Annotated in this window: 51 protein-coding genes and 1 riboswitch; of the genes, 2 read left to right on the top strand and 49 right to left on the bottom strand. The window is 53.6% G+C overall.

Annotated features, from left to right (window positions below):
* Window positions 1–467: 467 nt before the first annotated feature.
* The 36 genes from lysS to pth form a co-directional block, all read right to left on the bottom strand.
* A complete protein-coding gene (lysS, locus tag CHH67_RS23060) occupies window positions 468–1,982 on the bottom strand; it encodes a lysine--tRNA ligase (RefSeq protein ID WP_095267714.1) in 1,515 nt (504 codons plus the stop codon).
* A gap of 201 nt (window positions 1,983–2,183) precedes the next feature.
* On the bottom strand, window positions 2,184–2,660 hold the full coding sequence (gene greA, locus CHH67_RS23055; RefSeq protein WP_095267713.1) for a transcription elongation factor GreA: 477 nt from the start codon (window positions 2,658–2,660) through the stop codon (window positions 2,184–2,186).
* A gap of 207 nt (window positions 2,661–2,867) precedes the next feature.
* Window positions 2,868–3,893 carry a tRNA dihydrouridine synthase DusB gene (gene dusB, locus CHH67_RS23050; protein WP_095267712.1) on the bottom strand — a complete coding sequence of 342 codons (1,026 nt, stop codon included), beginning with the start codon at window positions 3,891–3,893 and terminating at the stop codon, window positions 2,868–2,870.
* 109 nt (window positions 3,894–4,002) lie between these two features.
* The gene (locus CHH67_RS23045; protein ID WP_095267711.1) at window positions 4,003–4,206 is read right to left on the bottom strand and encodes a helix-turn-helix domain-containing protein; all 204 of its coding nucleotides are present in this window, start codon (window positions 4,204–4,206) and stop codon (window positions 4,003–4,005) included.
* Window positions 4,158–4,706: a 2-amino-4-hydroxy-6-hydroxymethyldihydropteridine diphosphokinase gene (folK, locus tag CHH67_RS23040; protein WP_095267710.1), complete on the bottom strand. Its 549-nt coding sequence runs from the start codon at window positions 4,704–4,706 to the stop codon at window positions 4,158–4,160. Before folK ends, CHH67_RS23045 begins: the two co-directional genes overlap by 49 nt.
* A 7-nt stretch (window positions 4,707–4,713) precedes the next feature.
* Complete coding sequence (gene folB / locus CHH67_RS23035) at window positions 4,714–5,076, bottom strand: dihydroneopterin aldolase (RefSeq protein WP_095267709.1); 363 nt, start codon at window positions 5,074–5,076, stop codon at window positions 4,714–4,716.
* 35 nt (window positions 5,077–5,111) lie between these two features.
* Complete coding sequence (folP, locus tag CHH67_RS23030) at window positions 5,112–5,972, bottom strand: dihydropteroate synthase (RefSeq protein ID WP_095267708.1); 861 nt, start codon at window positions 5,970–5,972, stop codon at window positions 5,112–5,114.
* The gene (locus CHH67_RS23025; RefSeq protein WP_095267707.1) at window positions 5,969–6,859 is read right to left on the bottom strand and encodes an aminotransferase class IV; all 891 of its coding nucleotides are present in this window, start codon (window positions 6,857–6,859) and stop codon (window positions 5,969–5,971) included. Before CHH67_RS23025 ends, folP begins: the two co-directional genes overlap by 4 nt.
* A complete protein-coding gene (gene pabA, locus CHH67_RS23020; protein ID WP_095267706.1) occupies window positions 6,856–7,437 on the bottom strand; it encodes an aminodeoxychorismate/anthranilate synthase component II in 582 nt (193 codons plus the stop codon). The genes CHH67_RS23025 and pabA overlap by 4 nt, the downstream gene beginning before the upstream one ends.
* A gap of 1 nt (window position 7,438) precedes the next feature.
* Window positions 7,439–9,070, bottom strand: coding sequence for an anthranilate synthase component I family protein (locus CHH67_RS23015; protein WP_095267705.1), 1,632 nt, complete (start codon window positions 9,068–9,070; stop codon window positions 7,439–7,441).
* Window positions 9,071–9,416: 346 nt separating this feature from the next.
* Window positions 9,417–10,355 (bottom strand): cysteine synthase A, encoded by a 939-nt coding sequence (gene cysK, locus CHH67_RS23010; RefSeq protein WP_095267704.1) that lies wholly within the window; start codon window positions 10,353–10,355, stop codon window positions 9,417–9,419.
* Between the two features lie 363 nt (window positions 10,356–10,718).
* Window positions 10,719–11,651 carry a peptidyl-prolyl cis-trans isomerase gene (locus tag CHH67_RS23005; RefSeq protein WP_095267703.1) on the bottom strand — a complete coding sequence of 311 codons (933 nt, stop codon included), beginning with the start codon at window positions 11,649–11,651 and terminating at the stop codon, window positions 10,719–10,721.
* 21 nt (window positions 11,652–11,672) lie between these two features.
* On the bottom strand, window positions 11,673–12,557 hold the full coding sequence (hslO, locus tag CHH67_RS23000) for an Hsp33 family molecular chaperone HslO (protein WP_095267702.1): 885 nt from the start codon (window positions 12,555–12,557) through the stop codon (window positions 11,673–11,675).
* A 67-nt stretch (window positions 12,558–12,624) separates the two neighbouring features.
* Window positions 12,625–13,392 carry a type III pantothenate kinase gene (locus CHH67_RS22995; protein ID WP_095267701.1) on the bottom strand — a complete coding sequence of 256 codons (768 nt, stop codon included), beginning with the start codon at window positions 13,390–13,392 and terminating at the stop codon, window positions 12,625–12,627.
* Complete coding sequence (gene nadC / locus CHH67_RS22990) at window positions 13,389–14,264, bottom strand: carboxylating nicotinate-nucleotide diphosphorylase (protein ID WP_095267700.1); 876 nt, start codon at window positions 14,262–14,264, stop codon at window positions 13,389–13,391. Before nadC ends, CHH67_RS22995 begins: the two co-directional genes overlap by 4 nt.
* Window positions 14,254–15,870, bottom strand: a complete 1,617-nt coding sequence (gene nadB / locus CHH67_RS22985) for an L-aspartate oxidase (protein WP_095267699.1) — start codon at window positions 15,868–15,870, stop codon at window positions 14,254–14,256. Before nadB ends, nadC begins: the two co-directional genes overlap by 11 nt.
* A gap of 38 nt (window positions 15,871–15,908) precedes the next feature.
* Entirely contained in the window at window positions 15,909–16,847 is a 939-nt protein-coding gene (nadA, locus tag CHH67_RS22980) for a quinolinate synthase NadA (RefSeq protein WP_095267698.1), read from the bottom strand.
* Window positions 16,848–17,077: 230 nt separating this feature from the next.
* On the bottom strand, window positions 17,078–19,144 hold the full coding sequence (gene ftsH / locus CHH67_RS22975; protein WP_095267697.1) for an ATP-dependent zinc metalloprotease FtsH: 2,067 nt from the start codon (window positions 19,142–19,144) through the stop codon (window positions 17,078–17,080).
* A 97-nt stretch (window positions 19,145–19,241) separates the two neighbouring features.
* Window positions 19,242–19,781 (bottom strand): hypoxanthine phosphoribosyltransferase, encoded by a 540-nt coding sequence (hpt, locus tag CHH67_RS22970; RefSeq protein ID WP_095267696.1) that lies wholly within the window; start codon window positions 19,779–19,781, stop codon window positions 19,242–19,244.
* 57 nt (window positions 19,782–19,838) lie between these two features.
* Window positions 19,839–21,263 (bottom strand): tRNA lysidine(34) synthetase TilS, encoded by a 1,425-nt coding sequence (gene tilS / locus CHH67_RS22965; RefSeq protein WP_095267695.1) that lies wholly within the window; start codon window positions 21,261–21,263, stop codon window positions 19,839–19,841.
* Between the two features lie 88 nt (window positions 21,264–21,351).
* Window positions 21,352–22,269, bottom strand: coding sequence for a protein kinase domain-containing protein (locus tag CHH67_RS22960; RefSeq protein ID WP_095267720.1), 918 nt, complete (start codon window positions 22,267–22,269; stop codon window positions 21,352–21,354).
* On the bottom strand, window positions 22,253–22,993 hold the full coding sequence (locus CHH67_RS22955) for a vWA domain-containing protein (protein WP_095267694.1): 741 nt from the start codon (window positions 22,991–22,993) through the stop codon (window positions 22,253–22,255). Before CHH67_RS22955 ends, CHH67_RS22960 begins: the two co-directional genes overlap by 17 nt.
* 168 nt (window positions 22,994–23,161) lie before the next feature.
* Complete coding sequence (spoIIE, locus tag CHH67_RS22950; RefSeq protein ID WP_176475635.1) at window positions 23,162–25,675, bottom strand: stage II sporulation protein E; 2,514 nt, start codon at window positions 25,673–25,675, stop codon at window positions 23,162–23,164.
* 344 nt (window positions 25,676–26,019) lie between these two features.
* Window positions 26,020–26,499, bottom strand: a complete 480-nt coding sequence (locus CHH67_RS22945; protein ID WP_095267693.1) for a S1 domain-containing RNA-binding protein — start codon at window positions 26,497–26,499, stop codon at window positions 26,020–26,022.
* A gap of 115 nt (window positions 26,500–26,614) precedes the next feature.
* On the bottom strand, window positions 26,615–26,962 hold the full coding sequence (locus CHH67_RS22940) for an FtsB family cell division protein (RefSeq protein WP_095267692.1): 348 nt from the start codon (window positions 26,960–26,962) through the stop codon (window positions 26,615–26,617).
* Between the two features lie 14 nt (window positions 26,963–26,976).
* Window positions 26,977–27,546 carry a spore cortex biosynthesis protein YabQ gene (yabQ, locus tag CHH67_RS22935; protein WP_095267691.1) on the bottom strand — a complete coding sequence of 190 codons (570 nt, stop codon included), beginning with the start codon at window positions 27,544–27,546 and terminating at the stop codon, window positions 26,977–26,979.
* Window positions 27,543–27,824: a sporulation protein YabP gene (yabP, locus tag CHH67_RS22930; RefSeq protein WP_095267690.1), complete on the bottom strand. Its 282-nt coding sequence runs from the start codon at window positions 27,822–27,824 to the stop codon at window positions 27,543–27,545. Before yabP ends, yabQ begins: the two co-directional genes overlap by 4 nt.
* A 247-nt stretch (window positions 27,825–28,071) precedes the next feature.
* The gene (locus CHH67_RS22925; RefSeq protein ID WP_095267689.1) at window positions 28,072–28,350 is read right to left on the bottom strand and encodes an RNA-binding S4 domain-containing protein; all 279 of its coding nucleotides are present in this window, start codon (window positions 28,348–28,350) and stop codon (window positions 28,072–28,074) included.
* Window positions 28,350–28,622, bottom strand: a complete 273-nt coding sequence (locus tag CHH67_RS22920; RefSeq protein ID WP_095267688.1) for an HU family DNA-binding protein — start codon at window positions 28,620–28,622, stop codon at window positions 28,350–28,352. Before CHH67_RS22920 ends, CHH67_RS22925 begins: the two co-directional genes overlap by 1 nt.
* A 157-nt stretch (window positions 28,623–28,779) precedes the next feature.
* On the bottom strand, window positions 28,780–30,303 hold the full coding sequence (gene yabN, locus CHH67_RS22915; protein WP_095267687.1) for a bifunctional methyltransferase/pyrophosphohydrolase YabN: 1,524 nt from the start codon (window positions 30,301–30,303) through the stop codon (window positions 28,780–28,782).
* 383 nt (window positions 30,304–30,686) lie between these two features.
* On the bottom strand, window positions 30,687–32,369 hold the full coding sequence (locus CHH67_RS22910; RefSeq protein ID WP_095267718.1) for a putative polysaccharide biosynthesis protein: 1,683 nt from the start codon (window positions 32,367–32,369) through the stop codon (window positions 30,687–30,689).
* Between the two features lie 221 nt (window positions 32,370–32,590).
* The gene (gene spoVT / locus CHH67_RS22905) at window positions 32,591–33,133 is read right to left on the bottom strand and encodes a stage V sporulation protein T (protein ID WP_095267686.1); all 543 of its coding nucleotides are present in this window, start codon (window positions 33,131–33,133) and stop codon (window positions 32,591–32,593) included.
* A 246-nt stretch (window positions 33,134–33,379) separates the two neighbouring features.
* Entirely contained in the window at window positions 33,380–34,471 is a 1,092-nt protein-coding gene (locus CHH67_RS22900) for a peptidylprolyl isomerase (RefSeq protein WP_095267685.1), read from the bottom strand.
* Window positions 34,455–37,982, bottom strand: a complete 3,528-nt coding sequence (mfd, locus tag CHH67_RS22895; RefSeq protein ID WP_095267684.1) for a transcription-repair coupling factor — start codon at window positions 37,980–37,982, stop codon at window positions 34,455–34,457. Before mfd ends, CHH67_RS22900 begins: the two co-directional genes overlap by 17 nt.
* A gap of 182 nt (window positions 37,983–38,164) precedes the next feature.
* Window positions 38,165–38,395 carry an anti-sigma-F factor Fin gene (fin, locus tag CHH67_RS22890; protein WP_095267683.1) on the bottom strand — a complete coding sequence of 77 codons (231 nt, stop codon included), beginning with the start codon at window positions 38,393–38,395 and terminating at the stop codon, window positions 38,165–38,167.
* A 108-nt stretch (window positions 38,396–38,503) separates the two neighbouring features.
* Window positions 38,504–39,067, bottom strand: a complete 564-nt coding sequence (gene pth, locus CHH67_RS22885; RefSeq protein ID WP_095267717.1) for an aminoacyl-tRNA hydrolase — start codon at window positions 39,065–39,067, stop codon at window positions 38,504–38,506.
* A 140-nt stretch (window positions 39,068–39,207) separates the two neighbouring features.
* On the opposite strand from pth, the gene CHH67_RS22880 reads away from it, so the two are divergent.
* Window positions 39,208–39,408 (top strand): hypothetical protein, encoded by a 201-nt coding sequence (locus CHH67_RS22880; protein ID WP_095267682.1) that lies wholly within the window; start codon window positions 39,208–39,210, stop codon window positions 39,406–39,408.
* Between the two features lie 151 nt (window positions 39,409–39,559).
* Here CHH67_RS22880 and CHH67_RS22875 read toward each other — a convergent pair whose 3' ends face one another.
* The 13 genes from CHH67_RS22875 to CHH67_RS22810 form a co-directional block, all read right to left on the bottom strand.
* Window positions 39,560–40,513, bottom strand: a complete 954-nt coding sequence (locus CHH67_RS22875; protein WP_095267681.1) for a ribose-phosphate diphosphokinase — start codon at window positions 40,511–40,513, stop codon at window positions 39,560–39,562.
* A gap of 77 nt (window positions 40,514–40,590) precedes the next feature.
* Complete coding sequence (gene glmU, locus CHH67_RS22870) at window positions 40,591–41,988, bottom strand: bifunctional UDP-N-acetylglucosamine diphosphorylase/glucosamine-1-phosphate N-acetyltransferase GlmU (protein ID WP_095267680.1); 1,398 nt, start codon at window positions 41,986–41,988, stop codon at window positions 40,591–40,593.
* Between the two features lie 110 nt (window positions 41,989–42,098).
* Complete coding sequence (gene spoVG, locus CHH67_RS22865; protein ID WP_006207419.1) at window positions 42,099–42,383, bottom strand: septation regulator SpoVG; 285 nt, start codon at window positions 42,381–42,383, stop codon at window positions 42,099–42,101.
* Window positions 42,384–42,568: 185 nt separating this feature from the next.
* Window positions 42,569–43,396 (bottom strand): pur operon repressor, encoded by an 828-nt coding sequence (purR, locus tag CHH67_RS22860; protein WP_095267679.1) that lies wholly within the window; start codon window positions 43,394–43,396, stop codon window positions 42,569–42,571.
* Between the two features lie 124 nt (window positions 43,397–43,520).
* A complete protein-coding gene (ispE, locus tag CHH67_RS22855; RefSeq protein ID WP_095267716.1) occupies window positions 43,521–44,375 on the bottom strand; it encodes a 4-(cytidine 5'-diphospho)-2-C-methyl-D-erythritol kinase in 855 nt (284 codons plus the stop codon).
* Between the two features lie 233 nt (window positions 44,376–44,608).
* Window positions 44,609–44,785: a small, acid-soluble spore protein, alpha/beta type gene (locus CHH67_RS22845; RefSeq protein WP_095267677.1), complete on the bottom strand. Its 177-nt coding sequence runs from the start codon at window positions 44,783–44,785 to the stop codon at window positions 44,609–44,611.
* Window positions 44,786–45,006: 221 nt separating this feature from the next.
* On the bottom strand, window positions 45,007–45,282 hold the full coding sequence (gene veg, locus CHH67_RS22840; RefSeq protein WP_095267676.1) for a biofilm formation stimulator Veg: 276 nt from the start codon (window positions 45,280–45,282) through the stop codon (window positions 45,007–45,009).
* A gap of 297 nt (window positions 45,283–45,579) precedes the next feature.
* The gene (yabG, locus tag CHH67_RS22835) at window positions 45,580–46,476 is read right to left on the bottom strand and encodes a sporulation peptidase YabG (RefSeq protein WP_095267675.1); all 897 of its coding nucleotides are present in this window, start codon (window positions 46,474–46,476) and stop codon (window positions 45,580–45,582) included.
* A gap of 70 nt (window positions 46,477–46,546) precedes the next feature.
* Window positions 46,547–47,431 (bottom strand): 16S rRNA (adenine(1518)-N(6)/adenine(1519)-N(6))-dimethyltransferase RsmA, encoded by an 885-nt coding sequence (gene rsmA / locus CHH67_RS22830; protein WP_095267674.1) that lies wholly within the window; start codon window positions 47,429–47,431, stop codon window positions 46,547–46,549.
* On the bottom strand, window positions 47,428–47,982 hold the full coding sequence (gene rnmV / locus CHH67_RS22825) for a ribonuclease M5 (RefSeq protein ID WP_095267715.1): 555 nt from the start codon (window positions 47,980–47,982) through the stop codon (window positions 47,428–47,430). Before rnmV ends, rsmA begins: the two co-directional genes overlap by 4 nt.
* A gap of 198 nt (window positions 47,983–48,180) precedes the next feature.
* The gene (locus CHH67_RS22820) at window positions 48,181–49,389 is read right to left on the bottom strand and encodes a resuscitation-promoting factor (RefSeq protein WP_095267673.1); all 1,209 of its coding nucleotides are present in this window, start codon (window positions 49,387–49,389) and stop codon (window positions 48,181–48,183) included.
* Window positions 49,390–49,655: 266 nt separating this feature from the next.
* Window positions 49,656–49,868: riboswitch (cyclic di-AMP (ydaO/yuaA leader) on the bottom strand.
* Between the two features lie 184 nt (window positions 49,869–50,052).
* The gene (locus CHH67_RS22815; RefSeq protein WP_095267672.1) at window positions 50,053–50,841 is read right to left on the bottom strand and encodes a TatD family hydrolase; all 789 of its coding nucleotides are present in this window, start codon (window positions 50,839–50,841) and stop codon (window positions 50,053–50,055) included.
* A 116-nt stretch (window positions 50,842–50,957) separates the two neighbouring features.
* Entirely contained in the window at window positions 50,958–52,247 is a 1,290-nt protein-coding gene (locus CHH67_RS22810) for an HD domain-containing protein (RefSeq protein ID WP_095267671.1), read from the bottom strand.
* A gap of 323 nt (window positions 52,248–52,570) precedes the next feature.
* On the opposite strand from CHH67_RS22810, the gene CHH67_RS26930 reads away from it, so the two are divergent.
* Window positions 52,571–52,814 (top strand): AbrB/MazE/SpoVT family DNA-binding domain-containing protein (locus CHH67_RS26930; protein WP_095267670.1); only part of this gene is annotated, 244 nt, incomplete at its 3' end.

The following is a 52,814-nucleotide window of genomic DNA, read 5'->3' as shown; positions in this document are numbered from 1 at the left end:
CAACTGCTTCGTTACTGGCGAATCTTGTTCGCATCAGCAACTTTTATATTGTAGCACATCCGAGATAAGTTTGCAAGCCTTTTTTTGAATGTTTATTTGATTCAAAATTCTGCTGCTCACTTGCTCTGTGCTGCCGGCCATTTCGTGACCGGATTTATAATATATCATGATCCCAGCAACAAAGCAACCCTATGTCCGAACTTTTTATACTGGTAAAATATTGTAAATCATTTGCGCTCTTGTTGGTCAGTCCCCATCAGTAGCCGCGCCCATTGTTCAATTGAATTTTACGATAAGCCCCACGGCATCGCATACAACAACACGCATCACGAACCCAACCTCTATATAACAACAAACCAGCCTGCTCGATCGAGCAGGCTGGTTTGTTCTACATCTATACGCGCCGTAACCCTTCCATCATGCGCAAGCAGCGAATGCGCTCGGCAAGAAGTCATGGCTGCACGTCTCTATTCTTGGCGATTCCGCATGTGCGGGAACAGCAGCACATCGCGGATCGACGGGGAGTCCGTCAGCAGCATAATCAACCGGTCAATCCCGATGCCGAGACCGCCAGTCGGCGGCATGCCGTACTCCAGCGCACGAAGGAAATCCTCATCCATTTCATGCGCTTCATCATTGCCCTGCTCGCGCTCCTTAAGCTGCGCTTCAAAGCGCTGACGCTGATCGATCGGATCGTTCAGCTCGGAGAACGCGTTGGCATGCTCACGCGCAACGATGAACAGCTCGAAGCGATCGGTGAAGCGAGGGTCCTCGTCATTCTTCTTAGCCAGCGGTGAAATCTCCACCGGATGGCCGGTAACGAAGGTTGGCTGAATCAGCGTCTCCTCAACAAATTGCTCGAAGAATGCATTCAGAATGTGGCCGAACGTCATGTGCGGCTCTACAGGCACCTTGTGCTCTTTTGCCAGACGGTGTGCTTCTTCATCGGTCATCTGAACACCAAAATCAACGCCCACCACTTCCTTCACCGCATCCACCATCGATACGCGGCGCCACTGTGGCGTCAAATCCACCTCGTGGCCTTGGTAGTTAATGATCTGTGTGCCCAGAACTTCCTGGGCGATATGAGAAATCAGATTCTCGGTTAATGCCATAATATCTTTGTAGTCAGCATAGGCTTCATATAGCTCGATCATGGTGAACTCCGGATTGTGACGCGTCGAAATCCCCTCGTTCCGGTACACCCGGCCGATTTCGTATACTTTCTCCAGACCGCCCACGATCAAACGTTTCAAATGAAGCTCGATGGCGATCCGCATGTACAGCTCCATATCAAGCGCATTATGATGCGTAATGAATGGACGGGCCGCCGCACCACCCGGAATCGAATGAAGGGTTGGCGTCTCAACCTCAAGATACCCGTGGGAATCCAGATAGCGTCTCATCGACTGGATGATCCGGGAGCGTGTAATGAATGTCTTTTGTACATCCGGATTGATGATCAGATCGACGTAACGCTGACGGTAGCGAAGCTCAACATCCTTCAGACCATGGAATTTCTCAGGGAGCGGATACAGCGATTTGGACAGCACTTCAAGCTCCTGCACCTTTACCGTAGTCTCGCCGGTTTTGGTCTTGAACAGGACGCCCTTGACACCGACAATGTCACCCAGATCCAGAATGCTGAACGCCTCGTATTGCGTTTCGGACAGCGTGTCCTGGCGAACATAGATCTGAATGCGGCCTGTCAAATCCTGAATATGAGCAAAAGAAGCCTTACCCATGCCCCGCTTGGCCATAATGCGTCCGGCAAGGTTGACTTCAACCTTCTTCTCGTCCAGCTCTTCCTTAGGCAACGCATCATACTGCTTCAGCAAATCGCCGGCATGGTCGGTTCTTACGTATTTTCCGCCAAAAGGATCGATCCCGAGCTTGCGCAGCTCGTCCAATTTGTTGCGGCGGATCTGCAGCAGCTCACTTAGCTCCTGCTCTTGTTCCTGATGATTGTTTTCTTCCGTCATCGTCGTTCATCTCCTTCATATACGTCGATCGTTTACTCCCGATCCAGCAGGACGGCATGGTCCATATCCCACTCTCCGGCAGTCAACCAGAAATGACGGACCCGTCCTCCATTCAAAGCGCACTCGATCATATTCCCTGCGCTCCATCCATGACAACATTTAAAAAAGCCCCCCGAAGGAAGCTTTCCTCAACGTTCCGACTTACTTCTTAATGTCTACAATTTTATATTGAATAACGCCAGCAGGAACGTTCACATCAACAACGGAACCTTTTTGTTTGCCGATGATCGCTTTGCCGACAGGACTTTCATTGGAAATCTTGTTATTGAGCGGATCGGATTCAGCTGTACCCACGATGGTATACTCCATCTTGTCACCGAATTCGAGATCCTCTACGATCACGGTGTTGCCAACGCTTACCACATCGGTGTTAATATCATCGTTATTGATGATGCGGGCATTGCGGAGCATTTTCTCAAGTGTAATAATGCGCCCTTCAATAAAAGCTTGTTCGTTCTTGGCGTCTTCATATTCGGAGTTCTCACTGATATCGCCATATCCAATGGCCACTTTAATCCGCTCTGCCACTTCGCGGCGCTTCACAGACTTCAGGTTTTCCAGTTCGTCCTCCAGCTTCTTCAGACCATCCTGCGTCAGAATGACTTCTTTATCACTCATTAACCGATTCTCCTGTCATGTAAATAATTTAAAACACGATATGCTTACTATATGCGATTTCTCGGGAAACAGAACTTCCCGCTGATGCTTGTTCATTACTTGAATTTATACTGAAAGATTATATGGGAACCATTAGAAAAAGTCAATGCGCTCCGAAGGGCCTCCCGCCCCGGCCAGAAAGCCTGAAATGAAGCGCACCAGCTCCCATTAACCTATCGCGGTTGCAACCGGCGGATATACACTGTTGGAGGACTCATCTCCCCATTCGAGCTGATCCACGAATTGATTCAGAAGCTTGACCAGTTCATCCCGCTTGGTTTCCTCCATAATGATGTCCTTGATCCGGGCCGATCCTTTCAGACCTTTCAGGTACCAGGCCAGATGCTTGCGCATTTCGCGAACCGCGACCGCTTCACCGCGCAGGGCAATGAGGCGATCCATATGAAGAATCGCAATCCGGATTTTCTCTCTCGGATTCGGGTCCGGCAGCAACTCGCCCGTCTTCAAATACTCAACCGTACGGTACAGCATCCACGGATTGCCAAGCGCCCCTCTTCCAATCATGACGCCATCGCAGCCAGTCGTATCCAGCATGCGGCGCGCATCCTCAGGCGTCACCACATCCCCGTTGCCGATGACAGGAATATTGACCGCTTCCTTCACCTGTCGGATGATGTCCCAATCGGCGCGTCCGGTGTAGAGCTGCTCGCGCGTACGTCCGTGCACGCTGACCGCTTGACCTCCGGCGCGCTCCACCGCCTGCGCATTCTCGATGGCATAGATGTGGTCGCTATCCCAGCCTGTGCGCATTTTTACCGTGACCGGTTTATCCACCGCATCCACGACTGCCGCCACCATCTCGTAGATTTTGTTCGGGTCCAGCAGCCAGCGCGCCCCCGCATCCATCTTCGTCACCTTCGGTGCAGGGCAGCCCATGTTGATATCAATAATATCCGCGTTCGTATGCTTGTCGACCACCTTGGCCGCCTCCACAAGCGCTTGACGGTCCCCGCCAAAAATCTGCAGGCTCAGCGGCTTCTCGCGCTCATCCACAAACAGCATTTCCTGCGTGCGCTTGTTGCCGTGCACAATCGCCTTGCCGCTGACCATCTCCGCACAGACCAGACCTGTGCCGAACTCCTTGGCAATCAATCGGAACGCCGGATTGCAGACACCCGCCATCGGCGCCAGTACGACCTGGTTCTTCATTTCAATATTGCCGATCTTTAGCATCTTGGCATCACTCCTTCGGGTTCCATTAATGATATATAGTCGGGACTGTCGCCAAATCCCGGTGCATTCCAAATGTCATCCATCCTCGACTATCTTCCCAGTATGCCGACTATCCTTCTCTCAGCTCCTGCAGCGAAATGCCAAGCGTGTCCGCAATTGTGGCCAACTGATGATCCTCAGCTGTACGATTGCCCCGCTCGATCGCTCCCAGCACAGCCAAAGAGATTCCGGTTCGGTCGGAAAGCTCCTGCTGAGTCAGGCCTTTCAGTTTTCGGAAAGCGCGGATACGCTGCGCCAGTTGCTTGTTTTCCAAAGCTGTATCCCTTCCTTTCCTTCCAGTGTCTCCAGCGCTGTCTGTACCACCTTATATAAACCGGAAGGCTCCTCCTCTGAAACAATGTCAGCCAGCGGTCTAAGCACGAAAGCCCGTTCCTGCATACGCGGATGCGGAAGCACAAGCTCCGGCGTATCGAGCCGCTGTCCGTCCATCCAGATCAGATCCAGATCCACCGTCCGTGGTCCCCAGTGAATGTGGCGAACCCGGCCCAGCTCCTTCTCGATGTGCTGCATTTCTGCCAGCAGCCGATGGGGGCTGAGCGAGGTGGAAACGGCGACCGCCATGTTCAGAAACATCGGCTGATCGACATACCCTACCGGCTCGGTCTCATACAGATGGGAGCAGCGCTCCACCGTAATGCCCGGCACTTGATCCAGGCGTTCAATGGCTTGCATCAGGTTCCCTTCCCGGTCACCTAAATTGGCCCCTAAAGCAATATAAGCCTCTGAACGATCAGAGGGGGTGTGTAACATCATGGTCGTCTCACTTTCTGGTCCGGCGAAGTTCGATCGTCACACCTTCAAAATGAATATCAAAAGGCGGGTGCGGCTTCGTCAATCGGACCGTTAAAGCATCGATAATAGTATAAGTGTCCAGTACCTTGGATGCAATATGCTCGGCTAGCGCCTCGATCAGCTGAAAGGACTCTTCCCGCATAATGCCTTGGAGGAGCTCGTGAATCTCGGCATAATTTACCGTTTTGCTCAGATCATCCGTCCGTCCGGCCTCACTTAGATCCATCTCCAGCTCCAGGTCGACATAAAAACGCTGCCCGAGCTTCCGCTCCTCTTCAAACACGCCATGGTAACCGTAATACTCCATCCGGCTCAGTATCATTTTGTCCATCACTTACGTCAGCCCTTTCACTCGGTTGTCCTTCATTATGCCCGCGTCAGCTCCGGCGAAACATACAGCATCGCATCACACATGCGCGCCGTGCGCTTCATATGCTTCACATCATGAACGCGAACGATCTGACATCCCTGCATAATGCCGTACGCCACCGTTGCGGCCGTCCCCTCCAGCACATCGTCCACCGGAAGATCCAGCGCCGTTCTGATGAATCGCTTGCGCGAGGTGGCAAGAAGCATCGGATAACCGAGCCCCACCAGATGATCCAGCGACGACATCACCTGCAGATTGTGCTCGTAATCCTTCGCAAAACCGATTCCCGGATCCAAAATGATGTTCTGCTCCTTAACGCCACCGCCACGTGCAATCTCGACACTGTCCAGCAAATCCCGCTTCATATCCTCCACCAGATCGACATAATTCATGTCGCGGCGGTTATGCATCAGGATGACAGGACAATCAAGCGCCGCTGCCACGGCAGCCATGTCGGGGTCTTCTTTAAATCCCCAAACATCATTAATGATATGCGCCCCGGCCTCCACCGCCTGTCTCGCAACCTCCGCCTTATACGTATCCACGGACAGCGGAATATGCGGAGCCTGCTGGCGAAGAGCTTCAATGACCGGCAGAATCCGCGCCAGTTCCTCTTCCTTGCCGACCTTCTGGTGTCCCGGGCGCGTCGACTCTCCCCCGATATCTATAATATCGGCTCCTTCCTCGAATAAGCGAAGAGCATGCTCCACCGCACGCCCGGGATCGTGATAACGGCCGCCATCGGAGAAGGAGTCTGGCGTCACGTTCAAAATCCCCATAATCAGCGTAGATTGGCCAAGCTTCAGCACCTGGCCGTTTCGCAGCCGATATTCACGTTCATAAATGGTTGTTTTCATGGCGATGATAACCCTGCTTTCTTTCGGTATGCCTGCAGCAGCTTCCCGGTGAGCGGCCCAGCGAGCCCATCTCCGATCCGGTGAGAAGCGCCTTCCACATCAATCAACCTCGTGACAGGCACGATCTCCTGTACGGAGCCTGTCGTAAATACTTCATCCGCCCCGGCGAGCGCCTCCCAGCGGTAACGCCCTTCCTCGGCTTCGATGCCCAGTTCCTCGGCCAATTCAAGCACGACCGCCCGGGTGATGCCCGGGAGCACTCCGGTGCTGATCTCCGGTGTATACAGCTTGTTTCCCTTTACAAAAAACACATTGCTCACGATGCCCTCGGCGACATGACCATCCGCCGTCAGCATAAGCCCTTCGGCCTGCGCGCCCGTGGCCGCATTGCGCTCGTCCAGCTCCCGCTTGGCCATCACATTATTCATATAATGGAGCGACTTCAGTCGCACCGGCGTCTCCGGCGTATTTCTTGTAACTGACAACAGCTGCAATGCGCGGCCCTCAGTATATAGCGCCGACTTGAGCGGCGGCAGCGCCTTGGCGAACAGGAGTGTGGCCGGATCCGTGTACTGACCGCTTGGCAGCCCCAACGGGGCTTCGCCTGCGGTCACGGTATACCGGACGTACGCCTCAGATAGCCCATTCGCAGCCATCAGCTGCTGAAGCCAGCCGGTAATCATCACCGGATCAGGCTGATGATGAATCCCGAGCAGCCCGCAGCTGTCTGACAGACGCTTAAGATGCCGCTCAAGCAAGAAGGGGACGCCGTTATATGTGCGAAAGGTCTCGAACAACCCCATGCCATACAATAGCCCGTGGTCCATTACCGAGACGGCAGCTTGATCCTGCCTCACAACCGAGCCGTTTAATCCAACATAGCTCATGCTTTCGTTCCGGCGCTCCGCTTGAGGAAGTTGCGCAGCATCTGGTGACCGTGGTCGGTAATGATCGATTCCGGATGGAACTGGACGCCCTCAACCGGATATTCCTTGTGACGCAGCCCCATAATCTCGCCTTCCTCAGTCCAGGACGTAATCTCCAGGCAGTCCGGCAGGCTCTCCTTCTCGACAATAAGAGAATGATAACGGGTCGCAGTGAACGGATTCGGGAGTCCCTCAAATACCGATGTGCCTGAATGGTGGATAGCCGACGTTTTGCCGTGCATCAGCCGCTCCGCACGAATCACTTTACCGCCAAACGCCTGGCCAATCGCCTGGTGTCCCAAGCATACGCCGAAGATCGGAATGCTGCCTTTGAAATGCGAGATCACATCCAGGCTGATGCCCGCCTCATTCGGCGTGCACGGCCCCGGAGAGATCAGAATATGATCCGGAGACAGCTCTTGAATCCCTTCAATGTCAATCTCATCATTCCGGCACACCTTGATCTCCTCGCCAAGCTCGCCGAGGTACTGTACCAGGTTGTACGTAAATGAATCATAGTTGTCGATCACGAGTATCATGTTAGTTCCCTCCCATATGGACAGCCGGGGCTGCCGCTTCTTCTTCACTGCAGATCAGGGCCGCGACAAGCGCCTTCGCTTTATTGCGGCATTCCCTGTACTCCCGGTAAGGGTCCGAATCAATCACGATGCCCGCACCGGTCTGGATGTACCCGACGCCGTCCTGCACCACAAGCGTCCGAATAATAATGTTCAGTTCCATATCCCCGTTATAATCAATCCACCCCATCGAGCCGGTATACGGCCCCCGGGTGACGGGCTCAAGCTCCTCAATAATCTCCATCGTCCGAATCTTCGGCGCGCCGGTAATCGTGCCGCCCGGGAACGTCGCCGCAATCACATCATAGGCGTTATTCCCATGGCTGAGCTTCCCTTCCACCTGGGATACCAAGTGCATGACGTGCGAGTAACGCTCCACGGTCATCAGTTCCGGTACATGCACCGATCCATATGCGGCAATTCGGCCGATGTCATTGCGTTCGAGATCGACGAGCATAATATGCTCTGCGCGCTCTTTCTCACTGCCGGTCAGCTCAGCCTCCATGGCGGCATCCTCCTCCGGATTCGCCCCGCGGCGGCGGGTTCCCGCAATGGGACGCGCCGATACGACATCATCCCTTACCTTGACAAGCAGCTCCGGCGAACCGCTCGCCAGCGTGAACCCGGGAGAGGTCAGATAGCCCATGTAGGGCGAAGGATTGAGCACCCTCATCCATTCATAGATATCCTGCGGATGCGCATGAAGCTTGAGGTGCCGGCGAACCGACAGATTCACCTGGAACACATCCCCCTGCCGGATATACTCCTGGATCGCCAGCACCGCCTGCTCAAAATCCTCCTGCGGAAAATCACTTTCCAGCCGGTCCCAACCTTCAACCTTCGGCCCAAGCAGCTCCCCGGCTTTCTCCAGCCTTTCGTTTCGCAGCTGCTCAGCGGCAGCGTTCTCCTGATCCGCGCCAAACATGTCCCTCCACTGGGCATGCATCCGCCGCGCCCGCTCCTTCGTATCCCGCAGCAGCGCTTCGAGCCTGAGCTTCTGCGAAGCCGTCAACTCCCTCCGCTCTCGCTCCGGGGTCTTCCGCACTTCCTTCCCTTCATCCAGCCATGAAACCGGCGCATGAACAGAGCAGTACAGCGCATGCTCAATGTGGTCGTATATCCACAGCTCTTCCATTCGCATCCACATATAATCCGGAAACCCGGGCTCATCGCTAGCCAGCTGTGGCAGCTGCTCTAGAGAGCGAGCCACATCATAGCCGAGGAAGCCGACACATCCGCCGCGAAAATCAGGCCAGCCCGGCACTTTCGGGGAGGCAAAGGGCCGCATCCAGCGCTCCAGCAGCTCCAGCGGCTGCCCTTCAGCGGTCGTTCGCTGTCCCGTCGCCAGCTCCAGCATCTCGCCTGACCCGCCTTTGCCTGTCAGGACGGACACCGGGTGAAGCCCCAAATACGTATACCGTCCGCCCTTTCCGCTCTCAAGCACAAATGCGTACGGCGAGCCCGCCTTCCACGCCTGTCTCCACGACGCAGGCAGACGGCCTCCTTCTCCCGACACTTTCACCAGATAAGGCAGCACGGTCCATCCTTCCTCAGCCCATGCTAGCCAGTCTGCCAGCTCTACATTCTTCACCATGCCTGTCCTCCTCGCGCCTTATAACAAAGCCGCACTCTTACTATTGCCTGTCAGTATACTGCATCCCGCCCCGCTTGAAAACCCCATACGCTGCAGTCGCCAAATAATGGGGCACGAAGTCTCCGGGAGCGGTGAAGGTTAACCTGTAGTATTCAGTATTTTGCCGCATTCGATTCTGATTCTCCCTGGTCCGCCTGGGCCGTAAGCATTTGAGTGCGATTATGTTCGTTCTTCCTTTGATGCGAGAGATCTCGCGGCGGATCTGCCAGGCCTATCCCGTCGAGAATTACAAAAAAAGCCCTCAATGCTCTGAACATTGAGGGCCTGGCATATCGAATATAGGAGATTATGCCTCGAAATTGTACAGCGGAGTGCTCAGGTAACGTTCGCCGTTACTTGGAATGACAGCGACCACGCGCTTCCCTTTGCCCAGCTCCTTGGCTACCTTCAGCGCTGCATATACCGCTGCACCAGAGGAGATACCGCCCAGCACGCCTTCTTCTTTAGCCACCTTGCGAGAGGTTTCAAACGCATCATCATTCTCAACATGAATGATCTGATCATAGATTTCCTGATTCAGAATTTCAGGAATGAAGTTTGCGCCGATTCCTTGGATTTTGTGAGGACCTGGCTTGCCTCCGGCCAAGATTGGAGAAGCCGCCGGCTCAACGGCATAGATTTTAATATCAGGGAACTTATCTTTAAGCACTTCCCCTGCACCCGTAATCGTACCACCGGTACCGATACCAGCCACAAATGCATCCAACGAGCCCCCGATGGACTCAATCGCCTCTACAATTTCAGGACCTGTCGTTTCGCGGTGAATTTTCACGTTCGCTTTGTTCTTGAACTGTTCAGCCATGAAGTAGTCCGGATTCTCCTTCAGAATCTCCTCCGCCTTCTTAACCGCACCGTTCATTCCTTCCGATCCCGGTGTCAGCACCAGCTCCGCGCCATAAGCGCGAAGCAGGTTGCGGCGCTCCATACTCATGGTCTCAGGCATAACGATGATCGCCTTGTAGCCTTTGGCTGCTGCTACCATAGCAAGACCGATCCCCGTGTTGCCGCTTGTCGCTTCAATGATCGTGCCGCCCGGCTTCAAACGGCCTTCCTTCTCGGCCTCTTCCACAATGCTGACAGCAATCCGGTCCTTCACGCTCGCTCCCGGGTTCTGGTATTCCAGCTTCAGATAAATCTCCGCACTATCCTCGGGTACGATCCGGTTCAAACGCACCAGCGGTGTACCTCCGATCAGTTCTGTCACATTATTTACGACTTTTGCCATGAGTGAAGCCCTCCTCTGGATCTCAATATAATTTACAAACAGTAATTATGGATAACAAGCTCAGTTAAACCCTCTTCGTTGTGCGGATAGGAAGCATTCGCCCCACATCCTGATATCCGAGTAAATAGGTAGGTTTTCGTACATTCATCTTATCAAACGATATTGATTATTGTCAATATCATAGGGCAAGCGAATTCAACAATTTCCGGGTAAATTTTCCTAGTCCATTCGGATGTGCCAACCGGCGCGCAGCGGCGATATTTAAAACAAGCCTCTGCCCGTTGGCATGCATGAAACATTTCCCGCTGGGCAAAGGCTATTATTTTCAATGAGTTCAATGGTGATGCATCGATGCACCAAGTGTTACGGCAGAACGCCGGCGAATATTTTTGCCTCATATTTCTCCCGCAGCTGCTGCTCCAGTTCGGACAACGAAACCGCCTGCTGCAGCGCAAGCTGCTTGCGAACCGCTTCGCGGATGCTCTCCTCGCTAAGTGTAGGCGGCTCGATCACATCATGCACATAGACGATGCCATACGTGTCTTCAAGGCGAATCGGACCGGCAATATCTCCGGCTTCCAGCAATGTAGCCGTCTCAAGCAGCGCTTGGGACTGAAAGGGATCATCCTCTTCCACCAGACCGATTCTTCCACCGTAATCCCGGGTGTATTCATCAATGGATACTTCTTGCGCCAGATCCGCAAAGTTTTCGCCATGCTCCAATCGATCCAGTACCTGTTCAGCTTCATCCAGGGTTGCAACTTCGATTACTGATATGTCTACTTGTTTTTTGGGGCGATATTGATCAGGATGCAATTTCAAATACTCGTCGATCTGATGTTGATCGATTTCAATGTCAGCTGTGGCAATCTTCTCGAGCAACAAGCGATATACCGTCTCATGTCTCAGCTCTTCTTCCGGAATGCCCAGCTGGCTCTCCATCTCCGCGATAAAGCGCTCCTTGGAGCCATAGCTTCTGCTCATCCGCTCAAACTCTGCCTCTAATTCCGCTTCACTTATGTCCAGTCCGCGTCCGCTGGCCTCCAGTGCGACAGCACGCCGGTTCAGCATCGTCATCAGCACATCGCGGCCATAACGCTTCTTCAGCTCACCAACCCACTCGTCCTCAGTAATTGCCTTGTCCTGTACGGATGCAACCGCCGGAGAAGTTCCCTTGAATTGCTTGATCCCTTCGGTGGAGCCTCCTCCTGAAAACAGCATCCAGCTGCCCATAAAGATAACGCCTGCTGTCAAGACAATGACGGTCGCCCACAATCCCTTCTCTTGTCTCGTCATTACGGTCGCTCATCCCAATACTTAAGATTTGGCCCGTGCCAGCACGGATTTTAACTGCTCTTCATCAAAGGTATAAGCTTCATTGCAGAAATGGCATGTAATTTCAGCCTGACCATCCTCTTCGATCATCTGCACAAGCTCTTCCTGGCCCATGCTGATCAGTGCCCGCTCGACCCGCTCATGGGAGCAGTCGCACGCAAAATGCACTTCCATCTCGTCCAGCTTGGTGAAATCCGGAACGACCCGCTTCAGAATGTCCTCCAGATCAAGGCCTTCTTCCAGCATCTCTGTAATCGGAGGCACCTGCTGCAGCGCCTTCTCAAGCTCCGAAACTTCCTCGTCCGTCACGCCCGGCAGCAATTGAATAATAAACCCGCCGCTGCGAGCAACCGTGTAATCAGGCGCTACAAGCACACCGAGACTTACGGCAGAGTTGGTCTGTTCAGATACGGCAAAATAGTACGTAAAATCCTCAGCCAGCTCGCCCGACACAATCGGAACGCTGCCCCGGTATGGCTCCTTGAGCCCCAAATCCTTAATGATATGGATGTGACCCGAGCGGCCGACAGCCGCAGCGACATCCATTTTGCCCGGCCGAATATTCGTCAGCTCGACATGCGGATTGTTAACATATCCGCGAACCTCACCATGAGCATTCGCTTCAGCCGCGATCAGCCCGATCGGTCCGTCACCGCGAACCTGGATGCTGAGGCGCTCCTCGCCCTTCATCATCGCACCCATCATTGCTGCTGCGGACACCGTCCGGCCTAAGGCGGCCGTTACAACGGGGTAGGTGTCATGTCTCCGGCGGAGCTCCTCCACCAAGTCTGTCGTACGGACAGCAAATGCCCGTACTTTTCCGTTTAATGCGGTTCCTCGCAAAATACGGTCATTGTGATTCCCCATCTTCAAGCCCCCTCATCTGCTTATGTCATAAATTAGATTGTACATTGTTAACGTTTCTATATAGGCATTAGTTGCGTTCATATATAATTCTTAACCCTTCAAGCGTCAAGAGCGGCGCAATCTCGTCAATCGAATCCGTCTCGCCAGCGATCAGCTCAGCCAAGCCTCCGGTGGCGATAACTTTAACATTGTCTGCCCCCATCTCGGCTTTTATACGCTTCACAAGCCCGTCAACCTGCCCGGCATAGCCATAGACGATGCCAGCCTGCATCGCGTGAACCGTGTTGCGCCCGATCACCTTCTTCGGTTTCTCCAGCTCGATCCGCGGCAGCTTGGACGCCCGCTGCACCAATGCTTCCGTTGCGATGCCGATCCCAGGCACGATCGCGCCGCCCAGGTAATTGCCCTTCTCATCGATGCAATCAAAGGTCGTTGCTGTGCCGAAATCGACGACGATCAACGGACCGCCTCCGTACAGCTCAACGGCCGCCACCGCGTTCACGATCCGGTCAGCTCCGACCTCTCGCGGATTCTCATAGCGGAGATTAAGCCCGGTTTTAATCCCCGGCCCTACAATGAGCGGGTCCTTATGCATGTACTTCTGGCACATCTCCTCCACCACGCCAACCAGCGGCGGGACCACGGAAGAAACGATAACCCCTTCAATTTCGCTTACCATGATATTGGACATCTGGAACAAGTTATGAATCAGGACGCCGTATTCGTCCACCGTTGCCCGGCGTGCCGTGCTGATCCGGAAATCATGCAAAAGCGTCTTACCTCTGTATACGCCAAGCACGATATTGGTATTGCCTACATCAACGACCAAGATCAAGCCGTGCCGCCTCCCTTCTTCGCGTTCAGATCCAGACTGATATCCAGGCTGCTGAAAGAATAGGTAAGCCGCCCAACCGAAATGACGTCCACCCCGGTTTGAGCGATTCCTTTAATCGTTTCGAGCGATACATTCCCTGACGCCTCGACTCGAACATGCGGAGCTTTGGACTTGATCATTCGAACCGCTTCCGCCATGGGCTCCAGTCCCATGTTATCGAGCATGATGATATCCGCCCCGGCCTGAATCGCTTCCTCTACCTGCTCCAGGCTTTCCGTCTCCACTTCAATCGTCATCGTGTGCGGGATATGGGCCCGGGCGCGGGTCACCGCGGCAGTGATGCCGCCAGCTCCCTTAATGTGATTGTCCTTGATCATGACGGCATCATACAGCCCAAACCGGTGATTGGCGCCGCCGCCGACACGGACCGCATACTTCTCCAGCATCCGGTGGCCCGGCGTGGTCTTGCGTGTATCAACCAGCCGGGTCGGCAGCCCCTCCAGCGCCTCGACATAAGTGCGCGTTCTTGTAGCAATGCCCGACATGCGCTGCAGCAGATTAAGAGCCAGCCGTTCCCCGGTCAAAATATGATGCGTGCTGCCCTCCACTTCCGCCAGAACCGTCCCCTTGCTCACCCGGTCACCATCCTCGACCATGGCCGTGAACTGCAGGGACGGGCTTACTGCGCGAAACACGGCTTCGGCTACCGGCATGCCTGCGATAATCCCGTCTTCCTTCGCATGTATGATCGCCTTGGACTCATGCCCCGGCGCAATTGTCGTCTGGGTCGTAATGTCTCCGGAGCCGACATCCTCTTGCAGCCAAAGCCGAATCCAATCCAGTAGACCCTCGTTATATCCATTAAACATCATCGCTGATTTCCTCCGTCATTCCTTGATCCCGGGTATGAATAATATGCTTCTGCCAGGCAGAATCATTCCGCTCCGGATAATCCTCGCGAAAATGCGCGCCGCGACTCTCTTCCCGGTGCAGCGCACCCTGTACCACCAGCAGCGAAGCGGTGAGCAAATTGGCAAATTCGTACTCCTCCCGCTTCGACAGCAGCGCTTGGAACAGCGGAAGCTGCCGCCCAAGCTCCTCCTGAGCCCGCAGCAAAGTGTCACGGCTGCGGCACAGGCCAGCGTAACGCACCATCACCTTTTGCAGCTTCAGCCGCTTCTCCACCATCGCCTGGAAAGGACCTTCAGTCCGGCCCAGACGGAATGACACTGCCGGGATATCCGAGCTTCGCTTCGGCAGGCTCCGAATCTGATTCACGATCCGGCTGCCATACACAACCGCCTCCGACAGCGAGTTGCTGGCAAGCCGATTGGCTCCATGCACCCCGGTCGAAGACACCTCCCCACAGGCGAACAACCGCTTGATGCTGCTCTCCCCATGCAGATTGGTCTTGATGCCCCCCATCATATAATGCGCAGCAGGGGAGACCGGAATCCAATCCGAGGATAAATCCAGTCCATACTGCATGCAGGTCTCATAAATCGTCGGAAAGCGGTGTTTTACCATCTCCGGCGATTCATGCGTAATATCCAAGTACACGAAGGTTGAGCGCGTCTCCTCCATCTCGCTGACAATCGCCCTGGCAACCACGTCTCTTGGGGCAAGCTCCAGCAGCTCATGGTAACGATGCATGAAACGCTCGCCTTTTATATTCCGCAGCACAGCCCCTTCGCCCCGGACGGCCTCCGAGATTAGAAAGCGCGGAGCGCCAGGATAACTGAGCGCGGTCGGATGAAACTGAATAAATTCCATATCACGAATCTGCGCGCCGGCCCGATAAGCCATCGCCACGCCATCCGCTGTTGCGACCTCCGGATTGGTTGTATAGCGATACAGCTGTCCGGAGCCGCCAGAGCAGAGGATCGTCGCCTGTCCGCGTACGAATACACGCTTCCCGTCCGGCATTTGCACCAGAACGCCAAGACATTCCCCCTGCTCCGTTACCAGGTCGATCACAAAATGATCATCCCATACCTCTACATTGTGAAGCATTTCAACCTGAATGGAAAGGGCTCTGACAATTTCGTAACCGGTAGCATCCCCATTGGCATGCAGAATCCGCCTGTGGCTGTGCGCCCCCTCCTTGGTCAAGGCCAGCTGGCCGTTCACCTCATCAAATATCGTGCCCAGGCGAATCAACTCCTGCACACCGGCCGGGCCTTCATTGACGAGCACATCCACCGCCGCTGAAGAGCAGAGGCCAGCTCCGGCCAGCAGCGTATCCTGCCGATGATAAGCCGGAGAATCATCCTCCGCCGTGACGGCGGCAATCCCGCCTTGCGCATAGCGCGTGTTGCTTTCTAGCAGCGATTTTTTGGTGATCAGCAACACACGATGCGTCGCACTCGCCAGAATAGATGTATATAAGCCGGCAATTCCGGACCCGATTACGATGACATCGGTTTCGACAACCGGCAGCTCCTGCAGATCAAAGTCAATCAGATATTGCGGTATCATGATCATTCACCTGTCTTTTCACGAAAGAGTAGCGCATGCTACTTCACTTGTAACATGCGCTCTAACGAAGTTCTGGCTTTCTCGGCAACGACAGGCGGCACATAAATTTGCGGCTTCATCGTCTCCAGAGCTTTTACCAGTTTTTTAAGGTTATTGACTTTCATGTTCGGACACACCAGGAATTTGGTTGCGAAATGGAATTGTTTATCCGGGCTGTCCAGACGAAGCTGATACCCCGTTCCATCTTCCGTTCCCACGATAAATTCCTTGGCCGGTGAATTTTTGCAATATTCAAGAATGGCGGTTGTGCTGCCTACAAAATCACCCATGGCGACCACTTCCGGACGGCATTCCGGATGCACCACGAACTCAGCATTCGGATACTTGGCCTTCATCTCCACGACATCCTTCACTGTCAGCATGTCATGGGTGTTGCAGTACCCTTCCCATATGATCAGCTTCTTATCCGTATGCTGCTGCACATAGTGGCCCAGGTTTTTGTCCGGTACCCATATTATCTCATCGGAATCCACCGATTGAATCACCTTCACCGCATTGGAAGATGTACAGCAAATGTCGGTCTCCGCTTTGATCTCGGCCGAGGAATTAATATAGGTGACCACTTTGGCATTCGGATGCTGGGCTTTCAGCTTCCGCAATCCATCTACGTTCACCATGTCTGCCATTGGACATCCGGCACGTTCGTCAGGAATGAGCACAGTTTTGTTCGGTGCCAAAATTTTGGCGCTCTCCCCCATAAAATGAACGCCGCAGAACACAATCACCTCTGCGTCCGTTTGCGCTGCCTTCTGGGCCAGCAAAAAGGAATCCCCTCGAAAGTCGGCTACTTCTTGAATTTCATCCCGTTGATAATAATGAGCCAAAATGATAGCATTTCGTTCCTTTTTCAATTGCAACAACCGTTCACGCAGCTCGCGATTCTGCTCCGCCTTACGCTCCAGCGCCAAAGCCTCCATGATCGACCCTCTCCCCTTATGTTGTGCGGCAGCTTGCCGCCGAATAACCTGATAGATAATCGGATGGCCACCAAGTTTGTGAAAGGAAGCGCATCCTTATGTAACATTAAATTTACACAATTCGCGTATTTCCTGTCAATGTGATAGAAAGCACAAAAAAACCGGAAAACGAATCTTCGTTCTCCGGTTCTTCAATATAATTCGGTATTTGGTGCTTTATCGGCCTGTTTTTACGCTAATGGTCCGCCGCTGCCTTTGTCCGAGCCGCTTGGAGGGTCCTTACGTTCCTCATCCTCACTGCTCCGGCTCTCGTCATCCATCGGATTGTTCGGAATTTCTTCCGTAGGAAGCGGTTGTTGTCCCTCTTCCTTTCCTTGGATGCGCACCTTCACGTCGCCGATATTATCGACCGTCGGTTCGCCGCCTTCGGAGGAGCCTTCATCGTCGCTATTGCCTCCGCCGCTGTTGATCGAACCTGTCTCAATGAGGCTCTTGATCTGATCAAGCTCCAGCGTTTCCACTTCAAGGAGGGTGTTCGCAATCAAATGCACCTCTTTGGCATGGTCGGTCAGAAGCTGCTTACACTTCTCATAGCACTCACGGATAAACCGCTGCATTTCCTGATCGATCTCGTAAGCAATCTGGTCACTGTAGTTCTGTTCGTGTCCAATATCCCGGCCAAGGAATACCTGACCTTGGGAAGTGCCAAACTGCATCGGTCCGAGCTTCTCACTCATCCCGTATTCCACGATCATGCTGCGGATAATACCTGTCGCTTGCTGGAAGTCACTGTAAGCCCCGGTTCCGATTTCACCGATGAACAGCTCTTCGGCTACGCGACCCCCCAGAAGTCCGGTAACGCGATCAAGCAGCTCCTGCTTGGTAACCAGCATCCGGTCTTCCTTCGGAAGCATGATGACATATCCGCCAGCACGTCCGCGCGGAATAATAGTCACCTTGTGCACCATGTCGGCATGCTCGAGGAAGTAACCCACAATCGTGTGTCCTGCCTCGTGGTAAGCGACAATCCGCTTCTCGCGGTCACTGATCACGCGGCTGCGCTTCTCGGTACCGACGATCACGCGGTCAATCGCTTCATCCACTTCCGTCATGGAAATATCTTTACGATTGCGGCGTGCTGCAAGCAAGGCCGCCTCGTTCAGGAGATTCTCCAGGTCTGCGCCGGTGAAGCCCGTCGTACGCTTCGCGATAATGTCGAGCTTGACGTCCTTCGTCAACGGCTTGTTCCGTGCGTGAACCTTCAGTACAGCTTCCCGGCCTTTTACATCTGGGCGATCAACCGTAATCTGACGGTCGAAACGGCCCGGACGGAGAAGGGCTGGGTCCAAAATATCCGGGCGGTTCGTCGCGGCTACGATAATGATCCCTTCGTTCGCACCGAAACCGTCCATTTCAACAAGCAATTGGTTCAGCGTCTGCTCGCGCTCGTCATGACCGCCGCCAAGACCGGCGCCGCGCTGACGTCCTACCGCATCAATCTCATCAATGAAGATAATACATGGCGCGTTCTTCTTCGCGTTATCGAACAAATCCCGCACACGGGATGCACCGACACCGACAAACATCTCTACGAAGTCAGAACCCGAGATGCTGAAGAACGGAACACCCGCTTCGCCCGCTACCGCTCTGGCCAGGAGTGTTTTACCTGTTCCCGGAGGACCTACAAGCAGAACCCCCTTCGGTATGCGTGCGCCAACGGTATTGAATTTGCGAGGATCCTTTAGGAAGTCAACCACTTCGACAAGTTCCTGCTTCTCTTCGTCTGCCCCGGCCACATCTTCAAAAGTAATCCGTTTCTTCTCTTCATTATATAATCGGGCTTTGCTCTTGCCAAAGTTCATCACTTTGCCGCCGCCGCCCTGGGCCTGATTGAACAGGAAGAAGAACAGAGCGAACATGATGACAAGCGGGATAAAGGATGATAGCAATGTCAGCCAAATGCTCTGGCCCTCCATCGGCACAACCTTCAGTTGAACGCCGTTGCTCTCGCTGGCCAAAGTCAACTCTTCCATTGCTGCATCCGTAGCAGGAATATACGTTGTGAAATTCTGCGACTTATCTTCCGGGACGTCTCTATATTTACCGGTCACGAGGTATGCGTAACCGTCAAATTGAACCGTCATTTCCTCTATGTTGTTGGCTTTCATTTCTTGCCGCAGCTGATCATACCTAGGGGCGTCTACCGATTCGCCACCGTTAGTAACGAATTGTACTATGCCCACTACGACCAAAAATAGAATCAAATAAAAACCAGAATTCCGGATGAACCGACTCATCCCCTACCTCCTCTCAAGACACATAGATATTTTACCACGCATGTCTGGCCATCTCAACAAACGGGGATGGGCAGCGTTCCATGACCACTCGTGCGAATTATTTGCTGTAGATTTCCGGTTTCAAAATCCCGATGTAGGGGAGGTTCCGGTAATGCTCGGCATAATCAAGCCCATACCCGACCACGAACGCATCAGGCAACACGAATCCGGTGTAATCGGCTTGAAGATCAACCGTGCGCCGCGCCGGTTTGTCGAAGAGTGTGCACACGGCAACCGACTTCGCCTTCCGGTTCTGGAGCATTTCAATCAAATGACTGAGCGTAAGACCGCTGTCAATAATATCCTCAACGATCAACACATCTCTTCCCTCTACAGACACATCCAGATCCTTGATAATCTTGACGACACCAGAGGACTTGGTCGATGCGCCATAGCTGGATACCGCCATGAAGTCCAGCTCAAGCGGTACTGTTATCGTTTTAACCAAATCTGCCATAAAAATAAACGCACCTTTAAGAACGCAAATAACTAGCGGATTGCGTCCCTCGTATTCGGCGCTGAGCTTGGACCCCAATTCCCTGATCTTGGCTTGAATCTCTTCCTCGCTGATAAGTACTTCCTGAATGTCGTTATGCAACGTTAGCCGAACCTCCTACGTTATACTATGAAAGCGTGAAACTTCGTTCATCACTTGCTACATTTCCACAAGCTCCATACGGAGCACACGCGATGTATGCTGCCCTACGGCAGCATGTATTGATCGCCTTACACCCGGAATCCACACGATATTCCCCGAAGGATCACAGACGATCGGAATACGGGACCTTTCGGAAGGAGGGATTTTCTCGTCAATGAGAATATCTTTCACCTTTTTGGTGCCGTTTAATCCCATGATCTTCATCTTATCTCCGGCCCTTCTGCTTCGGACCGTCAATGGAAACGCAAGCCGATCCGCGTCAAATTCCGCCTCGGCGGCTTCACTGCTGGGCCTGCCCCTGCCTCGGTCCTTGTGATGGCTGATGATCAGCGTCTTGCCGATCTCCGGAAGCTTGGTCTCCGATATGGCCGGTGAATCAATCGTGTATATGTACTGTTCCTGCTCTGATGGCGGCTGTGGCCAAAAGACGATGGTATCGTACTCTCTGACACAGGTGATCCCTTCTCCAAGATCCAACCGCCAGTTGGATCGGTCCTTGCGGAGAATGCCTTGGCGCACCGATTCAATTTTACTGAAATCGGCATTTTCCTGCTCTGACGGCAGGTAATTTAATATTAGTTTAATCAAACGCCGTTGTAAAGCAACATGTAAGCCCAAAAAGGAAGGCGCCTCAAAGGCGAGCCTTCCGTTGTTCTCCCGGACCAAAGTTTGGTACACACGCCGCGCCTCAAGCTCCATAAAATCATCTTCCTGCTGAATCACTTCGGCCAGCTGATTGAGCGAAGAGGAAATATGCGGGTGGTAGGTCTCCAGAAAAGGCAGCACTTCCAGCCGGATCGCGTTTCGCCGGTACTTGGTCTGCAGATTGCTGTTGTCCACAGCATAGGCAAAGCCGCACCTGTCGCACAGCTCCACAATCTCCGCCTTCGATCGCTCCAGAAACGGGCGAATGATGCCGATATGCTGCTCCCTGCGCTTCATCCTCATGCCCGCCAGCCCCGATGGACCGCTGCCCCGAAGCAGTCTCATCAGCACCGTCTCTGCCTGATCATCCGCGTGGTGGGCAAGCGCAATCGAGCTTGCCTTATATTTATGGGCGGTTCGGAACAAAAATTCATATCTTTTATCCCGCGCGGCTTCCTGAGCCCCTTTCCCGCTTTCTTCCATATAAGAAGGAATATCGAAATAGGCCATCTCCAGCGGGATGTCCAGGCCGGCGGCCAGCTGCTTCACCAGCTCCGCCTCCTGATCCGACTCCTTACGGAAACCGTGATGGACGTGGGCACATACCAGATCAAGCCCCTGCCTTGTGGAGATGGCATGCAGCACATGCAGCAAAGCCACCGAGTCAGGCCCGCCAGAAACGGCTACAACGATGCGATCACCGCTAGTCCACAGCTTGTGGTCCGCCGCTGTCTTTTCGATGTGTTGTACGAATGATCTTAACCTGTCTTCCACCATGAACAATCCCCTTTGCTAACCCGAAGGCGCGCCCGGCGCACAAGACGGCTGGCTTTCTGTCATGTTTCGCCTACCGAAAGATGCGCGGCTAACGAAACAGAAAAAATATCGTGCACGCCAAAATAAATAACGATAGCGCGAACGCATTTCGGAGCCAGCGCGGGGTATCCTGCTGCCTGCTGCGGGCTCTGCCTGCGGACGGCCCCCGGATGCTGCCTCTCCATTGGTTCAACGCTTCCCGTGAATCCGCGAACTCCCCGGCCAGCGCCTTGTTCAGCCATGCGGCATATGGCTTGAACGCCGGGTTTCTTCGCACGAGCATCACAAGATCGGTCATGCTGCGCGTCTGGGGGAGCTGGCGAGACGCTTCTCTGAGCGCTTTCTCATCCAGCACTTGTATGCACATCACGGCAAACGAGAACAGATCATAGGAGATATCCCCGGTCCGGCTTCCGGCATTCCAGTACCCTCTGTCATACCATTCCGTAAATTGCTTGACGCTTCGTCCAATCGAGCTGACCCCGCCGTAATCGATCAGCTCCACCTTGCCATAGGGAGAGACCATGACATTATCCGGCTTCAAATCGCCGAAGACGTAGCCGGATGCATGCAGGAGCGACAGCTTCTCGAGCAGGTTAAGCCCCACGAGGCCGAGCCATTCCTTGCCCCGCCGTCCGATGAATCGATGCAGCGGGTCTCCTTCGATGTATCGCATCACATAGAAAGGAACATCTCCGCTGCTGTCCTGATGGTCATCCGCCTCCACTAGATAAGCGTTGTGCATCTGCTCCTTCAGCGCGCTCAGCACATTAATCTCCGACTGCAGATCCAGCGCATCATAGCCGACCTTCAATGCATATCGCTGCCGGACTCCGGCCCGATGGACCAGGTATACTCGTCCGTTTGCCCCTTTGCCGAGCGTACGCTCCACGATGTACCTGCTCTTCCGCCACTTCCCTGTAATAACGGTGCCGGGCGGATATCCCGCATTAGACAACGTAGTCACCAAGCATCCCTTCCTCTTGGCCGGTGTGACCCTTCCATGATTGATTATTTCCTAGTGTACCATATTGGAAAAATTCAATCACCTTTAACAATGCCGGACCCGTCGGCGTAGCTCCCTTCATCTGGAGGCGGCCGAACATGCTCCGCACCCCGTCCAGATCCGAGGTCCAGTTCACATCCAGCACAACCTCCTCCTCGCTTCCTCTTCCCGGGAAGTGGAAGACCGCAAGACGGCTGGCTCCGGCCCGCGCTTTCAGGCTGAGCATCAGGTCACGGATCGCCTCCTCCACGGCAGCGAGCTTCGGCTTCATGCTTGCACTGGCGTCAATGAGCAGCGCTACCTCCAGCGATGAGGTCTCGGCCAGCTCATCGACCACTTCCACAACCTGCGACCGCTTGTCCGGCGGAAGCTCCTCGAGCGAACCTCCTCCCAAAATATGCTGTATCTCCTTATTTACCGCCTGCTGGATCGTTTGAACCACCGTTTTTCTTGTCATCATCTGCATCGTCTGGGCCAGCTGCGGTGTGCCTACGATCCGGTGCAGTCCGCCTCCCGCTTTGGCAATCTCCTGAATTTCAAACGCGCCAAGCTCCCCGATGGTGCCATAGTCCAGAACGCCGACCACATTCACAACAATGCCCTCTGCCAGCGCATGCGCCGCCGCCATAACCGGGCTTTCCCCTACATTGGAGCAACCGTCCGTAATGAGCAAAATTTGTTTCATCCTTCGTCGCCTCCCGACTCTTCTTAGACATCAACCCTGTCTTATAGTCTCTATCATTTCCATATTTGAGAGACTTCAAACGAAGAATTGAAAGAATAGACGGGCAGACGCCGTGCTTCTGATCTGCGGGAAACAGCATTTCCCGGGCAATGGGCACCCCGGCCCTCGCTAACTTACCGTTCGCGGTCTTTCCATGCGGGCCATGCCCGGCACGCGCACATTGGACCATTCCGGATGATAATGATCCACCCGGCCCACGACCACCGTCATATCATCATGAATTTGATTCTGCTGATAGCGGATCACCTTCTCCAGCAGGCAATCCGCAATCTCCTGCGGATCACTGCTGTCAATCTCCTGAATCATGCGCTTCATCCACAGCTCCTTGTTCACGGCATACCCCGGCGCATCATAGATGCCGTCGGTCATCATGATCAACACATCGCCTACCTGAAGCGGAAGCGAGATCAGATCGACCTCGATTTCCTGAATAATCCCGATCGGCAAATTGCTCGCCGTAACCATGATGACCTCGTTGCCCCGTTTAATAAAGCTCGGCGTTGAGCCAATTTTCATAAAGGTCGTCCGGGCCGAATATTGATCAATTAACGCCATATCCACCGTCGCATATATTTCATCCGGCGACCTTAACATCAGTATCGAGTTCACCGATTTGATCGCCAGCTTCTCATCCATGCCGGATTGCAGCAGCTGCTCCAGAATGCTCAGCGCCGAGCTGCTCTCCAGCCTCGCCCTCTCCCCATTGCCCATGCCGTCACTCAGGGCGACGGCGAACGTGCCATTCCCAAGCTCCACCGTGCTGAAGCTGTCCCCGGACAGGACATCCCCGCCTTTGGCGGCGCCTGCTACGCCGGTGACGACCTCATAGGTTTTGGCCGAGCCGAACCGGACTGTCGCCAGACCGTCCCGAGGGTGGGTCATCGTCTCCTCCACCACGGCGATATGCTCACCGAGAATGTCCGACAGGAGCGGGGCTATAATCTTCCGGCATTCGTCATAGCCGCGGGTGTAGGCATGGATAATTTCGATCTCGACCCGGCCAGGGTCCAGGCTGACAATATCGATCCCTTGGATGGACAGACCCAAATGCTGAAGCGCCTCCCGAATCTGTTCCTCCTGCAGATGCATCGCCTGACTCTCGCGCTTGATTTCCCGTGCCAGATCCTCCATCACCTGGGACACGCCGGACAACTGCTCAGCCACAAGGTGACGGCTGTCGTATATTTGCCGTTTCCACTGCATATCATGTTGATATAAATGATACTGCTGCTTCAGAGTCTCCAGTACATCTTCCTTTTTGACACATAACCGGTTCCACTCCGGCGGCAAATCCTTCGGCTCCATGTCCGGATTCTCTTCAATCGCTGTCATCATATCCGTCATATATTTGTAGGTTTGATAAAATTTCATATCCCAGCAGCTGCTCCACTTATAGCAGGTCGCGCAGCTTCCCTCTGCCACGGCATTCATAAAGTGGTTCATCTCCTCCGTCCGTTTGCCGTGCGGATGCAGCGCACCCGAGGTCTGTCCGAAGCTCTGCGAGAGCTGGCGGAACACCTGCGAGAACTGGGACACCCGATCGGCTGTCAGATCGCGGACCCGCTTGGCATATTCATGCTGTGACCGGGTGTGATCCTGGGTGCCGGGTACATATTTTCCAATCGCCTGAATGACGCTTTTCGGTGTCAGTAAAAATAGCACAATCGCAGCGCAAGTCTCCCATGTGGATGTCATCACCTCTCCCGGACTGTTGAAGTAGATGGACAGGATCGTCGCTCCGAGCAGCATCCCGAGCGATACGCCTCCCTTCTTGCCGTCCTTGAGCATGCCTGCCAGCATGCCGGAGAAAGCCAGGAGGCTCATCTGGGCAAACGCCGAAATGTTCGCCAGACTAAGAATCAATCCGGTAATGACGCCGACCGATGCACCAAGCGGTGCTCCGCCCACCAGGGCAAACAGCAGGATGAGGTAGCGTGACAGCACATGCTCAACAGACATGGCTTGTACGGTCCACCCAACCGCACCGGTCATCACCGACGCCAGCAGAATGATGAGGCACAGAATCTCTTCATTGCGGAGCGCATAGGATTTCTTGCGCATCGTCAGCACCGGAATCGCCTGAATGAACACCAGGGTCAGAACAAAACTGAGCACGGCATTCAAGGTCAGCATCATCATCGCATACCAGGTCATCGACGGGCCGATCAGCACCGAGAACAGGTTCACCAGGAAAGTCGAGACAAACACCATTAACGGCGCGTAGGATATTTCTGCCCGTTCATACGTTTCAAGGCCCCGCAGCAGAAAATAAAAGATCAACAGCTCCGCCGGAATCATCCAGAATGCGGGGGATGGCGCGAACATGCTCCCTGCAATGATAGCCGCGCCAACAGGCATCATATAGTCTCTGCGCATGAACACGATGACGGCGAAATAAGCTGCGGCAAACGGCGAAAGCTCGTTTAATATCATGGCTCGTCCCAGTAAAAAGCCCATAAAGGTTAAGAGGAGCATCCACTTCTTGGCTGCAAACAGCTGGAGGGGGCCCTGCAGAAAAGACAGCTGCCCGATCCACTCAACGAGACGGGAACGCCAAGCTCCAGACTTCCCTTTTACCGTCTCCGTACCCGGAAACATCACCAAATTTCTTCTATCCATCATTACGGCACCCCATTCTTCAGGAATTTGTGGTAGGTCCCATTATAAAACCCCATCCTGAGAAAGTTTGTCAGAACACCGTAGGTCGTCCAAAGAAATTTCCGACAAAAAAGCCCGGTTCTGCGAACGGTTGCGAAAATGCCGCTCATCCCCGTGCCCGCTGGTGTCGGGGTCGTTGTCATTCGTTTATGCTGTCGGTTCTTCCGTCCGAAATGACGATCCCTCCGCCCCTTCCAGGGCTGCCGATGGCCGTAGATTGCGTAGGAACCTGTCGTACGCTTGGATGCGGCGACAAAAAAACCGCAGAAAGCGTATCGCCTCTGCGGTGGTTATATATTTTATCGAAATTACATGCGTTTGGCTCCGCGTCCGCCGCGTTTGCCTTCCGTATTCTTCTTCAGCGAAGAAATCCGTTCTTCACTATCTTTCAGGAAGCGTGACATTTTATCCTCAAAAGAAGTCTTGCTGGCTGCGGGCTTAAACGGGCGTCCGCCGCGTTCACGGTTGAATCCACCCCCGCCACCTCCGAATCGTTCTCCGCCGCTGCGTTCCGGTCTTGGTCCCCGGGGTGGGCGGCTCTCTTCAGCCGGTTTGTCGACGGCCTGCTTGATCGAAAGACCGATCTTGCCGTCCTTATCGACATTAATCACCTTAACGGTAACGACATCATTAATCTTGAGATGGTCGTTGACGTCCTTCACGTAATTGTCGGCGATTTCCGAGATGTGAACGAGACCCGTGACACCTCCTGACAGATCCACAAAAGCTCCAAAATGCGTTATGCCTGTCACCTTGCCCTCTAACTTGGTGCCCACTTCAATTGCCATAGAATAAAATGATCCTCCCTTAAAAATATACAGTTCGATTATTGAAAATCTCGCTGCGGTGATTTGATTATACGATAGTGCCTGAACAAGGTCAACAGACGTATGTCATGCCTTTTTACGGTTCTTTAACCGAATCTTGGGGCTGTATGATCGGTGTCTCATTCGGCAGGTACAAACCGAACTTTCTCCGCGCAATCTGGCCGATATATTCCGGATCCTCCAGGCGCTCAACCTCATGCTGGAGCTCCGCCAGCGACTGGTTCACAGCCGTATACTCCTTTTGCCTCTCCGCCAGCTTCTCGTTCTGATTATAGATGCGGTCATTGAGAGAGAACAGCGTCGAGCCAGCCCAGACCAAAAACAGTGCCATCATCGTCAAGTAAATTCGTTTCCGTCTGCGGGCACCTTTGTTTATCGTTTTCTGCTGGGGAGCCTGCTTGTGACTGTCAGCAAATCTTCCCATGACCATTTCCCTCCCTAAAACCAGCGCTTCCACGCCTTGATAACCTTGTCCGTTAATCGCCTGCTCCATGCCGGAAGCCGGAGCCGGGACGTAATCGGGCGCAGCATCCATGTGAAGAGGCGCCAAAAAGGCATCAGACACCTCAGAATCAGACGCAGCAGCGATAGGACGAACCTCCAAATCAGCTTAAGCAGCCCTACCAGTAATTTAAGAATGCCGATGACGGGATTCCATATCAGCACCCGTAGCAGTCTTGACAAAAAAGACAGCAAGCTTTTTGTCACCTGAATTAACATTACCACAAAACGCCGGGTTATAACACTCCATAATAAAAAATAGATCCAAACCCCTATAAACAGACCGATAAACACATAAAACCGCAGCTGGCCGTCATTGGTCGCGTAGAGCATCCGGAACACAAACAGGGCGGCTGCAATCCAATAGATGAGGTCCAGCGCATGCTGTGACCATCTCGGGAAGCGGAGCTGGCCGGCCAGCTCCCGGTAGCTGTCGAAGGCCAGTCCCATCGCCGCTCCGGAGAAGAGCATCCAGAGCAGCGTGATCCATTGTACACTCGGGTTCATTTAAACAGCTTGCCCAGGAGGCTTTTGTTTTTCGTTTGGGAACCGGGATTCAAATAGATCAGCGAATGCACCAAACCCTCAATCGTCAATAGCCCCTCTTCCAGGCTCAGGTTTTTAATATGTAAATTTTGCCCCCGAATGGTGAGATGCCCAAGCTCGGTCTGAAGCAGAAATTCTTCGCTGTCAAAGCTCTCCACGTTTTGAACCCCGGTGATGTCCAGCAGCTTCCGGTTCTGCATCCTCAGGTCATGGCGCTTGCTCTTCCCTTGGTCGATCATGGCATGTACCCCTCCTTTTTATCAATAGCTTATGGGGAGGGGTCTTTCTTTAGAACCTGAACCTATAACACATGTCCGGCCGGATCGCTGGCGGGTTTCGCTTCAGGTCATCTGCAGCACGCGCGGGATTTACGCTGCATGACGGCCGGAGACCGCCTGAGCTACATGCCGGGCAAGGTGTACAAATACCAAAAAACGCCCCTCCGACGAGCGAAGGGACGCTTTATGAAGCCATAGACATGGACCGTTACCAGTCCAATCCGTTGTCTTTGGCAATCGGTTCTTCCTTGACCAAGGTGTACAGGCTGGCCGCTTCGTCCTTGCGTGTGCTGTCTGCTAGACGCTCCACCCGGACGGTGACCAGCTTCTGGCCAAACTGGACCGTAATCTCGTCGCCCACCTTGACCGCGGTGCTTGGCTTGGCCTCTCGGCCATTGATCAGCACCCGACCCTGATCAGACACATCCTTGGCTACGGTACGCCGCTTGATTAACCTTGATACTTTCAGGAATTTATCAACGCGCATTATTTTACGGCTTCTTTAAGCTTGTTGCCCGCTTTGAACGCAGGAACGTTCGATTCAGGGATTTCAATCGTTTTGCCTGTTTGCGGGTTGCGGCCCGTGCGGCCAGCGCGCTTGCGAGTTTCGAAAGTTCCGAAACCGATCAGTTGAACTTTATCGCCATTAGCCAATGCATCGGTGATTTCGCCAAGGAAACCGTTCAGGACGTTTTCAACGTCTTTTTTAGTCAATCCGCTTTTGCTGGAAATGTTGTTGATCAGATCTGTTTTGTTCATGAATAAAATCCTCCCAATTATCAGAAAAGTAAAAATTGCGGTCATTTACCGTGAATGATGGCTGCTGCGTCGCAGTATGCCATCTAAAAGGATATTCTGGGTTGCTTGCAGAATTCCTGCCGCAATTCCTTGATTTTTTTAAAATAGATGTGAAAAGTTATAGGTGTTCACCCGGGATATCGCCATCTTCGCCCGCTTTCGACTTCGCTTCCTGCCACAGTGCCTCCATCTCTTCCAAGGTGCTGTCCTTCACAGACCGGTTCCGGGCAGCCAGCTGCTCCTCTATGTAATGGAAGCGCTGAATGAACTTCCGGTTCGTGCGAGAGAGCGCCTCCTCCGGATCTGCCCCGATAAACCGCGCCGCGTTGCATACGGCAAACAGCAGGTCCCCAAGCTCCAGTGCCTGGGCTTCGGCTGCCTCGCCTTCCGCCACTGCGGCCCTCAGCTCGGCAAGCTCCTCCTCGATCTTGAGAAAGACGCCGTGGATGTCCTCCCAATCGAATCCGACCTTCGCCGCTTTCTTCTGCAGCTTGTAGGCCTTCATCAAGGCCGGCAGATCGCGCGGTATGCCGGCCAGCGCCGAGGCTTCCTGCGGATTCTGTCCCTTGCGACGCTTCTCCTCCTGCTTCATCTGCTCCCAGTTCTGAAGCGCGCTCTCGGCATCATTGGCGCTGCGGTCGCCAAAGACATGCGGATGGCGGAAGATCAGCTTGTCATTCAGGCTCTGGATGACATCGTACACCGTGAAGGTGCCGAGCTCTTCCTCCATCTGGGCATGGAGCATGATTTGAAGCAGCAGATCGCCAAGCTCTTCCTCCATATGCTCGGGATCGTCCTCGTCAATCGTCTCCAGCACCTCGTACGTTTCCTCGATCAGATTCTTGCGGATCGACTCATGGGTCTGCTCGCGGTCCCACGGGCATCCTTCCGGACTGCGGAGAATGCCCACGATCTCGTGCAGTCTTGCGAAGGAACGCTGTCTGAGCCCGGCATCGTCGCTGCGAGGCACATAGACAAGCGACAGGTTCCCGTAGCCGTCGATGCGGTCCAGATCATACAGCGGAACCTGCTGGATGCACTCCTCGCCTTCCACGCCGAGGGCATGGCCAACAATGACCGGATAATCATCGGGATAAATCTCCATCAGCGCCAGCTTGACCTCAGAGGCCGTGAACATATCGTACACCTGGCCGATCAAGGTGTGCAGCTGGGGTTGTACCATATGGCTGTTCAGCTCGGCAGCGTCGAGCAGCTGAAAGCCTTCAATCGGATCGAAGCCAAGGCGGACAAAGGCTTCGTCCAGGAAGCTTTCGCCGCCGAGGACGGTCAGCGCCACCTGCTCCTTCGGGCACCGTTCGCGCAGGAGCCGCACCGTCGCTTCCGCTACCATCGGATGGCCGGGAACGGCATAGACGACCTCCGACCCTGCTTCCCCTGCCTTCGCCAGATTGATCAGCTGAGAGGCAATAGACTCATACACTTCCGGAAATGTATCATGCGTCTCATAGACATGATCAAACGACTCCAGCTTCACCTGAAGTTCCTCCAGCGCAGCCATCACCGGGTGGGATAATGTCCGCACATATACCCGGGAAGCGCGCTGCATCGTTTTCAAGATACCTAAGGTTAGACGGTCGGGATTCCCCGAGCCGAGGCCAACCACCGTAATTGCTGCGCTCATATGATACTTCCTTTCGCTATTCGTTCGCGGGATTGACGTTGATATCGTACACTACTATAGCACAGAAGATCAAACATCTCACGTCTGGCCCGCACCGGCTCGCGTCTGTCCATACTTAGCGGACGCCATAGCGGGCCAGAGCGCGTCCGGCTCCGCAGCAGCCGCAGCCGCTGCATGCATTGGTGGGCGCGGCATTGGGCATGCCAGGCGCGGGTGCGCGAGGCGGCATTCATCGCCGCTGCCCTGGCATGCGCGCGGCCAGCATGGCGGCGGGTCAGACGGCCGCACGCGCCGATAAGGGCGGCTGGGCCGTCAAGCCGCCCAGAGGGCCGCCGGGCGCGCGAATGCGCCGGCGGCCTCTGCCTTGCCCAAGCTGCCCAAGGCTACCGCAGCACGCGCATGGCCCGCAGCCGCGCGGCCAGCGGCTTGCCCACCTTGGGCAGCATCCGAAGCTCCTCCGCTGTGAGGAGCTTCGTCCAGGCGGCGCCGAGCACAAAGGCGCCGCCCCCGGCCGCCACGCCGCACAGGCTGGCGGCGGCCGCAGCCGCGCGGCCCGGGGCGAAGCCGGCCGCGCCAAGCAAGCCGCCTGCCGCGCTGCTCGCGGCCCAGGCGGCCAGCGCCACGGCCGCGAATACGAGCGCGGGCCGGGCGAGCAGTTGGCCGGCGGCTGGGCGGACGCCGGCGCGGCGCATCAGCAGCGCGATGTTCAGCGCTGCTGCAGTGAGATAGGCGCATACGCCGGCGGCGGCCGCGCCTGTAATGCCAAGCTGCGGCACGAGCAGCAGGTTCAGCGCAAGCTTGATCCCCGCCGCAGCGAGCAGATGCACGGCTGGGGCGCGCACGATGCCGACCCCTTGCAGCAGCGCCGCCGAGATGATGCTCATCGTGCCGCCAACCGCAGTAAAGGCGACCCAGCGCAGCGTCCCGGTCCCGGCGGCATCCTCATACAGCATGATGTTGATCGGTTCGGCCAGCACCGCCAGCCCTACCGATGCGGTCATCCCGAGCAGCCAGAACCAGCGCAGCGCCATGCGGGTCTGCCCTTCCAGGGCGTGAACGTCCCGCTTGTGCTTCGCCTCCGCCAGCGCAGGAATAAACAGCACCGACAATGAAGTCGCGAGCATCGTCACGAGCTGGACCAAAGGCAGGCCCCGGTTGTACAATCCAAATTCCGTCATCGCCCCTCGCCCTGTCAGTCCGGAATCACTGAGCAGACGAGGCACGGTGAATGTATCGACCAGCCCGATGAGCGGAACGGCAAGGAGGCTCAGACAGACCGGAATCGCATAGGCAATCAGACGGCGAAGAAGAACACCGGTCCCCTCCTTACTATCATCGGCACTTCCTCGAAATTCATTCACCTCCAGCTGCGCTCCGCCGCTATGCGCGCCGGGCCGAACGCCCTCCCTCCTGCGCAATCCGGCCTGCTTGCGCCAGTACCAGCCCATGACGAGCAGACCTGCGGCCCCGCCAGCCGCTGAGCCGAGCAGCGCGCCCGCGGCGATCCTGTCCGGGGATGCTCCCTGCCGGATCAGGATGAGCAACAGCACGATCATGACGGATACGCGAACGCTTTGCTCCACAATTTGCGAGACGGCCGTCGGAACCATGTTATGAAGACCTTGAAAGTATCCCCGCAGCACGGCCATCCAGGGCACAAAAGCGAGCGCAAGCGCCGCGCCGCGAATGGAAGGCACAACCTGACTCGTTCCAATCCAGTGCCCGAGGAGCGGTGCGCCGATATACATCAAGGCACCGAGCACCATACCGAACGACACCAGCAGCAGGGATGAGAGGCGAACGATCCGGAGGCTGTCCTGCCATCTTCCTTCGCTCTCATATTCGGCGACAAACTTCGATATGGCCGCCGGAAATCCGGCCGCTGCTATCGTAATCACCATCGTATATAGCGGGTTTACCGTATTATAAATGCCAAAGGCCTCGTCTCCGCCCAAATTTTGAAGGGGGATTTTCTGCAGCGTGCCAATCAGCTTTGAGCCAATCGCAGCCGCACTAAGCACAAAGGCTCCCTGAAGGAGCCTGGCTCCTGTCTGATTCGGTTTCATCATCTCTCCGCCTTTATATCCCCAGCCTCCATATGAAGGCCTTGCCTAAGGCCGATGGAGGATTGTTTAACAGCTACAACAAATCCATTATACCGGGACGCGCCAGCAGGCACAAAAACCGGATGCTTCGCCAGAACATAAAAAGCTCCCGGCTGCCCAAGAGCGACGCTCTTGTTCAGCGGGAGCTGTAGACCATTTCGTACTAGGGATAACAGGCCAGCTTATTGTTCCATTTGCTTGCCAAGGAATCCGGCCGCGGTTTCCGCCATTTTGATTTCCATTTCACCCATCGTGACAGACTCATCCTTATTCAGCAGCACCACGCTGCCGATCGGATCTCCTCCCGCGATGATTGGCGCCGCGACAAACGAAGACAGCGTCTCTGGATGATCCTTACCAATCTCGTATGTGCCGCTGTTCGCTTCCAGGACCGTTTTGCGATTCTCCATGCAATTCTCCAGCAGATTGCCGATCGGCTTGTCCAAATATTCTTTCTTCGATCCCCCCGCAACCGCAATGAATGAGTCGCGGTCGGAAATGATCGTAATGTGGCCTGTGCCTTCATACAGAGATTCGGCATATTCTTTCGCGAAATCTCCGAGCTCACCGATCGGGGAATATTTCTTCAGGATTACTTCCCCGTCCCGGTCAACAAAAATCTCGAGCGGATCTCCTTCGCGAATCCGTAAAGTACGTCGAATTTCCTTAGGAATGACCACGCGACCGAGGTCATCGATGCGGCGGACGATACCAGTAGCTTTCATGTCACTTGTTGCCCCACTTTCTTAAGAAGATTTTTCAACTACTGTCCAGTCGGGAAGAGGATGTCCCCAGGTATATAAGTTAATGTCTGACCATAGTATTCATCCGTTCCCAATTCCTTATACATCATCTGTGCAGACATTGCCTGAAATGGGCATCGACTGAAGCGATGCGCTGAACGTTACGAAGTCGAAAATCCATCATCCTGTGTGTAAATTCATGCTGTTCGTTGGTTCCAAGCCACAGCTTTACTCGCCGTTGTTGCTGTCAGTTGTATCTTCCGGAGTTCCTTCCGCCGGCTGGCCTTGATCACCCTGGCCTTCCGGTCCTTCCGTTCCTTGGTTTCCGCCCTGTTCGCCACTGTTCTCACTCTTCGGGAGATCCATGCTTTCGATGATGTCATTCAGCTCGTTCTGCATGAATTCATCGATTTTACCTGCGGCGAGTTCATTGCGAATGTCCTCTTTATCTTCATCCGGCATCGTGTCATACGTTATCTCCTGACGGGCTTCCACCTTCATGACATGGTATCCGTAGGAGGTCTCAACCGGATCGCTGATCGTGTTCAGTTCCAGGCTCAGCGCCTTCTCCTTGAATTCTGGGACCCAGTCTCCGGCACGCCGGTTCTCATACAGGCCTCCCGTTTCCTTCGAACCCGGGTCTTCGGAGTATTCCTTGGCAATCGCAGCAAAGTCTTCTCCCGCCTCCAGCTTGGACTTCACTTCGTTCGCCAGCTTGAGGGCATCCTGCGGCGTCCGCTCATTGCCTTCGGCATCCGTGAACTGGATCAACACGTGGCGTACGGTGACCCGGGTGAAATCCGTCGGGTTGTCTTCGAAATATTCCTTGATCTCATCGTCGCTAACCTGGTTCTTCTCATACTCCGACACGGTCATGATCCGATGCATATAATTTCTCAGATCTTCTTCGGTCAGGTTGCTCTGCTCCAGATAGGACTGAAATTGACTTTCGCCGCCCATCCCGGTTTTGTACTGGGCGATCTGGTCATCCACCTGCTTCTGCGCAGCTTCCTTGGCGGCATCATCCGCCTTGGCAAAGAGATATTCGTAGGTCACGCTCTGGCGTGCCAGGTACTCCTTGAACTCATCCATCTCCAGGAACTGAGCATATGCCGGCGACATAAGCGCGATGATCCGCTGCTCCAGCTCGAACTCCTTCTCCGTAATTTCTCCACCTGTATATTTGACAACCACTTTGCTGTTGTCCACTTCGGGCTCCGTATTGTTCTCTTTCCCGCACGCTGTAAATATCGACAAGGTCAGTACGGCTGTCATCGAGACGACAATCGTTCTCCATGCCTTGTTATTTCTTGATGGCATTCTGTAGTTCTCCCTTCAAATGAAATGGCTCCTTGGCGGCTTCTAGGAACTGCTCCAGCAATTCGAGCAGCTGCTGATCGGATAATCCCTTGCCTTTAATTCGGATCACCATGGATGGCCCTTGTTCAAATTGTACACGTCTTTCGAACATATTTCCAATTCGCGCAAGTTCTGTTGCATTTACAGCCCTATCCTGTCCTTCGTAAAACTGCAACACAACATCGTCGCCGCGCTGTACAATCGAATCGATGCCATACCATCTGCCGTACACCTTCAGCCTGGAAACGGCGAGAAGGTTCTTGACCGCCTGCGGAGGTTCTCCGAAGCGGTCCAGCAGTTCATCCTCCAGCTCCGCCGACTCATCGATTGTCGAGACGACAGCCACTTTTTTATAAATTTCGATTTTTTGCATGCTGTCGTAAATATAGTCCGAAGGCAGATACGCATCGATGCCAAGGTCAATGGAGGTGTTCCAATCCTGGGTCGGCGCTGCCGGCTCGCCCAGCATGCTCACTTTGCGCTTCTGGATCTCCTCGGCCAGCATCTGCGAGTACAGATCGAAGCCTACCGAGGCGATAAATCCGTGCTGCTCGGCCCCAAGCAGATTGCCTGCCCCCCGAATGGCCAGGTCGCGCATCGCGATTTTAAAGCCCGAACCCAGCTCGGTAAATTCCTTGATCGACTGCAGACGCTTCTCCGCCACCTCTGTCAGCACCTTGTCCCGCTGGTACGTGAAGTAGGCATAGGCAATCCGGTTGGATCGGCCCACACGCCCGCGCAGCTGGTACAGCTGGGATAAGCCCATCTTGTCAGCATCGTGCACGATCAGGGTGTTCACATTCGGAATGTCGACCCCGGTTTCAATAATGCTGGTGCTGACCAGCACATCATATTCTCCGTCCAAAAAGTCGAGAATCGTCTTCTCCAGCTCGGTTTCCGTCATTTGGCCATGGCCGACGCCGACCTTCGCTTCAGGCACCAGCATGGAGATCTGGGCCGCCATTTCCTGAATGCCCTGAACGCGGTTATACAGGTAGTACACCTGTCCGCCTCGGGCCAGCTCACGCTCAATCGCTTCGCGGACCAGCGTCTGGCTGTGCTCCACGACATACGTCTGCACCGGGAAGCGGTTCTCCGGCGGTGTCTCAATGACCGACAGGTCCCGCACCCCGAGCATGGACATATGCAGCGTACGCGGAATCGGCGTAGCCGTCAGCGTCAATACGTCCACATTCGTTTTCAATTTCTTGAGCTTTTCCTTGTGCGTCACGCCGAACCGCTGCTCTTCGTCGACGATGAGCAGGCCCAGGTCCTTGAACACGATGTCCTGCGACAGCAGGCGATGCGTGCCGATGAGAATGTCCACTCCGCCCAGCTTCACCTGCTTGATCGTTTCATTCTGCTCCTTGCGGCTTCGGAAACGGCTCAACACCTGAATGTTAATCGGGTAGTTAGCAAAGCGCTCACGGAAGGTTTCGTAATGCTGCTGTGCAAGAATCGTTGTCGGCACCAGAACGGCCACCTGTTTGCCTTCAATGGCTGCCTTGAATGCTGCCCGGACGGCCACCTCGGTTTTACCGTAGCCCACATCGCCGCAGAGCAGGCGGTCCATCGGCCGGTTCTGCTCCATATCCTTCTTGATTTCGGAGATCGCCCGAAGCTGATCCGGCGTCTCGTCATAAGGGAACAGATCCTCGAACTCCTGCTGCTCCGGCGTATCTTTCTCAAAGCCATAGCCCGGAGCGGCCTGGCGCTCGGCATACAGCTTGATCAGATCGTCGGCAATATCCTGCACCGAGGAGCGGACCTTGTTCTTCACCCGGTTCCATTCGTTGCCGCCGAGCTTGTAAATCTTCGGCTCCTTGTCCTCGGACCCGACATACTTCTGAATCAGATCAATCTGTTCGATCGGTACGGACAGCTTGTCGCCGCCGGCATACAGGATATGCATGTAGTCCTTGTGAATGCCGTTAATTTCAAGCGTTCCGATCCCCATATATTTCCCGATCCCGTGGTTTTGATGCACCACATAATCGCCGACCTTCAGCTCGGTATAGCTTTTGATCCGCTGGGCGTTGTCCATATTTTGGGTCGTTTTGCGTGTCTTGCGCTGCTTGGAGGTGAACATCTCGCTTTCGGTGATGATGGCGATATGAACCGAAGGCATTTCGTAGCCGTTTTGCAGATGGCCCTCCAGAATCGTCGGCTCCTCAATGCCATAGTCGTCAAGCACCCGCCGAATCCGGTCCATGCGCTCGGCATCGCCGGCGAGCATGAACACCTGTACGCCGGATTTCTTCCAGCGCTCCATCTCGGCTTTCAGCACGTTCATCTGGCCATGGAAATCCTGCATGCCGCGCGTAATGAAGTTGACGATGTTTTTCGGCTGCATCTTGGGAACCTGCCGCAGGAAGATCGAGATGAGCAGCGCCTGATAACGATGCTCATAGATCAGCTCCTCGCTGTCGAGCGACAGCGGCAGGTTCGGCAGCGTTTTGCCGTTTTGCATCAAATGCAAATTCCACTCCGCCTCATCCCGCTCCAGCTGCTTCGACGTTTCAAGCAGACGTGCCGGCTCATCCATAATGAGCAGGGTATCGTCCGGCATGTAATCATACAGATGGGTCTTTTCCGGATACAGCAAAGAAATATATTTATAAATTTCAGGGAAATACATGCGTTCTTTCAGCATCTCCAGCTCACGGTGGATCTCCTCGCGAAGACGCAGCTTCGCCTGACGATCCGTCATCGCCTCCAGCTGGGCTTCCAGCAGCCGCTGCACCTTGTCCGCTGCCTGCCTCATCCGCTCTTCGGTCGCAATGATCTCCTTGCACGGGGTAATGACAACCTCGCGGACCTTGTCAATCGACCGCTGATCGGACGGGTCAAAGGTGCGGATGGAATCAATATCTTCGTCAAAAAGCTCAATCCGGTAAGCAAGCTCCGACGTCATCGGGTAGAAGTCCACAATGCCGCCGCGCACACTCATCTCGCCGCGGCTTTCCACCCGCTCGACACGCTCGTAGCCCATCTCGATCATCTTGTTCAGGAATTGCTCCAGCACAAGAGTCCCTCCGTCCTGAAGGGTGATTCGGGCTTCGGCCATCGCTTCAGGCGTCGGCAGAAGGCGACGAACGCCCGAGAAAGGCGCAACGACAATGCCCCGGAAGCCTCTGGCGCAGCGGGTAAGCACATCGATCCGCTGCGCCAAAGTCTCGGGGCTGGATACCGCCGATTCCGCAGCGACCAGTTCATTGGCCGGATAGAGCAGAACCTGATCCGGTGAAAGCGCATCCTGAAGATCATCTGCAATTTTCTGAGCGGAGAACATGTTGTGGGTCACGACCAGCAGCGGACGCTGCTGCTCCTGATACAGAGCCGCCATTAAGATTTGCCTGGACGAACCGGAAAGACCGGAGATCAATTGCTCCTTCATGCCGGCACGAAGGCCGGCAGAAATCGATTGGAAATCCGAATCTTTCGAGAATACATCAATAAGTGCTTGTAACAAAAGGGGCACCTCTCTTATGCACAAGAAATAAAAAACTTAAAATCTACTGCAATTCCATAATAGATCCAATATATAACCGAAAAGAGCCTTGAGCATAAAACTGCCAAGGCTGAGGCGGCATGACGAACAGCCGCCGGTGTGTCTTCGAGGATAGCAACTCAAGATCCGGGGCTTCCTTCCGGTTACTGAAGCGGATTGGTAAGCAGGCTGAGCTCGGGATTAGCCTCCAGCGCCTCTCTGCAGTGATCACAGGTCACCCGCACCGTAACCTCCCCGTTAAAATCATACGCTATTATATCCCTGCGCTCCTCGGGGGTCAAGGAATCAAAGCCTAATCGGGCTTCTGTCACCTCGTGGGAATCAATTCTGCCCTGAAACGTCCGGCAATGTCTGCAAATATAGTTTATCGCCATCATATGCCTCCTGAAGATCGTATATACCTTCAGTATGCCCGGTTCAGCCGCGTTTCAGACGAACAATTGGTGAACACTACCCGATGTTTCCAGATTCCTCTACGCCGTCTATGACTTGTTGAACTTGGCCATCGTCTGCTCAAACGTATGGTCAAGACTGTATTCCAGTGCATCACAGGTATGCTCAATCATCTGCTTCAGCGGTTCCTGCTCCTTCTTCGGAAACGCACCAAGCACGTAATCCACGATGGCATAGCCCGGCTCTGGCCGCGATATGCCCATCCGGACCCGGTTAAAGGTTTGGGTTCCGGTATGCTGGATGATGGATTTAATGCCGTTGTGGCCGCCTGCACTTCCCTGATAGCGAAGCCGGATTTTCCCGACTTCGGTATCCAGGTCATCATAGACCACGATCAGATCGTCCAGGGAAACCTTGTAATAGTCCATATACGCGCGGACCGCTTCCCCTGATAAATTCATAAACGTCATCGGTTTGATTAAAACCGTTTTCGTACCAAGGATCATTCCTTCCGCAATAACCGACTTGCATTTGCTCATCGTGAATTTCATACCATGCCGCTCGGCAAGCACGTCCAGTGCCATAAAACCGACGTTGTGGCGCGTCTTCTCATAAGCAGGGCCAGGGTTGCCCAGCCCGACAATCCATTTCATCTCGTCCAAGTTCCTTTCATCATTTTTGCTTTCTTCTTTGCCTTTTTCTGAGTACAATATGATCATACTCTAATCACGGATATAACAGGCCATACCGAAGCATAAATTCGAATACGCCCCATGAAGAAGGTGAATCGGCATTGAAAGAGTTTGATCAGCGTTTAACGCACCACAGCCATTTTCAATACCATATGAAGCATGCCATTCCCGTCCAAGTCTACGAGCGGGACTGTCACGTTGATGTGGGCTTGATTACAGCCGTGGACCCCAACTTCGTTGAAATCGAGGGAACGCTGTACAATCGACAAACATTCGTATTTGTATCAAGACCCGGCTACTAGTCCGACGGCCTCTGGGCTGCTTTGTTGTGAAAGCGTTTTCCCATCGGGAGTCCAGCCGAACCAGCGGCTCACTGATCCTGGTGTCACTCATAGCCGACAAGGGCTACATTTCCACCGGACGGTGGAGATGTAACCCTGCAGGCACGGTTTATTATTCTATTTCAAACAACTTACTGATTGATAATTCCTCATGTACCCGGATGATCGCTTCGCCCATCAGCGGTGCAACAGACAGCACGGTCAGCTTGCTGCTCGGGTTCGGATTCGTGATCGGAATCGTATCGGTGACAACCACTTCCTTGATCGGCGAGTTCTCCAGCCGCTCATGCGCCGGCCCGGAGAGCACCGGATGCGTACAGCACGCGTACACCTCTTTAACGCCGCCTTCCATCAGCGCATTCGCGCCCAGCACAATGGTACCGGCCGTGTCGATAATATCGTCGATCAGAATCGCCGTCTTGCCTTCGATATGACCGATGATGTTCATCACTTCGCTGACATTTGGTTCCGGACGGCGCTTGTCGATAATCGCAAGCGGCGCATTCAGGAAATCAGCCAGCTTTCTCGCACGGACAACGCCGCCATGGTCTGGCGATACGATAACCGGATTCTCAATCTGCTTGGAACGGAAATACTGGGCAAGAATCGGCACGCCTAGCAGATGATCGACCGGAATGTCGAAGAAGCCCTGGATCTGCATCGCATGCAGGTCCATCGTAATGACGCGATGCGCGCCGGCCTTCTCGATCAGATTCGCAACCAGCTTCGCGGTGATCGGATCTCTGGAGCGGGCTTTCCGGTCCTGACGGGCATAGCCGTAGTACGGGATGACAACGTTGATGCTTTTTGCCGAAGCCCGCTTCAGCGCGTCCACCATAACCAGCAGCTCCATCAGGTTATCGTTAACCGGATAGCAGGTCGACTGCACAATGTAGACATGGCAGCCGCGCACGCTCTCGGAAAGCTTCACTTGAATCTCCCCGTCGCTAAAGCTGGTCGTGTGGGATTCCCCCATCGGAATACCGATGTAATCTGCAATCTGATGGGCAAGTTTAGGATTGGAATTACAGGTGAATATTTTTAATTTAGAATCAAGATAAGTCATAGAATAAATAACCCTCCGTGCTGGTTCGTTGAATTAGGCTGTCCGATCACCGCTTGTTCAATTACCGGGAACCGGCGTTACGATTTTTTCTTGTTCTTTTTGGCGAGTGCTCTTGCCCGGATCTTCTCGGCGTATCCCGGCTTGTTCTCCTGTCGTTGTCTGGCAATTGCCAGATCGTTCTCCCCAACGGATTGGGTGATGGTCGAGCCGGCGACAACAAATGCGCCCTTGCCGACAGTGACCGGAGCGACAAGATTGACGTTGCTGCCGATGAAGGCATCGTCCTCGATCTCGGTAATGGACTTATTATAACCATCATAGTTGACCGTTATCGCGCCGCAGCCGATATTTACATTCTTGCCGACTTTGGCATCGCCCACATAGCTGAGATGAGACACCTTGGAGCCGTTGTCGATCGTAGCATTCTTCACCTCAACAAAATCCCCAACCTTCACATCCTCGCCCAGCTTGGCTCCTGGCCGCAGGTATGCGAATGGGCCGACAGACGTCCGGGAGCCGACTTCAGCCCCGCTCAATACGGAATGCTTGACGGACACGCCGTCTGCAATGACGGAATCCTCGATGTCCGAGTTCGGACCGATGGTGCAGTCCTGACCGATGACCGTATGTCCTTTCAGCACCGTGCCCGGATATAGAACGGTATCCGATCCAATCTGTACATCAGCCCCAATGTAAGTGGAATCCGGGTCGATGATGGTGACGCCACTCAGCATATGCTGCTTGGCAATCCGCTTCCGCATAAAGCCTTCCGCCTCCGATAGGGCAAGGCGGTCGTTAACGCCGATGGATTCTGCATAATCGCTGGTCTGGTAAGCAAGCACCGTTTCACCGGCATTCTTCAATATGCTGATCACATCGGTCAGGTAGTACTCCTGCTGCGCATTCTGATTGGTGACTTGTTCCAGTGCAGCAAACAGTTTTTTATTATCAAAACAATAGGTACCGGTATTAATCTCCTGCACCGCATCTTCTTCCGGACTGCAGTCCTTCTGTTCTACGATGCGCAGCACACTGCCCTCACTGCTACGAATCACGCGTCCGTAACCTTGCGGTTGGTCCAGATGTGCCGTAAGAATGGTAGCCGCTGACTGCTGCTCCTCATGAAGCGCCAACAGCTTATCTAAGGTCTCTGCTGTAACAAGAGGGGTGTCTCCGCAAATGACAATCGTGGAGCCGTCCACCCCGCCAAGAAGATCCTTGGCCTGTTTCACGGCGTGGCCTGTCCCGAGCTGTTCCTCCTGAAGGACATATTCCGCCGCGTCTCCAAGGTATGCGCGAACCGCGTCGGCACCATGTCCTACCACCACAACACTGCGCTCGCAGCGCGCCTGGCGGACCGTATCAAGCACATGTCCTACCATCGGCTTGCCGCAAACCGGGTGCAGCACTTTATACAGTTTCGATTTCATTCGTTTGCCCTGCCCAGCAGCGAGCACAATAGCATATCTTTTCAAGGGCCATGCCTCCTCCTCTTGAACTCAATACTGAATATATATCATTCTACAAAAAAAGAAAAGAGAGCCACGAGTATGGCTCTCTTTTCCTTGAACCCCAATTTTGAATCTTAAGCGCCTTCTTCAATCACTTCTTCTTCCGTGGCAGCGCGTTCATACTCGGCCAATACAGCCGATTGAATCTTCTCGCGAGTGCCGGAAGAAATAGGATGGGCAATGTCGCGAAACTCTCCATCTGGAGTGCGCTTGCTCGGCATGGCAACGAACATTCCGTTGTTACCGTCGATAACGCGAATGTCGTGAACGACAAATTCATTATCGATGGTAATGGATGCGATTGCTTTCATTCTCCCCTCAGAGTTGACGCGGCGGAGTCTGACATCCGTAATTTGCATGTGTGTTCACCACCTTTTTCCATCAGAGACTTGGGTAGTATAATTCCACACAGCAAACCCGAAATCCTTCTTTTTTCTAGTATAAAATGTCCTAAAAACAGGAATTTTTTTTAGAAAGTGATGTTTTCGACAGACTTCGTGCTGATTCGAATGAAAACGCTAACGTGCTCGACATAAATCGCCGCTTATTGTTCGAAGTAATTTCCAGGGGTTACCTTAATCATCTTGGTTTTGGAGTCGACATCCGACAATCTGGCCAGAGAAATATAGTCCTCCAGCAATCGTTCCTCGGACTCCACCGCTCCAGACTCCACCAGAACGCCTACACCTGCTACTTCAGCATTAAATTCGCCGAGCAGGTCGACCATGCCCTGAATCGTGCCGCCGGCCTTCATGAAGTCATCCACGATAAGCACCCGGGACTGTTCCTTCAGGGCTCGCCGGGACAAAGACATCGTATGGATGCTCTTGTGGGATCCGGAGACATAGTTGATGCTCACCGCTGAGCCTTCCGTCACCTGATGGTCCCTGCGAACCAGCACGACCGGCAGGTTGAGCTGTGCCGCAGTGGCATAGGCAAGCGGTATCCCTTTGGTTTCCACTGTCATGACCACATCGATATCTCTGTCGGCAAAAGCCGTGGCAATAATCTTGCCCGCCTCGTTCATAAGCGATGGCTGGCCCAGCAAATCCGACATATACAGGTAACCGCCCGGCAAGATCCGATCGGGCTGCTCCAGCTGATGGCACAGCTTCTCTGCAAACGCATAGGCATGCTCCTTGTGCAGCTTCGGAATATATTGCACTCCGCCTGCCGCTCCAGCCAGCGTCTGAAGCTCGCCGATGCCCTCGTTCTCGAATACATCCTTGATAATGGCCAGGTCCTCGCTGATCGACGACTTGGCAGCTCCGTAGCGCTCGGCGAAGGTCGTCAGGGGAATCAAAGTATGCGGTTTGGTTAATAAATATTGGGTCATATCGACCAATCGTTCACTTCGTTTTAGTTTTTTCACATGGGTTCCTCGCTAAATCCGAATATTATACTGTAAATATAACACTTTTGTACGTATTTTTACAATATGGATTGCAATTCCACCCGTTATCGTCCTTGTCTCTTTAGCTGCATGAGCTCACGGTTCAGGTGAGCAGGCGAACTGCGTACACTTCTTTGCAAAATCCGCGAAGCCCGTTATAGATGCGGGCCACCTTCGATTCCTTCGCCACCAGCCCGAATACGGTCGGACCGCTGCCGGACATTAGCGCCCCGTCGGCGCCCAGCTTCAGCATCCCCTCTTTCAGCTGCTGAACCTCCGGATGCATCTTCAGCGTCACTTCCTCGAGCACATTGCCGAGCGACGCGCACATGTCGCGGAAGCTCCCCTGCTCCAGCGCCGCGATCATCGCCTGCGCCGATGGATGATGCTGCACATTGTCAGCACGCAGTTTGCCGTACACCTCGGCCGTCGATACGTTAATCGGCGGCTTCGCCACAATGACCCAGCACTGCGGCGGGCTCGGGATCGGTGTCAGCTTCTCCCCGCGCCCTGTCGCAAGCGCCGTACCTCCCTGGACGCAGAAAGGCACATCCGAGCCGAGCTCAGCGCCTAGCGTGAGCAGCTCCTCCTCGGGGATATGAAGCCCCCACAGGCGATTCAGGCCGCGCAGCGTGGCTGCAGCGTCGCTGCTTCCTCCGGCGAGACCGGCTGCAACCGGTATTTTTTTGTCCAGGTGGATATGTACTCCCTTACGAACGTCGTAACGCTCCTTAATCAGCCTGGCTGCCTGAAAGGCCAGATTCTTCTCGTCCAGCGGAATATATCCCGCCTGACTCGTAATGATAATCGTATCGCGGGGCTGTTCCGACATCTCCAGGCGGTCGGCAAGGTCGATCATGGTCATGACCATCTCAACCTCATGGAAGCCGTCTGGCCGCTTGTGGAGCACATCCAGCATCAAATTGATTTTTGCCGGCGCTTTTTCGTATATTTTCACGACGTTCACCTATCCTTAGCTTTTCCCTTATGCATGAGCTTCCTATTCGCGAGAATAATCTCTAGTGCTTCTATCTTAACAAACTCGTGTCGCGAAGTCATGAATTCCCTGACAAACGAATGCCGGAATTTGCATGATGTCAAAATGACAGGCATCGCCTTGGCGGACATCCGGATGGATAAAAGAAAGACAGGACCCTCTAAAAGGCCCTGTCTCTCCATGATGGCTGACGATTAATCCGATTTGCGGGCTGCCTGTTCAGCAAGCTGGATGGCCCGTTTCACCATGTTGCCGGCATCCTTGGCCTTGATGCCTCCCCAGCCTTCCTTCTGAACCGTATCGTAAAACCCGAGCTCTTTAGCCAATTCATTCTTCAATTGATCTGACATGATGCGTCTTCGTCTGCCCATCGTGCCGCCTCCTTAAAATGATCATGATGGCCTAAAGTCAGCTTCTGAGTCACGCGTCTTCCGGCTCACTGCCGCTGCAATGGCCCCGTCACCGATCAGATCAGGTGTGAAGATCGCGCTTTTATATTATGCTCGCCGCACTCCGCCCTCATGCGGCAGGCAGCTGTATGGCAACAAAAAGCAGCCCCGCAAAGAGAGCTGCTTCCTTTAAAACATGAAGTTTAGGACTTGATATAGGTGATTCGCATCTGGCTGTCATCGCCAGTCACCATAATTTCTACAGTTTCCGTGAGAATATCAGCGTAGCTGTAGGATACGCGTTTAAAGGTTTGCTGGTCCTGGTCCAGCTTTACAATGAAAACAGAAGGGTACGTTTCTTCCAAAACACCAGTGCGCTCTACGGTCTTACGGCGACCACCATTAGCCCGAAGGGTAATTTTTTGCCCTAAATGGGCATCGAGACTGCGTTTGATTTCCAACAGCGCGTTTTTAGCCATTGTCGACGACCACCTCTTTCCTTGTCCATTATATATGATACCGGGGGCAAATGTCAAATCAAAAATATTTAATTATATCAGCATCAAAAATGTATTGTCAATGAATTTTTTTCGAAAGAGGAACCGCGACTTCCATTTTGATTAATATGCACCATTCTTGCTTCAATTATGTATCCTCATCGGCCCATGCCAAAAAAGCGCGGGCTGCAAGGAAATCAAATTCCTCGCAGCCCGCGCTTCAGGATCGCTCCTAGGTTCCAGGGCTGTATGAGAGCCATTCCTGGCCCCCTTGTGCAATTAATTGACCGTTGGCGTCACCTTCAAGGTGGACAGGTCCTGAAGGCGCGGCAGACCGATGCGGTAGCTGCCTCGCGTCTCAATACCTCCGAGCCCCTGGCTGCCGCTAATGGTATGGTGAATAATATCGGTTATGTTCACCGTGTCCCTGACGGACGTGTAAGCGGCCTTTGCAGCCACGTATACCGGGTCCAGCGCATGGATCAGAATGCGGCCTGGAGAGCTTGCAAAGTTGGCGCCCGCCTGAAGCAGCGCCTCAAAATGAGACTGGCATGCCCCTGCCACAATGATCAGGGAGTCCATATTGCGTTCATATTGACGCGCGACCTGAATCGCCGAAGCGAAGTTTTGCGAATTTTTGTAACTGTCGAGACTGTACAGATTGTACGGTTGTCTGCGCTTGAGCACACCGTCATGGCCTGTGATGACGACAATGTCGGGCCTTACCCGCGGCAGCATATGGTACAGCACATCCGCCATGGCCGATTCATTGACGTAATGCCCTTCCGCCGGTACCCGAAGCTGATTGTACAGTGCCAGGCTTTTTTTCAAATATTGGGGGTCTCCATCCAGATGAAGAACCTTTCCAGGCACGTCAAAATAACCTTTATCCACGTTCTGGCCCCATTCATTCCGAAGGCTGGCCAGCTGACGCTCACTCTGTTCCTGCTTATGCTTCTCCAGGCGGCTTAATGACTCGCTGGCCTTAATCCGTGCCTGCTTTGTTCGTTCGCTTACAGCGGGATACGGCGCCTTGACCAGATCATCAGCCGGCGAATCAGCCAGCAGCCTGAATTCTGTCCCTTTAATGATGATGTTCTCCCGCCGTACATCCTCCACCCGGAACGTGATATCGCCGCCGTAGGATTTACGAACGACCAAATCTCCCAAGTTCATCAACATCACCCCTACCCTATGGTATGGGCATAAGCGGTGATTGGTTCATGCCGGATTCAAATTAACTGCGTTAACGGATGCCAGCCTCGTACAGAACGCGGCTAAGCCGCGCGTACTCCTCAATGCTGAGTGTCTCCCCGCGCCGGGACGGCTCGATCTCTGCTTCAGCCAGAAGCTGCTCCAGCCGCTCTCGCCCTTTCTCCGGGAAGAAGCGGCTCTTCAGATTGTTCGCAATCGTCTTGCGCCGTTGGGCGAATGAAGCCTGTACCACTTCGAAAAAGAACCCTTCATCCGGCACCGATACCGGCGGCTCCTCGCGGACTTCAAGCCGAATCACCGCTGACTCCACATTCGGCTGTGGAATGAATACGGTATGCGGAACCGTACAGACGAGCTTCGGCACGCTGTAATACTGAACCGCGATGCTCAGGCTCCCGTAATCCTTGCTTCCCGGAGAGGCAGCCATTCGCTCTGCGACCTCCTTCTGGATCATGATGACGATATTCTCCAGCGGGAGCTTCTCCTCCAGCAGCTTCATCAGAATCGGGGTAGTCACATAATACGGCAGATTGGCCACCACACTGACCTTGGCCTTGTCCGCAAAATCCGTACGAAACAGTTCGTGCAGATCCACCTTGAGCACATCGCCGTGATGGACACGAACGTTGCCGTACGGCTCCAGCACTTCCTTCAGGATCGGAATGAGACGCTGGTCGATTTCGACCGCGGTGACCGCGCCAGCGGTTTGCGCCAGCTTCTCTGTCAGCGCCCCGATCCCCGGTCCGATCTCCAGCGCCCCTTTCGTTTCATCGAGCTCGGCAGCCTCCACGATCTTGTGCAGAATGTTCTGGTCGATCAGAAAGTTCTGCCCGAGGCTCTTCTTGAAGGAAAAGCCGTGGCGCTGAATGATCTCCTTCGTTCGCCTTGGTGTTGAAATATCTTCGATTCGCGTCATGATGACTCCAAGCCTCCTTCATCCAGCTTCGCCAGCGCAGCTGCAAATTCCTCACGTGTAATCTGGAACATTCCGAGCCGCTTGTAAAACTGCTTGCTATTGCAATAGCCGATCCCCAGCAGATTGCCCATCTGCATGCGCCGCTGGGCTGCATCCGGATGAACCGTTAACCCGGCGTCAATCAGGTCGTCCATACTGATCTGGCTCTCTCTGCCTTCAAATGACGTATGCACACGTTCAAGCGCCCTTCTAATAGCCTCCGGCGATGCGTTCTCCACCCCGATGTCCCCTTTGCGGGTCGCATCTTCCTCCGGGATGAAGGCATGCTTGCAGCCAGGCACATGCCGATCTATAATCTTCCGGATTCTCTCGCCTGCATGATCGGGGTCAGTCAGAATAATGACGCCTCTCCGCTCCTTGGCAAGCGCGATCCGGCGCAGCGTATGCTGGTTAATGGCCGAGCCGCCGGTTTCAATCGTGTCGGCTTCAACCGCCCGCTTGATCGCAACCGTATCATCCCGGCCTTCCACCACGATAACTTCCTTGATCATACGATACAATCTTCCTTCCTCTTTCGCATCCGCCAGATGGCGTTCCGGCACATCGTTCATTCCAGCCGGTGCCAAGCTGTCCAAATCACAAAATAAAAGAAGAGGATGATCATCCTCTTCTTATCGTCAATGTATATTATAAGCTACATAGTATAGCATTATCATGGCAAAGTAAATTGGAATTATGGCTGGTCCAGGTTAATTGACATTCGGTTTTACCGGGCCGATGACATAGACGGTACGCCCGTTTTTGCGCCCGAAATTAATGGCTGCATTCAGCGAATCATAATAGACGTCGATTTTGTTGCCTTTGATCGCGCCGCCAGTATCTTCAGCGCGGCGGAAGCCCAGTCCTTCGATGTATACCCACCAGCCGATCGGAATGACGTTAGGGTCAACTGCAATCGTACGGCCCTCGGTCACTCGGGTTCCCGAAGCGGTACGTGTCCCGATGCCCGGCTGTTCCGAGGAATAGGCGGTCATGGATACATTGTTCAACACCTTGGTATATTTAAAATCAACACCGGCTTTGGAGACGACATTATTGTTATTCTCCGCTGCCTTGGCTTCTGGCGCCTTCTTCGCGGTGGCCAGCTTCGCAGATGTAGCCTTAACATTCACAGCAGCCGTCTGAACGGTCTGCTCCTCGACGATCTCCGGCTCCGGAGCCTTCTTGGTGCCGACTGCAATAATCTTATCCTTCGTTCTCCGTTCTACCTCTTGACCGATCTTCGTCTTGGAAACGAGCTTTCCGTCATGGTATACCTTCTCGTAATGATGAATCAGCACCCCGTTCTCGCCGCGTTGAATGACGCGGTTATCGCCTTTGACCAGAGAAGGGTCCGCCGTCTTGATCACGCGGAAGGTGCGGCTTTCCGGCTCCTGAACGGTTTGTTTCGTGACGCGGATGACACGGATATCCATGTTACCGGACAAATTCGTGTCTTCGGATGGCACAACTTTATCATCTACCCCGACCGTGATGCGAGCTTCCTTGAGCACATCAGCGACCGTATTCTGGGTGGTGAACAGCGTTTGAGTTTTGCTGTCAACTGTAATTTGGATTGGAACCGCACGCTCGATAATGATCCGGTCGCCGTCCTGAATCGCTCCATTCAGGGGCATCGACACCTGATCCTGCGGGTTCAACGTAATCGCCTGCTCATCCAGCACTTCTTGAAGCAGGGAACCACGCGTTTCGACTTTGGTCACTCGACCATCAACCACAAGATGAACTTCCTTACCCGTCTGATCATGAACAACCAGCGACACGAGCAATGAGACGGTGATGGCACCCATGGTGCCAAGCAACACCAATTGACGCAAATTTTCATGCTTCCATCGTAATGCGTAAGACATGCTGGATGATTGTGATTCATGGGTCTTCTCAGATTGAAAAACGCCCACTATTCCATCCTCCTTCATAGTCCCGCCGTCTGACAACGCATGAAATGCATTTGACGTGACTATAGCAAATTTTCCCACAGAGCGAACTGCTACTAAACGCCCTGCGTCAATCCCCGTCTTCCCGTCCATGCTTCGTCACCTCCTGTTTACCAACAGTATGACGATCACCTCTCCAATATTCAAAAACAAAAGAAGCCCTTGAAAGAGTACTAGAGGCTCTAACGTGGCTTCCTGATGACAATAATCATGGAAAAGGTGTGCACGAGAATTCCCCTCTTACTTCGCTTACGGAGTTAGCTGTCGGGTTTGGACGTAAGAGTGACGCCCTATGTCGGGAGCTTCGCTCATGGCGAAGTCCGTTCAATTCACCCCAAAGACTCGAATTACTGAAATCAAATACGGCCCGGCATCCCGCGGATGCATAAAGCTGTATCGGTTCCCCCGTTCCCCAAAAAGCAGGGATTAAGCGAGACGGTTCATGAAATGGTCCGCTGCAGATTCGAAATCTTGGCAGCTTCTTATCACTGAAAAGATGATATCCTGTTTACATGCAGGTTGTAAAGCAACAATCAACCACATTTTTCGAAGTAAATGGTTAAAATATTGTAATATCAACCTCTTTTGTATTAAAAAATCTTTAATTAATCGCAAATACTCTCTTTTTCACCGCTTTTGCTCCGGATTTTGTTTAATGGAAAATCGTTCCATAGCATTTCTCGTGGTAATCTCAGCCAGTTCTTCCACGGTAATTCCTTTCAATTCGGCAGCAGCCTCGGCCACCATCTTAACATATCCGCTCTCATTTCGCTTCCCCCGGAACGGATGCGGTGTCAAATACGGCGAATCCGTCTCGATCAATAAACGATCCATCGGAACCTGAACAAGAACCTCCTTCGGCTGCTTGGCATTCTTGAACGTAATCGGCCCGCCAAAGGAAATATGAAAGCCCATATGGAGGCACAGCTTTGCCGTTTCCCAGCTCCCTGAGAAGGAATGCATCACGCCGCCTACCTCGGACGCCTTCTCCTCCCGCAAAATCTTCACAATATCCTCATGCGCATCCCGGTTATGAATGACAATCGGCATGCCGAGTTCACGCGCAAGGCCAATCTGCCGGCGAAGCACGCGGTGCTGAACCTCCTTCGGGGAGGTGTCCCAGTGATAGTCCAGGCCGATCTCTCCGATCGCAACCACCTTCTCGTGAGCACAGAGCGAGGCGATCCAGTCCAGATCCTCGTCCTTCATCGTAATCGCGTCTACAGGATGCCAGCCAACGGCCGCATAAATAAAGTCATAGGACTCCGCCAGCTTCATCGTTGTCGGAATGGTCTCCCGGTTAAAACCGATATTGATCATTCTTGATACGCCCGCTTCAAGCGCCCGGGCAATGACGGCCTCCCGGTCCTCGTCGAATTGATGCGCATCCAGATGGGTATGTGTGTCGAACAGCATCGCGTCATTTCCACTCCTTTGGGTTGCTTTTTGTCGCAAACTTGCTTTGCCTGCCCCCGATCTGTTTAAAAGTATAAGGGGGAACGCCGAGATTTCTAGCGCAGCCAGAATCTATCTTACAAGCTTTGTCTGAAAATATCTGTGATATGTTTAGGCATGCGGTCAAGCGCATCCTTCACTTTTTCCGCCGGGAAATACAGATGATAACGCCCTTGGTGAATCCCGCTTATAGAGCGCACAATCTCCGATACCTCCGAGATTTCCCGCAATTGATCATGACGATCAAGCAGCAGGATCTGCTTCTCGCTCGAAGGCATGCCCGAATGAAACCTATCATAAGGAAGATCGGTCGGAAAATCAATGGCAAGGTCATATTCCGGATGAAGGCCTGCTTGCCGGAATGCCTCGCGAATATCGTCGATGAAAGACTCGTCCATCATGTCAAATTCCACGTATTTATACAGTTTCCGGTGCATGAATCGACCGCATAATTCGCTAAGCTGCTTGTCCTCCTCGGCGGTCCATTGCAGAAATGCCGTTTGGATCAACGCTTCATCCAATTGCAAATACTGGCGGACGGATAGCGAACCTTCAAAGAGGGACGGCAGCGGCTCGATCATGAACTTAAATCGGTATCCCTGGCTATGCAGCTCCTTCGCTCTGCGGAAGATCTGTCGCAAAATAATTTCGGAGCTTCGCGTCACCGGATGGAAGTATACCTGCCAGTACATCTGATACCGGGACATCAGGTAATCCTCTACAGCGTGCATCCCTGATTCCTTGACGACGATGCGATCACGAAACGGACGCAGCAGCCGCAAAATCCGGTCAATATCAATCGTGCCATAATTAACCCCGGTATAATACGCATCGCGGAGCAAATAATCCATACGATCCGCATCCAGCGGGCTTGTCACGAGATTCATTACGATCGGCTTGTCATACGTCTTGCGAATGACGGAGGCTACCTTCTCTGGAAAGTCATCGCCAGCCTCCCGCAACACCTCGTTCACACAAGTATCTCCGAGCACAATTCTGCATGTCCAATCTTCGTGATCCATATCAAACGCTTCTTCCACCGAGTGGGAAAAGGGACCGTGACCTAGATCATGGAGAAGAGCCGCGCATAATGCTACCATACGCTCGTCCATCGGCCAATCCGTATACCCTCTGCGCTCGAACTGCGAAATAATTTTCCGTGTAATTTCATATACCCCAAGCGAATGCGAAAATCGGCTATGCTCTGCCCCGTGAAAGGTCAGATACGACGTCCCGAGCTGACGCACCCGGCGCAGCCGCTGAAACTCCGGCGTATTGATGAGACGCCAGATCATATCATCCTGGACATGAATATAATTGTGAACCGGGTCTTTAAATACTTTTTCTTCCGATATTGGAGACAGCATCCTTCCTCAACTCCTTCTCATTTATCGTTCATTTTGGCCGATAAGCACTTTTTTTGACACTTAATGTCGAATAGTGTCGAAATAAGTAAAATCACGCCTTCCAAATCGACATCCAGGAAATCAGGCGCTTTTCAGGTCCTGTAATAGTAACTTTGTCGTAAGTACAAGGGTTCAGTACACTATATTTTCGTAAACAGGTTCCGATTTTTCAAAAATATAGGTTGACTGTTTTGGGAATCGTTGGTACTATAAATAACATAAAAGATAGAACTATGTCGAATTATGACTTTTTTAAATTATGGCGAGAGGGGCTATTATAAGTTATGATGAAATCAACAGGAATTGTAAGAAAAGTCGATGAGCTGGGACGGGTTGTTATTCCGATTGAATTGCGCCGCACACTCGGAATCGGCGAGAAGGACGCTCTTGAAATTTATGTAGACGGTGAGCGGATCATGCTCAAGAAATACGAGCCTGCTTGCATCTTCTGCGGAAATGCTGAGAACGTGACTTATTTCAAAGGAAAAATTGTATGTCACGAATGTATTTCTGAGATCCCTACACCTG

Source organism: Paenibacillus campinasensis (assembly GCF_002272015.1).
GTDB lineage: Bacteria > Bacillota > Bacilli > Paenibacillales > Paenibacillaceae > Paenibacillus_AQ > Paenibacillus_AQ campinasensis.
This window is presented reverse-complemented; position numbering and strand designations above follow the sequence as displayed.

Coding starts and splice junctions, on each gene's coding strand:
- lysS (WP_095267714.1), bottom strand. CDS start 1,982: ATGACGGAAGAAAACAATCATCAGGAACAAGAGCAGGAGCTAAGTGAG.
- greA (WP_095267713.1), bottom strand. CDS start 2,660: ATGAGTGATAAAGAAGTCATTCTGACGCAGGATGGTCTGAAGAAGCTG.
- dusB (WP_095267712.1), bottom strand. CDS start 3,893: ATGCTAAAGATCGGCAATATTGAAATGAAGAACCAGGTCGTACTGGCG.
- folK (WP_095267710.1), bottom strand. CDS start 4,706: ATGATGTTACACACCCCCTCTGATCGTTCAGAGGCTTATATTGCTTTA.
- folB (WP_095267709.1), bottom strand. CDS start 5,076: ATGGACAAAATGATACTGAGCCGGATGGAGTATTACGGTTACCATGGC.
- folP (WP_095267708.1), bottom strand. CDS start 5,972: ATGAAAACAACCATTTATGAACGTGAATATCGGCTGCGAAACGGCCAG.
- CHH67_RS23025 (WP_095267707.1), bottom strand. CDS start 6,859: ATGAGCTATGTTGGATTAAACGGCTCGGTTGTGAGGCAGGATCAAGCT.
- pabA (WP_095267706.1), bottom strand. CDS start 7,437: ATGATACTCGTGATCGACAACTATGATTCATTTACGTACAACCTGGTA.
- CHH67_RS23015 (WP_095267705.1), bottom strand. CDS start 9,070: ATGGTGAAGAATGTAGAGCTGGCAGACTGGCTAGCATGGGCTGAGGAA.
- cysK (WP_095267704.1), bottom strand. CDS start 10,355: ATGGCAAAAGTCGTAAATAATGTGACAGAACTGATCGGAGGTACACCG.
- CHH67_RS23005 (WP_095267703.1), bottom strand. CDS start 11,651: ATGACGAGACAAGAGAAGGGATTGTGGGCGACCGTCATTGTCTTGACA.
- hslO (WP_095267702.1), bottom strand. CDS start 12,557: ATGGGGAATCACAATGACCGTATTTTGCGAGGAACCGCATTAAACGGA.
- nadC (WP_095267700.1), bottom strand. CDS start 14,264: ATGATGTTTAATGGATATAACGAGGGTCTACTGGATTGGATTCGGCTT.
- nadB (WP_095267699.1), bottom strand. CDS start 15,870: ATGATACCGCAATATCTGATTGACTTTGATCTGCAGGAGCTGCCGGTT.
- nadA (WP_095267698.1), bottom strand. CDS start 16,847: ATGGAGGCTTTGGCGCTGGAGCGTAAGGCGGAGCAGAATCGCGAGCTG.
- ftsH (WP_095267697.1), bottom strand. CDS start 19,144: ATGAGTCGGTTCATCCGGAATTCTGGTTTTTATTTGATTCTATTTTTG.
- tilS (WP_095267695.1), bottom strand. CDS start 21,263: ATGGTGGAAGACAGGTTAAGATCATTCGTACAACACATCGAAAAGACA.
- CHH67_RS22955 (WP_095267694.1), bottom strand. CDS start 22,993: ATGAAACAAATTTTGCTCATTACGGACGGTTGCTCCAATGTAGGGGAA.
- spoIIE (WP_176475635.1), bottom strand. CDS start 25,675: ATGATGGATAGAAGAAATTTGGTGATGTTTCCGGGTACGGAGACGGTA.
- CHH67_RS22945 (WP_095267693.1), bottom strand. CDS start 26,499: ATGGCAATTGAAGTGGGCACCAAGTTAGAGGGCAAGGTGACAGGCATA.
- CHH67_RS22940 (WP_095267692.1), bottom strand. CDS start 26,962: ATGGGAAGATTTGCTGACAGTCACAAGCAGGCTCCCCAGCAGAAAACG.
- yabQ (WP_095267691.1), bottom strand. CDS start 27,546: ATGAACCCGAGTGTACAATGGATCACGCTGCTCTGGATGCTCTTCTCC.
- yabP (WP_095267690.1), bottom strand. CDS start 27,824: ATGATCGACCAAGGGAAGAGCAAGCGCCATGACCTGAGGATGCAGAAC.
- CHH67_RS22925 (WP_095267689.1), bottom strand. CDS start 28,350: ATGCGCGTTGATAAATTCCTGAAAGTATCAAGGTTAATCAAGCGGCGT.
- CHH67_RS22920 (WP_095267688.1), bottom strand. CDS start 28,622: ATGAACAAAACAGATCTGATCAACAACATTTCCAGCAAAAGCGGATTG.
- yabN (WP_095267687.1), bottom strand. CDS start 30,303: ATGAGCGCAGCAATTACGGTGGTTGGCCTCGGCTCGGGGAATCCCGAC.
- CHH67_RS22910 (WP_095267718.1), bottom strand. CDS start 32,369: ATGAAACCGAATCAGACAGGAGCCAGGCTCCTTCAGGGAGCCTTTGTG.
- spoVT (WP_095267686.1), bottom strand. CDS start 33,133: ATGAAAGCTACTGGTATCGTCCGCCGCATCGATGACCTCGGTCGCGTG.
- CHH67_RS22900 (WP_095267685.1), bottom strand. CDS start 34,471: ATGCCATCAAGAAATAACAAGGCATGGAGAACGATTGTCGTCTCGATG.
- fin (WP_095267683.1), bottom strand. CDS start 38,395: ATGGCGATAAACTATATTTGCAGACATTGCCGGACGTTTCAGGGCAGA.
- pth (WP_095267717.1), bottom strand. CDS start 39,067: ATGAAATGGATTGTCGGGCTGGGCAACCCTGGCCCTGCTTATGAGAAG.
- CHH67_RS22875 (WP_095267681.1), bottom strand. CDS start 40,513: ATGACTTATCTTGATTCTAAATTAAAAATATTCACCTGTAATTCCAAT.
- spoVG (WP_006207419.1), bottom strand. CDS start 42,383: ATGCAAATTACGGATGTCAGACTCCGCCGCGTCAACTCTGAGGGGAGA.
- CHH67_RS22845 (WP_095267677.1), bottom strand. CDS start 44,785: ATGGGCAGACGAAGACGCATCATGTCAGATCAATTGAAGAATGAATTG.
- veg (WP_095267676.1), bottom strand. CDS start 45,282: ATGGCTAAAAACGCGCTGTTGGAAATCAAACGCAGTCTCGATGCCCAT.
- yabG (WP_095267675.1), bottom strand. CDS start 46,476: ATGAACTTGGGAGATTTGGTCGTTCGTAAATCCTACGGCGGCGATATC.
- rsmA (WP_095267674.1), bottom strand. CDS start 47,431: ATGACGCGAATCGAAGATATTTCAACACCAAGGCGAACGAAGGAGATC.
- rnmV (WP_095267715.1), bottom strand. CDS start 47,982: ATGATCAAGGAAGTTATCGTGGTGGAAGGCCGGGATGATACGGTTGCG.
- CHH67_RS22815 (WP_095267672.1), bottom strand. CDS start 50,841: ATGCTGTTCGACACACATACCCATCTGGATGCGCATCAATTCGACGAG.
- CHH67_RS22810 (WP_095267671.1), bottom strand. CDS start 52,247: ATGCTGTCTCCAATATCGGAAGAAAAAGTATTTAAAGACCCGGTTCAC.